This is a genomic window from Streptomyces sp. VTCC 41912, assembly GCF_045799175.1.
Classification (GTDB): Bacteria; Actinomycetota; Actinomycetes; order Streptomycetales; family Streptomycetaceae; genus Streptomyces; species Streptomyces albulus_C.
In genome coordinates this window covers 1-56080 of the sequence record NZ_JBJMAB010000042.1, presented here as the reverse complement: position 1 = coordinate 56080, position 56080 = coordinate 1, and the positions used below count along the sequence as shown (strand labels likewise).

56 protein-coding genes and 1 pseudogene (1 of these 57 cut by a window edge) are annotated in these 56080 nt (G+C 70.3%); 34 read left to right on the top strand and 23 right to left on the bottom strand.

Annotation, left to right across the window (positions count from 1 at the left end; translation table 11 throughout):
* A protein-coding gene (locus tag ACJ6WD_RS35590; protein ID WP_407617303.1) for a hypothetical protein crosses the window boundary here: on the top strand, positions 1-210 show its 3' portion. Its footprint begins 147 nt before the window's first position; only the last 210 of its 357 coding nucleotides appear in the window; the start codon falls outside the window, past its left edge; its stop codon occupies positions 208-210.
* 50 nt (positions 211-260) lie between these two features.
* Positions 261-722: a DUF3307 domain-containing protein gene (locus ACJ6WD_RS35585; protein WP_407617302.1), complete on the top strand. Its 462-nt coding sequence runs from the start codon at positions 261-263 to the stop codon at positions 720-722.
* Between the two features lie 246 nt (positions 723-968).
* On the opposite strand, the gene ACJ6WD_RS35580 is transcribed toward ACJ6WD_RS35585, so the two are convergent.
* Both ACJ6WD_RS35580 and ACJ6WD_RS35575 read right to left on the bottom strand, forming a co-directional pair.
* Positions 969-1355: a DUF6415 family natural product biosynthesis protein gene (locus ACJ6WD_RS35580; protein WP_407617301.1), complete on the bottom strand. Its 387-nt coding sequence runs from the start codon at positions 1353-1355 to the stop codon at positions 969-971.
* Positions 1352-1594 (bottom strand): hypothetical protein, encoded by a 243-nt coding sequence (locus ACJ6WD_RS35575; RefSeq protein ID WP_407617300.1) that lies wholly within the window; start codon positions 1592-1594, stop codon positions 1352-1354. The genes ACJ6WD_RS35580 and ACJ6WD_RS35575 overlap by 4 nt, the downstream gene beginning before the upstream one ends.
* Positions 1595-1822: 228 nt before the next feature.
* Here ACJ6WD_RS35575 and ACJ6WD_RS35570 point away from each other — a divergent pair, with 228 nt between their 5' ends.
* The 5 genes from ACJ6WD_RS35570 to ACJ6WD_RS35550 all read left to right on the top strand — a co-directional run bounded on the left by ACJ6WD_RS35570 (position 1823) and on the right by ACJ6WD_RS35550 (position 5877).
* On the top strand, positions 1823-3295 hold the full coding sequence (locus ACJ6WD_RS35570) for an XRE family transcriptional regulator (RefSeq protein WP_407617299.1): 1473 nt from the start codon (positions 1823-1825) through the stop codon (positions 3293-3295).
* A gap of 28 nt (positions 3296-3323) precedes the next feature.
* Positions 3324-3944 carry a 2'-5' RNA ligase family protein gene (locus ACJ6WD_RS35565; RefSeq protein WP_407617298.1) on the top strand — a complete coding sequence of 207 codons (621 nt, stop codon included), beginning with the start codon at positions 3324-3326 and terminating at the stop codon, positions 3942-3944.
* A 59-nt stretch (positions 3945-4003) separates the two neighbouring features.
* The gene (locus ACJ6WD_RS35560) at positions 4004-4546 is read left to right on the top strand and encodes an HNH endonuclease (RefSeq protein WP_407617297.1); all 543 of its coding nucleotides are present in this window, start codon (positions 4004-4006) and stop codon (positions 4544-4546) included.
* A 450-nt stretch (positions 4547-4996) separates the two neighbouring features.
* Positions 4997-5557 (top strand): DNA-binding protein, encoded by a 561-nt coding sequence (locus ACJ6WD_RS35555; protein WP_407617296.1) that lies wholly within the window; start codon positions 4997-4999, stop codon positions 5555-5557.
* Positions 5554-5877, top strand: a complete 324-nt coding sequence (locus ACJ6WD_RS35550) for a hypothetical protein (RefSeq protein ID WP_407617295.1) — start codon at positions 5554-5556, stop codon at positions 5875-5877. Before ACJ6WD_RS35555 ends, ACJ6WD_RS35550 begins: the two co-directional genes overlap by 4 nt.
* Before the next feature lie 55 nt (positions 5878-5932).
* On the opposite strand, the gene ACJ6WD_RS35545 is transcribed toward ACJ6WD_RS35550, so the two are convergent.
* Complete coding sequence (locus ACJ6WD_RS35545) at positions 5933-6802, bottom strand: hypothetical protein (RefSeq protein ID WP_407617294.1); 870 nt, start codon at positions 6800-6802, stop codon at positions 5933-5935.
* Positions 6803-6870: 68 nt separating this feature from the next.
* Here ACJ6WD_RS35545 and mobF point away from each other — a divergent pair, with 68 nt between their 5' ends.
* Positions 6871-11364, top strand: coding sequence for a MobF family relaxase (gene mobF / locus ACJ6WD_RS35540; RefSeq protein ID WP_407617293.1), 4494 nt, complete (start codon positions 6871-6873; stop codon positions 11362-11364).
* A 99-nt stretch (positions 11365-11463) separates the two neighbouring features.
* The gene (locus ACJ6WD_RS35535; protein WP_407617292.1) at positions 11464-12720 is read left to right on the top strand and encodes a PQQ-binding-like beta-propeller repeat protein; all 1257 of its coding nucleotides are present in this window, start codon (positions 11464-11466) and stop codon (positions 12718-12720) included.
* 41 nt (positions 12721-12761) lie between these two features.
* On the opposite strand, the gene ACJ6WD_RS35530 is transcribed toward ACJ6WD_RS35535, so the two are convergent.
* From ACJ6WD_RS35530 to ACJ6WD_RS35500, 7 genes are all read right to left on the bottom strand, one after another.
* On the bottom strand, positions 12762-13034 hold the full coding sequence (locus tag ACJ6WD_RS35530; RefSeq protein ID WP_407617291.1) for a hypothetical protein: 273 nt from the start codon (positions 13032-13034) through the stop codon (positions 12762-12764).
* A gap of 1238 nt (positions 13035-14272) precedes the next feature.
* Complete coding sequence (locus ACJ6WD_RS35525) at positions 14273-14620, bottom strand: hypothetical protein (protein ID WP_407617290.1); 348 nt, start codon at positions 14618-14620, stop codon at positions 14273-14275.
* A gap of 9 nt (positions 14621-14629) precedes the next feature.
* Positions 14630-15355, bottom strand: coding sequence for a bifunctional DNA primase/polymerase (locus ACJ6WD_RS35520; protein ID WP_407617289.1), 726 nt, complete (start codon positions 15353-15355; stop codon positions 14630-14632).
* A complete protein-coding gene (locus ACJ6WD_RS35515) occupies positions 15352-15786 on the bottom strand; it encodes a hypothetical protein (RefSeq protein ID WP_407617288.1) in 435 nt (144 codons plus the stop codon). Before ACJ6WD_RS35515 ends, ACJ6WD_RS35520 begins: the two co-directional genes overlap by 4 nt.
* 203 nt (positions 15787-15989) lie before the next feature.
* On the bottom strand, positions 15990-16919 hold the full coding sequence (locus tag ACJ6WD_RS35510) for a recombinase family protein (RefSeq protein WP_407617287.1): 930 nt from the start codon (positions 16917-16919) through the stop codon (positions 15990-15992).
* A gap of 20 nt (positions 16920-16939) precedes the next feature.
* Positions 16940-17509 carry a hypothetical protein gene (locus ACJ6WD_RS35505; RefSeq protein WP_407617286.1) on the bottom strand — a complete coding sequence of 190 codons (570 nt, stop codon included), beginning with the start codon at positions 17507-17509 and terminating at the stop codon, positions 16940-16942.
* A 9-nt stretch (positions 17510-17518) separates the two neighbouring features.
* Positions 17519-18250, bottom strand: coding sequence for a hypothetical protein (locus ACJ6WD_RS35500; RefSeq protein ID WP_407617285.1), 732 nt, complete (start codon positions 18248-18250; stop codon positions 17519-17521).
* Positions 18251-18518: 268 nt separating this feature from the next.
* On the opposite strand from ACJ6WD_RS35500, the gene ACJ6WD_RS35495 reads away from it, so the two are divergent.
* The 3 genes from ACJ6WD_RS35495 (at position 18519) to ACJ6WD_RS35485 (ending at position 21292) form a co-directional block, all read left to right on the top strand.
* Positions 18519-19235, top strand: coding sequence for a hypothetical protein (locus tag ACJ6WD_RS35495; RefSeq protein WP_407617284.1), 717 nt, complete (start codon positions 18519-18521; stop codon positions 19233-19235).
* A gap of 135 nt (positions 19236-19370) precedes the next feature.
* Positions 19371-19622, top strand: a complete 252-nt coding sequence (locus tag ACJ6WD_RS35490; RefSeq protein ID WP_407617283.1) for a hypothetical protein — start codon at positions 19371-19373, stop codon at positions 19620-19622.
* Positions 19619-21292 carry a zeta toxin family protein gene (locus tag ACJ6WD_RS35485; RefSeq protein ID WP_407617282.1) on the top strand — a complete coding sequence of 558 codons (1674 nt, stop codon included), beginning with the start codon at positions 19619-19621 and terminating at the stop codon, positions 21290-21292. The genes ACJ6WD_RS35490 and ACJ6WD_RS35485 overlap by 4 nt, the downstream gene beginning before the upstream one ends.
* 56 nt (positions 21293-21348) lie before the next feature.
* Here the strand turns inward: ACJ6WD_RS35485 and ACJ6WD_RS35480 are convergent, their stop codons facing one another.
* The 8 genes from ACJ6WD_RS35480 to ACJ6WD_RS35445 form a co-directional block, all read right to left on the bottom strand.
* Positions 21349-21933, bottom strand: a complete 585-nt coding sequence (locus ACJ6WD_RS35480; RefSeq protein WP_407617281.1) for a hypothetical protein — start codon at positions 21931-21933, stop codon at positions 21349-21351.
* A complete protein-coding gene (locus tag ACJ6WD_RS35475; protein WP_407617280.1) occupies positions 21930-23717 on the bottom strand; it encodes a type IV secretory system conjugative DNA transfer family protein in 1788 nt (595 codons plus the stop codon). The genes ACJ6WD_RS35480 and ACJ6WD_RS35475 overlap by 4 nt, the downstream gene beginning before the upstream one ends.
* Positions 23714-25261 carry an ATP/GTP-binding protein gene (locus tag ACJ6WD_RS35470; protein WP_407617279.1) on the bottom strand — a complete coding sequence of 516 codons (1548 nt, stop codon included), beginning with the start codon at positions 25259-25261 and terminating at the stop codon, positions 23714-23716. The genes ACJ6WD_RS35475 and ACJ6WD_RS35470 overlap by 4 nt, the downstream gene beginning before the upstream one ends.
* Before the next feature lie 14 nt (positions 25262-25275).
* Positions 25276-26784, bottom strand: a complete 1509-nt coding sequence (locus ACJ6WD_RS35465) for an SCO6880 family protein (protein ID WP_407617278.1) — start codon at positions 26782-26784, stop codon at positions 25276-25278.
* Positions 26774-28018, bottom strand: a complete 1245-nt coding sequence (locus ACJ6WD_RS35460; RefSeq protein ID WP_407617277.1) for a hypothetical protein — start codon at positions 28016-28018, stop codon at positions 26774-26776. Before ACJ6WD_RS35460 ends, ACJ6WD_RS35465 begins: the two co-directional genes overlap by 11 nt.
* A gap of 89 nt (positions 28019-28107) precedes the next feature.
* Positions 28108-28866 (bottom strand): hypothetical protein, encoded by a 759-nt coding sequence (locus ACJ6WD_RS35455; RefSeq protein WP_407617276.1) that lies wholly within the window; start codon positions 28864-28866, stop codon positions 28108-28110.
* A 23-nt stretch (positions 28867-28889) separates the two neighbouring features.
* Positions 28890-29147: a hypothetical protein gene (locus tag ACJ6WD_RS35450; protein WP_407617275.1), complete on the bottom strand. Its 258-nt coding sequence runs from the start codon at positions 29145-29147 to the stop codon at positions 28890-28892.
* Positions 29144-29773, bottom strand: a complete 630-nt coding sequence (locus tag ACJ6WD_RS35445; RefSeq protein ID WP_407617274.1) for a hypothetical protein — start codon at positions 29771-29773, stop codon at positions 29144-29146. The genes ACJ6WD_RS35450 and ACJ6WD_RS35445 overlap by 4 nt, the downstream gene beginning before the upstream one ends.
* A 328-nt stretch (positions 29774-30101) precedes the next feature.
* Between ACJ6WD_RS35445 and ACJ6WD_RS35440 the strand changes: the two genes are divergently transcribed.
* From ACJ6WD_RS35440 to ACJ6WD_RS35400, 9 genes are all read left to right on the top strand, one after another.
* Complete coding sequence (locus tag ACJ6WD_RS35440) at positions 30102-30335, top strand: helix-turn-helix domain-containing protein (protein ID WP_407617273.1); 234 nt, start codon at positions 30102-30104, stop codon at positions 30333-30335.
* A gap of 124 nt (positions 30336-30459) precedes the next feature.
* A complete protein-coding gene (locus ACJ6WD_RS35435) occupies positions 30460-31326 on the top strand; it encodes an NlpC/P60 family protein (RefSeq protein ID WP_407617272.1) in 867 nt (288 codons plus the stop codon).
* On the top strand, positions 31323-31952 hold the full coding sequence (locus ACJ6WD_RS35430) for a hypothetical protein (RefSeq protein ID WP_407617271.1): 630 nt from the start codon (positions 31323-31325) through the stop codon (positions 31950-31952). The genes ACJ6WD_RS35435 and ACJ6WD_RS35430 overlap by 4 nt, the downstream gene beginning before the upstream one ends.
* On the top strand, positions 31949-33520 hold the full coding sequence (locus tag ACJ6WD_RS35425; RefSeq protein WP_407617270.1) for a PQQ-binding-like beta-propeller repeat protein: 1572 nt from the start codon (positions 31949-31951) through the stop codon (positions 33518-33520). Before ACJ6WD_RS35430 ends, ACJ6WD_RS35425 begins: the two co-directional genes overlap by 4 nt.
* 162 nt (positions 33521-33682) lie before the next feature.
* Positions 33683-34615, top strand: coding sequence for a ParA family protein (locus ACJ6WD_RS35420; protein ID WP_407617269.1), 933 nt, complete (start codon positions 33683-33685; stop codon positions 34613-34615).
* Complete coding sequence (locus ACJ6WD_RS35415) at positions 34615-35679, top strand: hypothetical protein (RefSeq protein WP_407617268.1); 1065 nt, start codon at positions 34615-34617, stop codon at positions 35677-35679. Before ACJ6WD_RS35420 ends, ACJ6WD_RS35415 begins: the two co-directional genes overlap by 1 nt.
* A 118-nt stretch (positions 35680-35797) precedes the next feature.
* The gene (locus ACJ6WD_RS35410) at positions 35798-36580 is read left to right on the top strand and encodes a hypothetical protein (RefSeq protein WP_407617267.1); all 783 of its coding nucleotides are present in this window, start codon (positions 35798-35800) and stop codon (positions 36578-36580) included.
* Entirely contained in the window at positions 36577-37809 is a 1233-nt protein-coding gene (locus ACJ6WD_RS35405; RefSeq protein ID WP_407617266.1) for a hypothetical protein, read from the top strand. The genes ACJ6WD_RS35410 and ACJ6WD_RS35405 overlap by 4 nt, the downstream gene beginning before the upstream one ends.
* Positions 37810-37860: 51 nt before the next feature.
* A complete protein-coding gene (locus ACJ6WD_RS35400) occupies positions 37861-38064 on the top strand; it encodes a hypothetical protein (protein WP_407617265.1) in 204 nt (67 codons plus the stop codon).
* 518 nt (positions 38065-38582) lie between these two features.
* Here the strand turns inward: ACJ6WD_RS35400 and ACJ6WD_RS35395 are convergent.
* Positions 38583-38843 (bottom strand): hypothetical protein, encoded by a 261-nt coding sequence (locus ACJ6WD_RS35395; protein ID WP_407617264.1) that lies wholly within the window; start codon positions 38841-38843, stop codon positions 38583-38585.
* A gap of 164 nt (positions 38844-39007) precedes the next feature.
* Between ACJ6WD_RS35395 and ACJ6WD_RS35390 the strand changes: the two genes are divergently transcribed.
* Together ACJ6WD_RS35390 and ACJ6WD_RS35385 are read left to right on the top strand one after the other, a co-directional pair.
* The gene (locus ACJ6WD_RS35390; protein WP_407617263.1) at positions 39008-39421 is read left to right on the top strand and encodes a DUF4357 domain-containing protein; all 414 of its coding nucleotides are present in this window, start codon (positions 39008-39010) and stop codon (positions 39419-39421) included.
* Positions 39422-39495: 74 nt separating this feature from the next.
* Positions 39496-41313, top strand: a complete 1818-nt coding sequence (locus tag ACJ6WD_RS35385; protein WP_407617262.1) for a zeta toxin family protein — start codon at positions 39496-39498, stop codon at positions 41311-41313.
* 54 nt (positions 41314-41367) lie between these two features.
* Here the strand turns inward: ACJ6WD_RS35385 and ACJ6WD_RS35380 are convergent, their stop codons facing one another.
* Positions 41368-41694, bottom strand: coding sequence for a hypothetical protein (locus ACJ6WD_RS35380; RefSeq protein ID WP_407617261.1), 327 nt, complete (start codon positions 41692-41694; stop codon positions 41368-41370).
* Between the two features lie 133 nt (positions 41695-41827).
* Between ACJ6WD_RS35380 and ACJ6WD_RS35375 the strand changes: the two genes are divergently transcribed.
* Positions 41828-44524, top strand: coding sequence for an ATP/GTP-binding protein (locus ACJ6WD_RS35375; protein ID WP_407617260.1), 2697 nt, complete (start codon positions 41828-41830; stop codon positions 44522-44524).
* A 7-nt stretch (positions 44525-44531) separates the two neighbouring features.
* Here the strand turns inward: ACJ6WD_RS35375 and ACJ6WD_RS35370 are convergent, their stop codons facing one another.
* A complete protein-coding gene (locus ACJ6WD_RS35370; RefSeq protein WP_407617259.1) occupies positions 44532-45134 on the bottom strand; it encodes a hypothetical protein in 603 nt (200 codons plus the stop codon).
* A gap of 1559 nt (positions 45135-46693) precedes the next feature.
* Between ACJ6WD_RS35370 and ACJ6WD_RS35365 the strand changes: the two genes are divergently transcribed.
* Positions 46694-47212, top strand: a complete 519-nt coding sequence (locus ACJ6WD_RS35365) for a transcriptional regulator (RefSeq protein WP_407617258.1) — start codon at positions 46694-46696, stop codon at positions 47210-47212.
* Positions 47209-47595 (top strand): MarR family transcriptional regulator, encoded by a 387-nt coding sequence (locus ACJ6WD_RS35360; protein ID WP_407617257.1) that lies wholly within the window; start codon positions 47209-47211, stop codon positions 47593-47595. Before ACJ6WD_RS35365 ends, ACJ6WD_RS35360 begins: the two co-directional genes overlap by 4 nt.
* An 81-nt stretch (positions 47596-47676) precedes the next feature.
* Here the strand turns inward: ACJ6WD_RS35360 and ACJ6WD_RS35355 are convergent, their stop codons facing one another.
* The gene (locus ACJ6WD_RS35355) at positions 47677-48210 is read right to left on the bottom strand and encodes an AAA family ATPase (RefSeq protein WP_407617256.1); all 534 of its coding nucleotides are present in this window, start codon (positions 48208-48210) and stop codon (positions 47677-47679) included.
* Positions 48207-48959: a GntR family transcriptional regulator gene (locus ACJ6WD_RS35350; protein WP_407617255.1), complete on the bottom strand. Its 753-nt coding sequence runs from the start codon at positions 48957-48959 to the stop codon at positions 48207-48209. The genes ACJ6WD_RS35355 and ACJ6WD_RS35350 overlap by 4 nt, the downstream gene beginning before the upstream one ends.
* A 467-nt stretch (positions 48960-49426) precedes the next feature.
* On the opposite strand from ACJ6WD_RS35350, the gene ACJ6WD_RS35345 reads away from it, so the two are divergent.
* The 8 genes and pseudogenes from ACJ6WD_RS35345 to ACJ6WD_RS35310 all read left to right on the top strand — a co-directional run.
* Positions 49427-49687 (top strand): hypothetical protein, encoded by a 261-nt coding sequence (locus ACJ6WD_RS35345; protein WP_407617254.1) that lies wholly within the window; start codon positions 49427-49429, stop codon positions 49685-49687.
* Positions 49688-50223: 536 nt separating this feature from the next.
* Positions 50224-50661, top strand: coding sequence for a hypothetical protein (locus ACJ6WD_RS35340; protein WP_407617253.1), 438 nt, complete (start codon positions 50224-50226; stop codon positions 50659-50661).
* Positions 50658-51302, top strand: a complete 645-nt coding sequence (locus ACJ6WD_RS35335) for a hypothetical protein (RefSeq protein WP_407617252.1) — start codon at positions 50658-50660, stop codon at positions 51300-51302. The genes ACJ6WD_RS35340 and ACJ6WD_RS35335 overlap by 4 nt, the downstream gene beginning before the upstream one ends.
* On the top strand, positions 51299-51709 hold the full coding sequence (locus ACJ6WD_RS35330; protein ID WP_407617251.1) for a hypothetical protein: 411 nt from the start codon (positions 51299-51301) through the stop codon (positions 51707-51709). Before ACJ6WD_RS35335 ends, ACJ6WD_RS35330 begins: the two co-directional genes overlap by 4 nt.
* Positions 51710-51766: 57 nt before the next feature.
* Positions 51767-53740 (top strand): hypothetical protein, encoded by a 1974-nt coding sequence (locus ACJ6WD_RS35325; protein ID WP_407617250.1) that lies wholly within the window; start codon positions 51767-51769, stop codon positions 53738-53740.
* 111 nt (positions 53741-53851) lie between these two features.
* A complete protein-coding gene (locus tag ACJ6WD_RS35320) occupies positions 53852-54397 on the top strand; it encodes a hypothetical protein (RefSeq protein ID WP_407617249.1) in 546 nt (181 codons plus the stop codon).
* Positions 54398-54401: 4 nt separating this feature from the next.
* Entirely contained in the window at positions 54402-54632 is a 231-nt protein-coding gene (locus ACJ6WD_RS35315) for a hypothetical protein (protein WP_407617248.1), read from the top strand.
* A 129-nt stretch (positions 54633-54761) separates the two neighbouring features.
* A pseudogene (locus tag ACJ6WD_RS35310) lies at positions 54762-56080 on the top strand (hypothetical protein); the annotation flags it as partial.

Below are 56080 nucleotides of genomic sequence, written 5' to 3'. Positions count from 1 at the left end.
AACCGCCGCGGGCAGTGGTACGCCACGCTCGGCCCCCTCGCCGGCCCCCGCTCGCGCCTGGCGGACGCCCTGATCGACGCCCGGGACCCGGACGGAATGGGACGCCCCTTCTGGGCCGACGTCGCTGCCGACGCGATCCTCGCTGGCGGTTCGGCGGCCGCCCTGTGGGTGACCAGCACCGTGCTGACCGCCCTCCCCGGCCTCACCTGAACCGGCGGCACCCAGACCCCCGTCACCTCAACCACTCTTCAAGGAGTCCAATGCACACGCTCGAAACGCTCACCCGCCTTGCGGTGTTCGCCTCCGGCTTCGTGGCCTTATTCGCCGCCCACCACGCAGCTGACTACCTACTTCAGAGCGACACGCAGAGCGAACGTAAGGCCGGCTGGGACGAGCTGGACAAGCGCGGCGCGCTGGTTCGGCACCACCACGGCTGGGGCGCCAACCAGATGCACGCCGCCACCCACTCCATCGCCGAACTCGTGGCGCTCGTCATCCTCGCGGCCGTCGTTCACCTGCCGCTCAGCGTGACGGGCACCGCCCTGGCAGTCGGGTGGAACCACCTCACGCACTCAATCATCGACCGGCGCTGGATCGTCCGAGCCTGGATGGCCAACACCGGCTCCGCCGAGTTCATCCACCGGGGCGGAATGCCGCTGGTCGACCAGAGCATGCACATCGTCGTCGGCCTGTTCCCCGCGGCACTGCTCCTCACGATCTGACCGACCCCTGGAATGGGGACGAGACCGCGCGAATCGGTCTCGTCCCCACCCCCACTCTAGGAGGTCGCGCGGGCATGGCGCGTATCGTCCACTGACCTGCGGAACACAAAAAGGCGGGCCCCGTATCGGGGCCTGCCTTTTTGTGTTCCGCGATAAACAAGCGTCAGTGGAACGCTGACAGTGGCAGTGCTGCCTCCGTTCCAAAAATTTGGAATGGAGGGAGCGCCCTTCGGTGGGTGCCGGCAGTCAGAGGGGCGGGCCGGTCGGGGCGGCGCGAGCGGCGAGTCGGTCGAGTCGCTCGTACAGGGCACGGACCAGTCGAGCCCGCATCTGCACGCACCGGAGCGTTCCCAGGAGCGGCTGGGGCAGGCGTCGGTCCGCCTCCTCCAGCACGGCCTCGGCCAGCACCCGCGACTCGGCGTCCGGCGGCAGGCCCACGCAGAGATGCCGGAGTTCCGCCGCCACGGCCCACGCGTGCCCGGTGAGCTGGAGGGCGATCTGTTCAGCGTCGCCCGGTGGGAGCGGTGCACGGCCGGCCCAGGAGATTACGGCGCGGACCAGCTGCATGTGCGGTTCGCGGTCCAAGGGCAGGCCCACGCCGAAGCGACCCTCAGGATCGAAGACCACGGTCACCGACCCGCCCCCGAATCCAGCGCGTCGACCGCTTCGTTGATGCGCTGCGCCAGCTGGGAGGCGAGGGGCGCGCCACAGCCGCCCAGCTCGACGAAGGGCCGTCCGTTGACCGGGACGGCGGAGTCGCGCAGTGAGGGCAGGACGATGCCCAGCCGGGCCAGTGCGGCCGCGAGGGCCGCGGCCGCCGTCGGGCCACCCGATCGCGGGCTGGGCTTGTCGGATGTGGTCGGGCGTGCCATGGCGGGCCCCTTCGTGCGGTGGGACTCCACCGTTCCAATTGCCGGCGACGGTGTCGCGGGCGTCGGTGTCCAAAAGCTGTGGACACCGGCAAGGGGGAGGCGGCCTGCGCCGACGTGGGCGGCATGGGCCACTGGTGGGCACGGATAGCACCTGCAGAACGCCCAGTTGACGCTGGTGTGAGTCGTCGCGGCCCTACCGTGAGGGCAGGACAGCGTCGAGGAGCGGACATGGCCCCACCACATCCGGCCGGTACCAAGGGCGAGCGCGACCAGCTCCGGCAGGAGATGACGGACGCCGGCTGCGATCTGGCGCAGATCAGTATGGAGATGCGCTTCCGGTTCCGGATGCGGCCGCGCGAGGCATGGCGGCATGCCCATGGGCTGACGTTGCAGGCCGCCGCAGACCGCATCAACGCGCTCGGGAGTTGCCGCCCTGGGGTGCAGCTCGCCGCCGATGCCTCCCTGCTGGCGAAGTTTGAGAAGTGGCCGGCGGCGTCGGGCCGTCGACCCTCCCCGCAGGTTCTCGTCATGCTCGCCGAGTTCTACGGGTGCGACGTTGCCGATCTCCTCGACTACCAGGATCGAATGAGCCTGCCGGCCGCGGACCTCCAGCTGCTGGAGCAGCGATCCGTGCCGCCCGCGCCGCCGACGCTCGCATCGCCACCGCGAGCGGCAGAACCTCAGGGCGCCGCCCTGGCGGAGGCCGCCGCGGACGAGTCGGCGGCCTGGGCGATGTGGGCCGAGTCCACCAACGTCGGAGACCTGGCGTGCGAGCAGCTGCTGGCTGACGTCCGCGCCCTGGCCGCCGGCTACCTCGCGGCAGATCCCCCGCTGCGTGTCCTGGCCGCGGCCCGGGCCATGCGGGACAGAATCTTCGCGCTGCTGGAAGGGCACCAGCATCCCCGACAGACCCGGGACCTGTATGTGCTGGCCGGCTACCTGTGCGGATTGCTCGCATGGATCAGCTCAGACCTGGGGGAGCCTCACCAGGCCGACACGCACGGGCGGACCGCATGGCTGTGCGCAGAGCTGGCCGGCCACGACGGTCTGCGTGCCTGGACGCTGTCGACCCGATCGAAGATCGCGCTCTGGGATGGCCGGGCGCGCGAGGCCATCACCCACGCCCGCCGAGGCGCCGCTCACCGCGCCCCGGGTACCGTCGGGCTGCTCCTGGCATGCCAGGAGGCCGATGCGTGGGCGCGCCTGGGGGCCGTCGGCGAGGCCAGTGAGGCCCTGGCCCGCGTGGACGAGGCCCGCGCCGCCCTGCACGAGGACGACGACATCGGTGGATTGTTCAGCTGCGACGCCTTCCGGAGCCTCAACTACACCACCGGCGTGGCTCTGCGCACTGGCGGAGCGGCAACGGCCCTGAGCGAGGCGGCTGTCGCCCTGGCCCTCCCCGCGCGCCGCGCCTACGGCACCGAGGCACAGATGCGCATCACGCTCGCGTCCGCGCACGTTGCCCTCGGCCACCCCGAGGGCGCCCTGGAGGCCCTGCAGCCCGTACTGAACTTGGCGCCCGAGCAGCGTCTGGCCCCGATGGCGGCGCGGCTGCGGGAGTTCGCCGCCGATATCGCCCGGTCCCAGATGGCGGATGCGCGCACCGTGAGCCATTTGCAGGCCGCGGTCGAGCACTGGTGCCTCGACTCAGCGCCCCGCCACGCCGCACTACCGCCAGGCGCGCCGGGCGCCCTGGCCTGAGGCGTGGCCGACTGATGAGATGCCGCCCATGACACACACCGACCGCATGGCCGACCACTGGTGGTGGCGGCCCGGATGGGGCCCGGGCAGCCGTTTCCTCACCTTCCACTTCACCTTTCAACGGGCCGACAGCCTGCACCGCCTGGCCGCCGACTACCGGCGCGCCCTGGCCGACGTCGAGGGCCTAGACCTGGTGCCCGACGAGTCCCTCCACCTGACCACCCAGGGGATCGACTTCGTCGACCGCGTCCCGGGAGAGGACCTGGCCGCCATCCTCGAAGCGGCCCGGTGTCGCCTGGCCACCCTCCCCCGGTTCGAGCTGACGGTGGATCGGCCGGAGATCACCCCGGAGGCCATCCGGTGGGAAGCCGCGCCCAGCGGGCCGCCGGCCGACGTCAGGGCAGCACTGCGGGACGCCATCGGCACCGTGTGGGACACCGTCCCTGAGGCCGCCGACGGGTTCCGCCCGCACATCACCATCGCCTACAGCTCCGCCGACGGCCCCGCTGCCCCCGTGCGCACCGCCCTGGACGCCATGACGTCCGCGCCAGCTACCGTGCACGTGGACCAGGTCGAGCTGATCGTCCTGCACCGAGACCGGCGGATGTACGAGTGGGAGGCCCACACGCAACTCCCTCTCGCTGGATAGCGGGAGCCACCGGCGCGCCGACGCGCCGGTGGCACAGCTCCAAGGGGGAGGGAGCCTTGATGAGCAACGTTGAGCACGCACTGGCCTACGTCCAGGCCCGCAGCATCCGGGTACCGCACGGGTGCCGGTATTGGATGGCCGCGCTGACCAGCGACGGCTACGCCAAGGCCGTGATCACTACCGAAGGCCGCGAGCGCACGGTCCGCGTGCACCGGTGGCTCTACGAGCAGGTCGTCGGCCCCAACCCACTGCCCGCAGCGATCGTTACGGCGCACGCGTGCAACGAGGCGCTGTGCGTTGAGGCGACCCACCTGTCCGGCGCGACGCAGCGCACGAACCTCGCGCAGATGGCGGCACAGGGCCGCAGCGCCGGCCGCGCCCATCACGGCCGCGCCGATACCCGCGGGCCGCTGGGGCGGGCGCAGGCGATCCAGGCCGCGCTCCGCGACGGACTAGACCTGCCGGCACTCGCCGCGGCGATGCGCGAAGGCGACCCGCGCCCACTGGTCCGCCAGGCCCTGGCGCACGGGTACAAAGCCGAGGCGTACCTGGCCGCCGTCGAGGCGAGCGACCCGAGCGCCGCCCAACTCCCGCTGTTCTGACCACGCCGGCCGGCGGCAGGCGCCCAGGGCCCGTAATCCTCCGTGGCTACCGCCGTTCGCGGCCGCGAGCCCGTGGGGGTGGGAACAGAGGCCGGCTACGGAGGGAGGGGTGCCCGGCCGGGGACCGGTCGCCGACCGCCCGCCCGGTACTGGGCTGCTCGCCGTACTCCCGCCGTCCCGCCTGCAACTGCGCGAGGAGACCGCACGGCCCGGAGGGGCCGAGGGGAGCAGCTGCTGCCGCGCCGTGGTGCAGACCGTGGTGGCGCTCCGCTCAGCACGGGCCGGATTCGTCGAAGAAACACGCCCTGACCTGGTCTTTTCTCTTGAATGGTGGCTCTATCTGCGGTAATGTGTGTCATGTCGGGACGGGGCAGTGCCCGAACCGACGCCCTGCCACGATCAGGGGCACAGTCACCGAGGCGTGCCCGCACGAGAGAGGAGACCGTGACCGTGATCCCCGAAGATCGCGCGGTGAAGTCCGAGGCGGAAATCGCCGCCGAGCGCGGGATGCCGCTGACCACCTGGCGCCGCCGCGAGGCGCCCGCGTTCCGCGCCGCGCTGCAGCCGGTCAACCCCAGCGAGCGGTTGAAGCTGTACGACGCCGCTCAGGTCGCCGCCTACCTCGCGGGTGAGCCGATCCCGTCGGCGCCCACCGAGGGGACCGCCACGCCCCACCCCGACGATCAGCTCAACGACCGTGAAGTGGGGGCCGTCCTGGGCATCGACCCGGCTACCGTGCGCAGCTACGCAGCGGACGGATACCTCCCGCCCGGGCCTCGGTGGAGCCGACGTGACATCGAGGCCCGCCGGACGGCCGGCGACCAGCGCGGAGCCGACCGGCGCACCCTGGCCCAGCAGCGCGAGGCCGAGGTGCGACAGTGGCTGGACGCCGCCCAGCGGGGCGAGCGCGGCCCGGTCGGGATCAGGGACATTCGGGAGGCGTACGGCGTCAGCGAGCGCACCGCACTGCGCACCCTGGCCCAGGCCCGCGGAGAGGAGACGAGCGCATGACCCTCGACGCCTACCAGCAGGCCCCGCCGCTCCAGGAGGAGCACGACGACCTGGTCCGCATGATGCGCCAACTTCCGGTCCGTGAGCGATTGCTGCGAAGGGCCGCCCTTGCTGACCGCAGCAGCCTGACCGTTTCGTCGATGGACGGGAAGGCGTTGCAGGATCTCGTCACCGCCGCCCGCAAGCTGATCCGGTATGACGACGAGCAACGAGCGGCCGCCGGTCCTTTGACCCTCACGGACGCCAGCCCCGACAGTCCCATCGGCGATCTCCGAGCGTATGTCCGGCAGGAGTACGCCGCCTGGGCAGCCACCCGCTAGCCCAGTATGCGGACGGGCCCACCTCACACCGAGGTGGGCCCGTCCGCATACGCTCTCAGGACACAGATCCTGGCGGTTGGGTAGCACCCGCGGCCGCCGCTTCCAGCTGTCCGCTCTGCTGCTGCGGAAGGGTAGCCGACGCAGCGGTAGCCATGTCGTTCTCGGCCGCAGTGGCGTCGGATTCGTCGGCATCAGTGGCTGAGCGTTGGACGGCCGCTGCTGCGAGCGCCCGTTGCTCGACATTGGTCTTGGCGGTGCGCACCTGGTCGATCGTGATCCCGAGACGTTGCGCAGCCTCAGCTTGACTGACGCCAGTGTCCAGCATCTTGACCACCAGTCGTTCAGCCGCAGCCCGCTTCTCCTCGGTCACCTTCGCGCGTCGCTGGCGCAGCTTGTCGAGCTGGCGCTCCGTTTCGGCCTCAGCGTCGATGATCTGCTGGTGGACCAGCACCAGCTGCGCAGCGATGTCGAGACGTTCGGCCTCGGCCACTTGGAACTGCGCGGCGAGCAGGGCCGCTTCCTTCCTGGCCTGGATCTCCTTGGCCGAGCGCCGCTTCTTCGGTGTGGTGCCTTCTGCCACGGTCCCCTCCCGTTCGTTGTGGATGCCGCCATTCTGCCTCTCCCGGCCAGGACCAACCGAAGGCCGCAATCCGGCGGTCGGCGGTGTGGGAGTCGAGCTGGCCGGAGCGGGGCCCGTCCACACCAGGGAAAAGGACGCTCCGATGGAGCGGCTGAACCACTGCGCGGTTTCCACCGCGCGAGCGGCTTTCCACAGCTGTGCTCGGTGAGCCCAACTGTGGAAAGCCGCCACACCTTCGTGTGTGACCGAGATGTGGTCGTGGGAGCGATCTCGCTGTTCGTGCATCGCACGCTCGCACACCACAGCATCGACCACTCCCACGACCACATCTCGGTCGTAGCTCATGCATTATGAATGTACCAGGGTTTGTATCACGTTCTGTGAGTGGGTCAGCGCGGGTAAGATCGCCCGGCATGATGACCGTCCACAAGCTCAGCGCTGGGGACGGCTATACCTACTACCTGCGCGAAACCGCATCCGCAGATATTCGGCGTCCCGCCAGCCAAGAACTCGGCGACTATTACCTGGATTCAGGAAACCCTCCCGGCGTGTGGATGGGGTCCGGTATCGATGCCCTAGGTGTCTCGGGAGTCGTGACGGAACCTCAGATGAAGGCCCTGTACGGCGAAGGCGTACATCCCGATCGAGACCGAATCGTTGCCGAGCGCATCGCTGATGGAGACACCGCGAAGAAGGCCCTACGAGCTGCAAAGCTCGGACGCGCCTACTACCGCTACAACCAGGCTGAGACGCCTTTCAGTCGCAAGCTGGCCGAAGAACTGGACACGTTCCAGCGCCTCAACGACCGCGACCCCGACGCCAGTGAGCGCGCCGAGCTGCGAGGCAAAGCAGGCGCCATCACCTTCCGAGAAGAGCACGGGAGAGGCCCGTCCAGCAAGGAAGAACTGGGCCAGTGGATCTCCGGTCAGGAGCACTCCAAGGGCAACCAAGCCGTCGCCGGATACGACCTCGTCTTCAAACCAGAACCGGGCATCAACGCCCTGTGGAGCCTGGGCGACCATGAGGTCCAAGCCGCCATCGAAGAAGAGCACCAGGCCGCGATCAGCGAAACCCTGACATGGCTGGAGCAGAACGCGATCATGACCCGAACCGGGGTCAACGGCATCGCCCAGGAGGACGTCGCCAATGGTCTCGTAGCAACCCGCTGGCGGCACTTCGAGAACCGCAACGGCGACGCCATGCTCCACGACCATGTCGTCGTGTCCAACAAGGTCCAGGGCACCGATGGAAAGTGGCGATCGATCGACGGAACGCTGCTGTACGCGATGAACGTGTCGGCGAGCGAGTACTACAACGCCCGCGTACTGGAGCGCACCTGCGAGCGGCTGGGCCTGCGCGCTGAAGCTCGTGAGGTCACCCCCGGCAAGCGCCCCGTCATGGGCATTGCCGGCATCCCACTGGATCTGATCGAGTCCCAGTCGACCCGTGGAACCGACATCAAGCGACGCATGGAGCAGCTGGTCGAAGAGCACCGTCGTACGCACGGCAGAGAACCCTCGACAAAGACCATGTACGCCATATCGCGGCAGGCAGCACAGGACGGAAGGCCGGACAAAAAGAAGGCCGAGCCTCTCGCTGTTCTACGAGACCGGTGGCGTCAGCAGGCCACCGACGCATTCGGAACGCGTCGTATCGACACTCTCCTGCAGACCGCCAGGGACGCCGCACAAACAGTCCGACCGGGCCGGGAGGCGGCCGACCACATCGACGTCACCAATGCCGCCCGGCAGGTCTTGGCAACCGTCTCTGACGAGCGCAGCGTCTGGGGTCGACGGCAAGTTCTAGCAGAGGCCCAGCGGTGGGTAGCCCAAACACTCAAAGGCGTTACACCTGAGGCAGATCTCGTCGAGCGCATCACCCATGAGGCCCTCACTACGGGATCGATCGAGATCACTCCCCCCGATCCCAACCCAACCTTTGAGCCGTTGCAGAGGGCCGATGGAACGTCCGTCTATCGGCATCGTGAGACGGAGCTGTACACCAGCATCGAGGTCCTGGCGGCCGAAGACCGTATGGTCGCTGCCGCGCGTACCCATGTGATCCCGGCCGTTGCCCCGGACGTCTACGAGCACGTGGAGAACGCCTACCAGCAAGCCCATCCCGATCGTCCACTGGACCCTGGACAACGAGCCATGGCCAGATCATTCGCCACCTCTGAACGCCTCGTCGCCGTCGCCATAGGACCCGCCGGTGCCGGTAAAACGACCTCGATGCGAGTCGCGGCCGATGCAGTCCGAGAGAACGGTGGCCGCGTCGTCGGATTGGGCCCATCGGCACGGGCCGCAGCAGAACTCTCAGACGGTATCGGCGCGGCGTCCTTCACTCTCCACGAGTGGCTCGGTGCCCGAGAACGAAGCCGCACTGGCCGGCGCGTCGCCCCCGAGTTCCAGCTCAATTCGGGCGACGTCATCGTGGTCGACGAGGCCGGCATGGCCGGCACTCGACGGCTTGCCCGTGTCGTCGAAGAGGCCGCGGCCGCTGGCGCCGTCGTGCGGCTGGTCGGCGACCCGTACCAGCTGGCATCTGTCGAGTCCGGCGGCGCCCTGCGGCTACTCGCGAGCGAGGCCGGAGCGGTCGAGCTGGAGACGGTTCACCGCTTCCAAAACCCCCAGGAAGCTGCAGCATCGCTGACCTTGCGCAACGGCGAGGCCGAGCAAGCATGGGACTGGTACCTGAACAACAACCGCATCGTCGCGGGCAGCCATGAGGAGATGCTCCACAGCATCTTCGTCGACTGGCAGCAGGACCAGATCGAAGGCCGCACGGCCATGATGATGGCCGACGACAACGACACCGTCACGCAGCTCAACGCCCGCGCGCAAGCGTGGCGTGCAGGCAATGGCGAACTCGACATGCGCCGCGAGGCCCCGCTACGGGACGGGCTCCACGCTCACCGCGGGGATCTCATCGTGACCCGCCGCAACGCGCGCCAGAACACGCTGAGAGCCGGCCGGGACTTCGTCAAGAACGGCGACCAATGGGAGGTCCAGAAGGTCCGCTTGAACGGCGATCTCGTCGTACAACACACCACCCACAAGGGCCGGACAGTACTGCCGGCGAGCTATGCCGAACGCTACGTAGAACTCGGCTACGCGAGCACCGGCCATCGAGGCCAGGGCGCCACCGTGTCCACTGGATCAGGTCTCGTCAGCCGCAGCACCACTCGTGAATCTGCCTACGTTCAGATGACACGTGGCCGCCTGACGAACCGCCTCTACGTCGTGCTGGAGAAGGGCGAGAAGCTACGTGAGGTCCTTGCCGCCGTCGCCCGCAATGCCCAGCCTTCCCTGTCCGCGCGTGAGACGATCCGCGTCGAGCAGGACCGAGCATGGAACATCGGCAAGCTGGCCGCCGAGTATCACGACGTTCACGACCGGGCGACGGACCTGCGCTACCAGAGCCTGGTCCGCAACATGTTGGGGACCTCCGCCGAGCACCTGATCGCAGAGGACGCTTGGCCCGCCGTACCGCGGGCCCTTCGTGACATCGAAAAGGCCGGCTTCGCCCCTGAGAAGCTCCTCACCAGCGCCTACTACGCGCGGGATTTCGAAGACGCCGAGGATGCTTCAGCAGTCCTGTCCTGGCGCCTGGAACACCGCCTCACTGAAGCCCAGGAGACCCGAGAACGGCTGGAGAAGCACCAGTCCACGCGGCCGCTCGCCGACCTCACCGACACCCAGCTGCAGAGTCTCGCCGACCGTGCCGGGGGACGTCGAAGCTCGGCCCTGGACGACCTACGGCGGGCCGACGCACACCTGGCTGGCCAGCCCAAGCCAGTCGTGGTCGACGGCCTGCCGCACCCAGCATGGCCCGGCCGGAGGCATGGAGACCTGACCCGCCGGCAGCTTTCCGACGCCATCGCCCAGGCTCGACGTGCCGGCCGAATCGCCGCCATTGAAGGCGATCGGGATGTTGCACGGGAGGCGGCCGAGGACCTGCACAAGTTGCGCGCAGAGCAAAGCCTCCGGGCCTCCATGAGCCGGCTCGACCGGTCCCGCGAGGACTGGCAACGCGAGCCAGCTACCAGTCACTCGCACACCTCCCGCCAGCCAGTGGAGGTCACGCTCGACGAGATGCGCGCCGCCCCGCACGACCAGGAGCGGGCCGCGGACCAGCTGCAGCGGGCTGACTTCATCCACCAGCGCATCCGGGCAGAGCAGAGGCTACGCACACTGCTACCGGACCCTGCCAAGGCCGTGCCGGATCACGGCGAGTCGGTGCCGCAATGGCTCGCCCCGCGCGACATCGAGCGCGACGAGCACACCCCCGAGGCGTGGCGCACCCACCTGTCCGACCGCCGGCACATCCTCGCCGACCGCCTTGCCCAGACCGGTCGGGAGCTGGCTGCGGATCCGCCCGCATGGACACGTTCCCTGGGTCCGGTGCCGCCCCAGGGAACGGAACTGCGGGAGACCTGGGAGCGCACCGCAGCGCTTGCCGACGCATGGCGCACTCGTCACCAGACCCGTGCCCTTGAGCCCGGTATCGGGCCGCGCCCCAACGATCAGCAGGACGCGGCCGCGTGGGATGACCTGCACGAGCAGGTCGCCGCAACCGGCCGCCGCACCCGCGCAACCGAGGCCGCCGCCGCCCGCGGAGCAGCTCTGGCCGACCGCCCGGATCAGGAGCCAGAGACCGAACAGGGCAACAGCGTGGGTGAGCGTCACGACGCCCGGCGCCGAGCGATGGCCGACATCCGAGCGCGCCTCGACCGCGGCCGCGAAGAGCACGTAACCACCCCCGACCAGTCCGCAGAAGGTCGGCCCGCGAACTCGCAACGGGACACCGGGCATGAGGAAAACCGCCAGGAAACCGCCCGTCACGAACGCGAGGAACGCGAGCGCCAGCAGCGCGACGACCGCGGCCGCAGCGGCCCCGAGCGCTGATGTCGATCCCGCCAATTCCTCGGAGCAGCTGAGCCTGCCCGCCGCCGCACGTAGGTTCTGCAGGGCGACCAGGCCCCGGACAATGGAGGAACGTCTCGAATGCGCTCGATCCTGAAGGTCTCTGCACTGTCAGCCACGGCCACGGCCACGTTGGTGTTGGTGGCTGGGTGCGGCGGAACCGCGGAGCCAGGGGCCGACCACAACCCGAAGAAGCCGTCCGCCAGTGCTCCACCACGCCAGAGCTACGACCCGCCGCAGCGGTTCGCCACCCAGGGTGCCCCACTCCCCGAGGCCGCCGGCCACGGAAGCATCACCAGGGCCGGGACCGTCGCCAAGCCGTTGCCGCTCGCGCTGCACGGGACCAGCGCATACATCGCGACCGCCGACCACCTCCAGGTCCTCGACACCGGCACAGGCGCGCCGACGGCGACGGTACGGCCGCGCCACAAGCCGCTCGCTGCCCCCGACGCGGAGGCCAGCGCCCCCGTCGTGACGCAGGACAACAAGCTGGTGCTCGCGGCCTTCCTCGTGGAATTCCCCGGCAAGGGCACCACGCCCAGCCGGGCCGGCGTCGAGCTGGACGCCATCGACACCACGACCAACAAGACGGCGTGGACCGTCGACCTGCCTGCCTCGGGGGTCCAGCGCGAGGCCCAGGTCCGCGTGGTCGCCGCGACGAAGACCACAGCTGTTATCAGCGCGATCAGCGGACGCGGCGCCACCTACGCTGTCGACCTGGGCACCCGTCGGGCCACCTGGCACAACGACGACGCCGGCGCGGCCGCCGTCATCGGCGACACTGCCGTGGCCATCACCAGCAAGGACGGCGTCCGTCAACAGGTCATCGGCCTCGACATCAACCACGACGGCAAGCAGACGTGGACGAAGCTCGACGGATACGAGATGACCGCGCATACCGCCGGCCCGCACCTCATCGCCATCACCGGCCGCGACTACAACAGCGGCGACACCATCGGCACCCTGCTCAAGCCCGACGGCAGCAAGGCCGCCGACCTCACCGGCGAACTGTTCGGACTGACCTGCCAATACGACGACGCCTCGATCACCATCTGCCAGACCGACGAACCCCGCACGCTCGCCTTGGACGCCGAGACTGGCAAGCAGCTGTGGACCCTGCCGGAGCAGGGCGCCAACCGAGTCGCCCCCACCGTGACGGCCGCCTGGCACGGCGTGGTCTACGGCACCACCAGCAACGGCCCCGTCGCCCTGGACGCCAAAACCGGCGCCGACCGCAGTACCCCCGGCGTCGCACCGTCCGCCGTCAACGAGTACACCGGCGTCGCCCTCAACCAGACCGACCACCAAACGTTGATCGCTCACCCCGCCACCGGCTGACCGCCAGATCAAGCACTGAGGGCCCGGTAGATACCGGGCCCTCAGTCGTTTTCGTCGCCGACGGAGAGTCCTGCCTCAGCACGAAGCTCCACAAGCACCCCCCGGTGGTAGGCGAGTTCGGCCTCGGCCTCGGGGATGTCGGCGGCCACCGCCACACGATAGAACTCCACACGCCGCTCGTGATGCGCAAGCCGATCCTCGACACTCCCCTGCTGCCCCACCAGGGGATACAGACGCTCCGCTTCATCAGCCACCGCCATACCGCGGATCACAAGCTCACGTGTGCTGGGAATGCCCGAGCGGTCAATCGTCATCTACCCATTGTCGAGGCATAGGCCGCCGCTGTGGGCCAGATGAGGGACGATGACCACGTGACGACCGCTCGCCGCGCCCTCGGCGCCGGCCCCCAGGCAGCGGCGCGGATCCGCGCCGCCGAGGCCGATCTCCTCGCAGCCCTGCCCGGAATCGACCTCCCAGATCTCGACGATCTACGGATCCGAGGCGTGCTGGGAACACAACCGCCGTCGCCGAAACCCCGACGGACCCTCGGAACCGGCGGACGCGTTACCTGACACCTCACAAACACAATGGGTCCCGACCGATCGGGCGGGACTCACAGCTATCCACGCTCGGCGGTCGAGGCCGAGACATCAGCTGCCTGCGGCCGGCGTCAGCATCCCAGCACTGCGCACGCTCATCGGCTGATTGGCCACCGTGCACCCGCACCCCCCCCGTTCCTCCAGGTCAGTCGGCGACCGACGGATCCAGCGGCTCATTCGTTGGATGTGGCGCACGGCGAGCTGATCGGTTATCGCCGGAGTCGTGCCATGCGCTCGCGGTGCCGGAAGAAGTCCCGGAAGAAGTCGCGGCGGTGTTCGGACTCCTGCGGCAAGGCCCCAGATACTGCCGCGACCGCCGCGCACACGATGCCGCACAGGGCGATGCCCCACCAGGGGGCGCCGGCGATTGCAAGCGCTCCACTGCCGATGCCCCCGCCGAGGGCGCCGGTGACGCCGGCCGGCAGACGGGGGCGGCGCCCGCGGGGCCCACGAGTGCTTCGAGGGGTCGTAATAGCCATGGTTGTTCCTTGCTTTGGGCGTGCCGGATGGGACACGCGGTGAGTGGATGGCGTGACCTTGGACCGGCGGGGTGTTAGCCCCGCAAGTGCGCTGGTCGGGTCCGGTGGCGCCCCCGGTTGAGGAGGAGACTGCCGCACATCCACGACGTGTTCGAGGTTTCGCGAATTTCACTCCCATTGCTGATGGGTCGTCAGAATTGAGCGTGCACAATGACTCTTGAACTGGGGTTTTCTCTGCAGTCGGCGTCTGCGAATCGCTGGAAGGGTCGCGTACCCCAGGGGTTCGCGGACGCTTGAATGGGAGCTGCGCAGGGTGCTAGGGACGGCCCTTACGGTGGCCGGCCTTAGCTGTGCAAACCGCCGCGGGGGGAGACATGCGCCGGGGCCCGGATGGTGAAGTCCGGGCCCCGGTGGGTACGTACTGCGGTCGTCGGCGGGGCACTACAGCTCCCGGCTCGCGTCGTGCGGCCGACCTCACATGAGTTGGGTCAGTTCGTGGTTGCCGGGGGTGCAGACCTCTCGCAACGGCGCGCTCAGGTGCCAGGCCCGGTGCAGCGCCTCGGCCTCGTGGATCGGGCCGATGGTGTGGTCCTCGCGCCAGGCTCCGCAGATGTCGCAGTTCGGCTGCCGGTCGGGCAGCCACGCGGCGTGCGCGGTGATCAGGTGGTCGTCCAAGTGGAGCCGGGTCGAGGTGAGGGGCAACTCCCAGTCGCGCGGATCCGCACCGGGGCGCCGGGAGCCGATCAGGTTCATGCCGTAGCTGACAGCGAGCTTCCTGCAGTCGTTGCAGGCGGCCATGCGCTCGATGAGTTCGGGGACCACGGGCACCTCCTACCGGTGCGCCTGGAGGCGCTGGCCGATCCAGTCGGGCAGAGGGGCTACGGGTACGTCGCGGAGGATGAGGTACGGCAGGCCGTCGACGATAGAGCCGGGGCCGACCAGGTAACCGCCGCGACGGCGGCCGGGGCCGCGGACGTCGATCCCGGGCCCGAGCGGCGACCGCACGCCGGAGAAGCTGCCGATCGTGCAGTCCGTCGACACGCGGAAGTACAGGTGCCGGCCCCCGGACGGCGTGGCCACGGTGAAGGTCTCGGGCACCGTCTCCCCGAGCCGGTCGGCCAGGGCGGCGAGGACGCCGGGGCCGTCGTCGTCGCCGTGTACATCGAGGTCCAGGGCGACGACGTGGGAGGCCCGACAGCCGATGCCGACCCCCCGCGCGGCGAGCAACTCGGGCAGCCGCTCGGGCAGCAGGGTGGCCTGGCGTTGCCACCCCGGTTCGGGGACCCGGCCGCCGATCGGCAGCGGGAAGACGGCCAGGCCCCGCCCGATCGCAGTGCGCGCGCCGGCGAGGACCTGCGGGCACTCCGCCGACCAGTGCCAAAGCTGCACCGGGTTGAGACGGTGCTCGGGGCAGTCCTGGCGCTCGCTGCCGCTGGCGACGGCCCCGCAACCGACCTTCGGGCAGGTGCACGCGCGGAAGGCGCTGCCCCCGTACGGCCTGCCGTGCCGCTCGTACCCGCTCGCCGCGATGACGGCCTCGACGTCGCGGACGTTCACGCCGCATCGTCCTCGTAGCAGCAGCACTCGCCGTACGGGTCGCCGCCGCCGCCGGCGCCGCACTCCGGGCAGCCGTACGGGTCGTCGTCCGCGTCGTAGTCGCCGGTCGCCGCCCGCATCTCCTCGTGCCGCCAGCCGCTGCACTGGTACTCGCACCCGCAGCCCTTGGCGCACTCGGGGCAGACCATCCCGTACGTCCACCCGCAGGTCCGGCACATGACCTGGTTGGCGGGGTCGTTCTGCTGCTGCCGGAGGTAGTCGACCGCCTCGCGGTACGTGTTGATGTCGACGTACTCCTCCAGGTACCGCTCCAGCGTCTCGCGCTCGTCGGCGTCCGGGTGGTCCAGGAGCGCGATGGCGCAGGCGTGCTTAATGCCCAGCCAGTCCTTGAGGACGGCGAGCTTCTTCTTCTTCGCGGCCATCTTCGGCATCTCAAGCTCTCGTTCCGCGGCTGCGGTGATCCCAGACTCACCGGCCGCTCAAGAGCGAGACCAGCGAAGGCGAAGCGGTGAAGGTGGCTCGGCCCCGAGGACCTTCGGTAGAACGCGTCCGGTCTGGGCCGTCCGCACCGGGCCACGAGCCGGGCCCACGGTCAAGCGACCGCAGACCCGACTGTAGCGAACAACACCGACACTCAGGGCGTGATCTGAGCGGACGTCACGCGATCGGAGTGGATGCGGTGGGCCTTGCGGCCGGCGGGCGACTGCACCAGCGCGGCCGCGGAGTGCTCGACCATCGCCGCGTGCACGCTGACCGGCGCGGTGACCCGGACGAGGTAGCCCTGCCCCCGGCGGATCGTCTGGCCAGCGTCGAGCGCCTGGCGGACCGCGTCGTCGGCGACGTCGACCAGGTGCTCGGCGACCAGGCCGGGCACGTCGACCACCGCGACCGGATCGGCGGGCGCCTGCTCCTGGCCGTCGGCGACGTCGTCCTGGTCGCCGCTGTCGAGCAGTTCCGACAAGTCGTTGGGCATGTCGCGGGCCCCGGCGGCATCGAGGACCCGCCGCACGGTCTTCGGGGCGATGTCGTACTGCCGGGCGAGGGCCTTCACGGCGGTCCCCTCGCGGTACGCCTCCACCAGCTCGACCACCTCGCCCTCGTCGAGCGCGGCCGGACGCCCGAGCGTCTTCCCGCTCGCCTCGGCCGCGGCGACGCCCTCCTTCGTGTTTTCGCTGATCATGTCGCGCTGGAACTCCAACACGGCCGCGAGCACGGAGACCATCATCTTGGTGCCCGGGTCGTCCGAGGCGAGGTCGATCCCGGACAGCAGCCCCGACTCCACCCGCAGGTGCAGCCCGCGCCGGATCAGCACCGGCCGCAGGGCGATGATGTCCGCCACCGACCGGAACAGGCGGGCCGCGTCCGCGATGCGGATCGTGTCGCCGACGGCGGCGGCGTCGAGCAGCTCCTTGAATCCGGTGCGGTGCAGCGACAGGACGCGGCTGGAAGTCGCCGGGTCCTCGTAGGCCGGGGCGCCGGCGGCGAGCAGCGCCGCCAGGGCGTGCCGCTGCCGGGCGTCGGTCTGCGAGTCCGTCGAGTGCCGCAGGTACAGGCGGTCGGCCACGGTGGAACTCCTTCGGTGGGTCAGCGTCGGTGTGCGGCGACAAGGGCGGCGACGTCGTCGCCGGTGATGGTGAGGTCGGGCGCGGCCAGCAGCGCGGCGGCCACGGCGTGCACGGCGGGCCACTGCTCTGCGACCAGGCCGCGGGCTTCCTCGCTGACCTCGGTCCAGGTCGCCCCGGCGTCGGGGTCGGCGGGCGGGGGCCCGTCGAGCGTGATGGTGAAGCCCAGGGAGGCGGCGGCGCTGATCGCGGTGTCCCGGTCGTGGGCGGCGCAGGCCGTGCGAGCGGTCGCCCCGGTCAGCAGCCCGGCGGCCTCCAGGTGGTGCAGCTCGCCGTGCTCCCCGGCGGCGGCGATCAGCGCCAGGCCGTACGCGGAGACGGGCGCGTTCTCGTACGAGGTCGCCCCGGTCCACCCGGCGCCTGTCTCCCGTACGACCCGCATCACGCGGACGCGGGTGCACGGGACGCCGAGCACGGCGGCGACGACCGCGTGCGCGGCCTCGTGGTGGGCCAGGCCCGCCCGGATCTGCTCCAGGGACAGCGGGCTGTCCACGGCGGCCGGGTCGGTGCGGTGGTCGTCCAGGTGCGGCACGGCGGGCTCCTAGAGCGGGGTGACGGTGCCGCCGACGAGGCGTTCGGCGGCGTCCTTCGCGTGACCGGCGCAGGTCCGGAAGGACTCCCCGGTCGCGTCGGTGACCTCGTGGGTCAGCGGCTCCCCGCACGGCGAGCCGAGACGGTCGTAGTTCCACGTCCGGGCGCACCCGGGGTCGGTGCACCAGGTGCGGCCACCGGTCCCGCGCAGCGTGTTGCCGTGGTCGGGGCAGACCCCCCACGGCACGGCGCACACCGAGCCGTCGCGCACGGCGCGGACCCGGGCGAGGTCGCTGGCGGTCTCCTCCAGGGCCCGGCTCACGTCGGCCAGGCGTCCGGCGGCGTCGTCCAGGCGGAAGCCGCTGTGCCGGGTCTCCTCCGTGCTCCGCAGGGCCCGCTCGACGGCACGGATGCGCTCCTGGAGGACGTCGGCCTCGGAGATCAGGGCGCGGATGGAGGCCGGGGTCGGCTCCGGGTCCACCGGGTCGTCGGCGTCGGTGAGGGCGCCGGCCTCCCAGTGGTCGAAGCCGCGGTCGGTGACGTGCGTCCAGACCTGCTTGGTGCCGATGACGCCGTTGGCCCACTGGAGGGCGGCCTCGACGTCGGCGGTGTGGTCGTGCGGGTGGAAGCTCTCGTGGCACTCGGTGATGTGCTCGCCGCTCGGGCGGTCGCCGGTCAGCTCCCAGCCGAACACGTCCACGTCGATCGGGCCGGGCACGAGCTTGTAGCGCGGGAAGGTCACGGGGTTCCCCCTCGGTTCGGCCGCGCCGGGGCGGCGTCGGCGTCCGTTCACCACTCTAGGGGGGCGAAAAGGGGGGGCGCAAGTACGGAACGGATTCCAATGGATCGCAGACCGTTCTAGCGCCCGATTTCCACCCTTCTGGGTGACTTGTTGGATTGGATCGGCTCGCGGGGGCTAAAACGACCGTTTCCGCCCCCGCCTGGAATGGATTCCAGGCAGTGTCAGCTTAGGGCTGACAAATGCATGTTGTCAGTCCTAGACTGACAACATGATGGAGACGCAGCACGACCCGGATGACCGCTTCGCCTACAGCCGCACCGCCCTTGCCCGCCTCGCGCTCGCCGCTGAACTGCGCGAGCTTGCCGACCGAGCCACCGCCGGCGTCCCCACCACCCGCGACATGTGGGCCCACCCTGGAGAAGCGGTCAGCGACGCCCTCGACCTCGTCGCCCAGGCCCAAGAGGTGCTGGTGCGCGCCGTCGTCTACGAGCGCCAGAAGCACACGAGCTGGGAGACGGTCGGCGAGAGGCTTGAGATCACGAGGCAGTCCGCCCATGCGAAGTACAAGCAGGCGGTTGCCGAGTGGGACCTCGCTCTACAGGAGCCGTTCTACCCGGCCCCGGAGGGCGGCGTGCGCGCCCAGCGTCTTCCCGAGGCCGCCTACGCCCCCACGCGCACCGGCCGCGATCTCGATGCCTGGGCTCGCATCCACGTCCCCGAAGAACAGGACACCGACCACCCGGTCACCGGCCACCTGCCCGCTCTCACCCTGGCCGAAGAGATGGTCCAAGTCCTTGACGCCCTCAAACACCTCTACCGCGACATGCACACCCCGCCCGACCCCGCCGCCCGCGCCCGCCTCACCGAACGCAAGGCCGCGCTCCTCGACCGCATCGCCGTCGAGGAGGGCCGCCCCGAAGCAGTCATCCAGGCATCCGAGGCCCGCATCGTGGCCGCCCAGCTCCGCGCCGAAGCCGAGCAGTAGGCGGACCGGCCCGCGCCGCCGCCCTGCGCGCCGAGACGTAACCGCCCTTCAGCGCCTGCCCGCAGGAAAAGAACCGGACTGCGCGCACGCACGCATCTCACAATAGAAACCGTCAACACCCAGAGGGGGACACCAATGAGTGAGCACCAGAACACTCCGACAGCCGTCGTCTACGACATCTTCACGGAGCGGTCCGGCGACCTCATCGCCTGGTACACGCGACTGTCCGACAACGCCACCGAGCCGGCCGAGCGAGAGCAGTGGTGGAGCAAGGCACTGCAGGTCCGTGACACCAAGCGGGCCATCCCTGCCCACGATCGGGAGCAGATCCTCGCACAGCTCACCCGCTGGACTGCGGAGCTGGACGTGCTGAAGGCGGCCGAGTGACCGACCCGAGCGAGTTCTACTTAACCGAGGAACAGCTCGAAGAACGCTTCGAGCAACGCGTCAAGGAATTCGTCTTCTCCGGGTATGAGCCACAGGCCCAGCCCGTCCTCGTACTGTTGGGCGGGCAGCCCGCGGCCGGGAAGAGCCAGGCCATGGCTGCCACCCAGCAGCGCCATGCCGATAGGCACCTGGTCCCGCTCACCGGCGACGAGCTGCGCCCCTTCCACCCTCGGTACGCCGAACTGCTTGAGGCCGACGCGCAGACGAGGGAGACCGCCACCGCGCAGGCTTCTGGCGCCTGGGTCCGGATGAGCATCGACCACGCTCTCAACGAGGGGCACAGCCTGGTCCTGGAGGGGGTGTTTCGCGATCCGGCCATGACGCTGGGCACCGCCGAGCGGTTCGCGCAGCATGACGTCCAGGTGGAGGTAGTCGCCTTGGCGGTCCGTGAGGAGCGCAGCCGACTCGACGCGGTAAGCCGCTTCCTTGAGGGAGGCCGCTGGACGCCGCCGGAATTGCAGAACCTGGCCTACAGCAAGGTCCCCGAGACTGTGGCCGCCGCGGAGGCCAGCCCCGCCGTCCAGCGCGTCGTCATCACCAACCGCACCGGCGCTGATCTCTACGTCAGCGAGCGGGGCCCCGACGGGAACCTGCTGCGGGAACCCGGCGCGGTGCAGGCCCTGGAGGAGGAGCGAGCGCGCCCCTTCCCCGCCGGAGAGGCCGAGCAGTGGCTCGATCTGCGCACGTCGGTCGTGGTGGAGATGGCTGCCCGAGGAGAGGTGAACGACGCCAGCCGGCCCGTTCTGCACAGTCTCGCTCGGGACGCCGAGGCCATCGCGCCGATGGCAGACCCGGACCCGGACAGCTCCGTGCGGCTGCGACACGAGGCCGCCGAGCCGGTGCTGGCTGTCCTGGCCGACCACGACGTGGCCTCCCTGCCCATGCAGATGCGTGGAGACGAGCAACTCCTGAACTCACCGGAGGGCCAGCAGGAACAGCAGCGTCGAGTCGAACTCTCGCCTCAAGCACGCGGAGAAGAGGACCGCATCCGGGAGGCGTTCGCAGCGGCCCGCGAACGTCACGAGCAGCGAACCGGCGCCCCCGAAGCGGACCGCACGGCCCAGCCGGACGGTACCGCGGCTGAGCGCGGCAGTTCGTACGAGGCCGCGGTCGAGGCCATCAACAGCAACCGCTCGCTGACGATCGAGGAAACCCTGGCCTTCATGAAGGGCCAGGAGGAGCGTCTGGCCGAGGCACCCCCGCATCAGCGGGAGCATCTCGATCGCCTCGATGACAAGGCACTGCCGCTGGTCCACCCCGACGCGATCGACGAGCACTTCAAGCACGCACCGCGCCGTGATGTCGCGCCGCCGGTCAGGGAGGAGCCAACGCAGGCCGCACCGCGAGTCTCAGCGGATCGCGATCAGCCAAGCCACGTCGCTGATGCGGACGGACGGAGCGCCGGCGTTCAGAGCAAACTCGACACGCTGCGCTCGACGCTCCAGGGGCGTGCCGCTGCGACGCCTGCCGAGCGAGACGATCAGGGGAACTCCGGTGCTGCCGGGCGCGGTAAGCCGGCCGCCAGCAGGGAGAAGGAAACGGGGCCCTCCCCGCAGCGCGAGCGCGACGAGAAACGCCAGCAGGATCAGGACCGGGGACAAGAGCGCTGACCGGTCGCCGGCGCGCACGTCTCTGCCCAAGCCCGTAGAACGGGCTTGGGCAGTTCTCATTCCGGCTGCGCCACGGGCGAGGACTCGGTCACCGGCGGCAGGGCGCCACGGTCGGTTGTTGCTACCGGCTTCGGCGCGGTGTGACCGTTGAGGCACGACCGGTTGATGCGTCTACAGGCCCGCCGCAGGCTCTCGTCGAGGTACCGGTCGTGCCAGTAGACCGCGGCGTCGCCGACTCCTTTCGACTTGTGGTCGGCCAGCATCGCGGCCTTCCACGATCCGTGGAGGGCGGCCAGTTCGTCGACTGCTCCCTTGTGATGGGGCCAGCACGGTAGGACGCGCAGGTCACCGCTGATTTCGTAGTGCCCCTGCAGCCAGTCGACCCAGTCCGCGAGAGCCGCCCACTCCTCGGGGGCAGCCCGATCGGTCCAGCTGGCAGGGTGCGGGGGTTCTTCGTCGCCAACGTCCTCAGCCTCGGCGGCCGCCAGCTGGTCGACGACTTCCTGCAGCTGCTCGCGCAGTTGGCCAACCGCCTTGCCCAGACGGTCACTGCGCTCCATGCCGTCCTCGGCCACCGCCGAGACCAGCATCACCAGCTCGTCGAGCTGGTCTTCCAGTCCCTCCAGCGTCAGCCGGCTCACGAGTTCTTCTCCAGCGAAATGCCGCCGTCATCCTCGGCGTCGCCGGCCGGGGGCGGCGTCGGCTCGCCGTACAGCCGCTTGCTGTCCGCGACCAGCTGCGCCAGGTCGCTTTCCCAGTACGGCTCCGCCTCGATCATCATCGGCCCGACGCCTTGCATCATCACGACCATGCGCCGTGGCGCGAGTCGGCCGAGTTCCGAGACCGGCAGAATCGCCTTCTCCCGAGTTCCCTCGGAGGTCTGCTGGGCCCCGACGAGGGACCGCTGGTCGCTGGAGCGGGTGATCTGCGGGGCGTCCCACTCGCCGACCAGGTCGCTGACCCGCTTCAGCAGCACGGAGGTATCGGACAGGCCGCCGCCGTAGGTCTTGCAGGCCGCGGCGTCCCAGAGGGTGTCCATCCCGTGCTCGCCGAACGCCTCGACGCCCTGGCCCCAGGTCTGCAGCCAGGCCATGACGACGATGCCCTTGCTGCGGTAGTAGGTGTAGAGGTCCGGCAGCTGGCGCCAGCGCACGGTGTTGGCGACCTCGTCGAGCGGTGCGACGAGCGGCGGATTGAGCCGGCTGCCCGGTGCGCGGTCGGCCGCTCGGTCCGCGGTGTTCAGTACGGCGGCCGACAACGCGGTGGTCAGCGGGGCGGCCGAGCCGGCGCCTTTTCGCGAGAGCAGGTACAGGGTGTCGGTGGAGGTGACAAAGTCCTCGGGCCGGAACTCCGGCCGGCTGTGCAACTGCTCGGAAGGGCAGGTCACCCAGCGCGTGATGTCGGGGTTGGTGAGCCACCCCACGAACACCTCCGCCGTCGCGAAGACGCTCTCACGGGTCTTCTCCGGGAGTCGGCGCATGCCCTGCAGGCCAACTGCGGCGACCGTCGCGCCGTGAGCACGCAGGATGTCGTCAGGGTCGGTGTTCTGGGAGTCCGTCAGCCACTCGTAGACGACGGTGATCTGCTGGCCATCCAACGCGGCGGCCAGCAGGCACCATGCCAACACGCTCTTGCCCTTGGGGTCGAAGAACCCGTCCGCCTTCGCCCGCTGTTCGGCGTCGGAGTTGCCATCGGCCAGGACGCCCATCAGCTCTTCGGCGTCGGAGAGCTTCCTGACCTGCCGCAGAGGGTTCCACCACCAGCTGGGGTCCTCCCCGACGATCTCCTGGGGGTCGAATACCCAGGTCTCGCCCTTGAAGGAGCGGCCGAGGCGAGTGAGCTTGACGACGTCATCCTTGTTGGTCGAGGTCATGCAGGCGCCGGGAGCACGCAGGATGGCCGGCACGACCTGGGCGACGGTCTTGTGACGGCCGGGGCCGGCGATCGTCAGATGCAGGAACTCCCACGGGGCGTAGACCCGCTGACCGGTGGTGACCGAGCGCCCCACGCAGATTCCGGGTTCTGCGTTCTCGATCTGCAGTCGCCGCGCGGTCCGCTCGACCTCGGCCCTCAGCGCGACGTGATCGCGACGCGTCGACATCCGGCGGGCCGCTTCATCCGTCGCCTGGGTGGACACGCCAGCGCGCCACCGGCGCCGCACGATGCGGGCTACCAGGATGCCAACCACCGCGGCGGCGGCCGCCTCGATGAGCGCGAAGACGGTGGCCGCCGACGTCCACCTCCACTCTCCGGTCACCAGCCCCAGCAGCGGCGTGACCGGGGCGGTGAACTCCCAGGCCCCAGTGGCCCACCATTGCGCGGCGGTCAGGGCCAGGTAGGCGGCCGCGACCACCAGCAGGCCGCAGCCGATCGCCACCGCGGCGGCGATCTGGCCCGGTGTGGTGCGCTCACCGCCACGGTTCATCGGCCAGCCCCCTCCACATCGAGGCCCTGGGCGCCGCCGGTCTCCTGGATCCGGTTGGCCCACTTCTGGTTGGTGTCGTTGAGCCTGATCTCCGCCGGCGTCAGCGCCGTCTGGATCGGAATGCCCGCATTTGCACCGGCCTTGACCAAGAACTTGCCTCGGCCGGGCGGGGGCATCTCCTGGCCGGTCCGCACGTCGATGCTCGGTGGAATCGACCACTCGACGATCAGCTCACGCTCTCGCGAGGACAACGGCACGATCTTGTTCAGGGCGTCCATCTCGGCACGGGGCAGACCACCGAGGAACACCATCCCGGATCGCTCGACAAAACCCTTGGCCTTGCTTCTGTCCTCGGGGTTGGGCAGGGAGAGCAGGTCATCGGTGGAGTGCGTGGTCATCGACTGCCCGATGCCGATCTGGCGGTTGAGGCGCGTGAGTTCGTCGACTCGGTCGACCAGGCCCACGCCGGCCCTCAGGATCCGCCACAACTCATCGAGCACGAGGAAGAAGTTCCGGCGCGGGGCGAGGCCGGCGTCGGTGAGCCGGTCATTGGCCTCGATCGTGGCGAACGCCTCGGCCCAGCACGTCAGCAGCACCGCGCCCTCCAGCGTCTTCTCGGACGCGGGGATGGACGACAGGTCGATCGACACCGGCCGGTCCAGCGACAGCCGGTGGCTCGTCTGCCGGTTGAAGGTGGACGCCAGCGTGCCCTCGACCAGGCTCATCAGCGACTTCAACAGCGGCTTCACCGCCTGCCGGTACTGCTCCTCGCTGTCGGCCAGCGTCATCGACCGCAGCGTGTCGGGACCGTCCTTCAAAAGCGTCACCAGGTCAGCGAGCAGGGCCGGTCGGCCCAGGTCGACGTCGTCGAGCAGCTCGATGGCCTTGCCCAGCAGCGCCTCCTCATCACCCGTGATCGGCGCCTTACGGACGATGGAGACCAGCGCCGCCACCATGGTCGAGCGCCGGCCGGTCGCTTCGTCCAGCAGCCGGCGGCGGGCGGTGCCGGTCAGCCGCTGCGCGGCCGCGCCCATCTCCCCCAAGTCGAGCGGGTTGAGTGAACCCATCCCTCGCCCGAGTTGGATGACCTGCCCGCCCAAGGCTCGGATCAAGTCCGTGTACTCGCCCTTGGTGTCCCCCGGGACCAGGGAGACGGTCCCGCGGAAGTCCAGGCCGACGATCATGCGCCGGTTCACCGTGGACTTGCCCAGGCCCGGTTTGGCCAGCGTGAACATCGACGGGTTGGCGATCAGACCGGCACGTTCGAACCAGCTGATCGGGTCGCAGCACAGGGTCGCGCCCGTCACCAGGTTGCGCCCGAGCGGGACGCCCATCATGGGCGTGCTGGCACCGACCACGAACGGCCACAAGCCGCAGACCTGCCGGCTGGTGCCCCGGTACTCGGTGGGCAGGTCCAGGTAGGACGTGCGACCACCGGCCGGGCCGTACATCCCGCGGGCACCGATGCGGGCCGGCAGACCCCAGTTGCGGCCGCGCACCGCCAGCCCGGCCTCTTCCTCAGTCTTCTTCGAACGCCGAGCCACGGCGCACCCCCTCGTTACTTCAGTGTCTTCGGCAGCTGCAGGGCGATGTGTTCCGGCAGGATCACGCCGATCGGCAGCGCGGCCAGGAACGCGGCGTCCTGACTCCCCCAGGCGTAGCGCAGGGCGATCCGGGCCGGTGCCGAGAGGCTGTCCACCGCGGTCTGCGCAGCCAGCATCCGATGCGCCTCCTCGCCTTCATCGTGCACGGTGGCCGTGACGACGAGTCCGAACAGGGTCAGGCCCGCTCCGCGCGCTTCCTCTTGCCGGGTCTTGGCGGCCGCGGAGTACTCGGCCTCCGCCCGGGCCTGCCCGTTGCGGGACGTCTCCGTGCGGCTGCGCGCCGCGCGGAAGTCGCGGTCGGCGATGGCGGCCGCCTCGGCTGGCGAGTGCGGCCGGTAGATGAGCGCCACCCGCTTGCGGTCGATGTCGCCGTGCGAGGACAGCAGCGACCGCAGGACGTCGGAGAACACCTCCCCGCGGGGTGCTTCGCCCATCATCCACGTGACGCTCATCGCCCCGTCGTGCCAATACGACTTCGGCTTTGTGATGTGCAGGGTGGGCCCGGCCTGGGACCAGGTGAGTCCCGAGTCGGTGCCCGCGGCCCGCGCCTGGTCGATGAGCTGGGCCACCCCTGGTTCGTAGGCGGTGCGCACAACCTCGGCCAGTTCCGTCGCCGACAGCGGGCTGGCCGCGCCGGCGCCGGTGGCGGCCAGCCGGTTGGTCAGCGAGGGCAGCCGGCGGCCGATCTCCACGGCCATCTCCGCCGGCGTCCTGGTCTTGCGGCCGATCGAGGAGGCGGCGTCGTAGACGAAGGTGACGTAGGTGTGGATGGTCGGTGACCCGGACGGATAGGTGCGGGAGATGTCCTCCATCACCTGCTGCGCGAGCGGGGAGGCCGCCTGCGAACGCTGGTAGGCGATCTCGGTGTGGAGCTTCTCACCGGAGTCGGGGGCGACCTCGACGACCACCTGGAAGCCGACCAGATTCGGCTCGCCGCCCATGGACTGCATGAAGCCGCCCCAGTTGGCGACCCACGTGTCGATGTCGCCCTGGTCGACGAGGCTGCCGCCCTGAGCGCTGCAGGACAGGGTCACCGCGAAGTGCTCGACCTGGTGGTAGTGGATCAGGCCGAAGGCGCGGCCGAGGCCGTCGGTTGCCTCGTACATGTCGGAGGCCATCGCCAGGCCCGGCAGCAGCGACTTGCCGCCGGGAACCTTCGACAGCACGCCAGAGCGGTACACGTGTTGACCTTTCATCACGCCTCGGATCCAGGACAGGCGCGAGTAGAGCAGGGTGCCCATGTGGCGGCCGTAGCGGTCGCGCACGGCCAGGGGCACGAGGACGATGGCGCCGACGAAGACCGTGACGGCCGCGATCCAGAGGTTCAGCGGAGCCGCGGTGCCGGCGACGGCGAGGAAGAGGAACAGCACGCCGGTCGGGACGAGCCCCAGGCCGCCCAGGCCGGGCGGACGGGGGCGGCGCCAGTTGCCGTACGTCCGCAGCGTTTCGGATTCAGGAGCCACTGGGCCCACCCCCTTCGGTGGCGTCCTCGAACCCTTCGAGGACCTTGTCCTTGCCGGCCTTGACGGCCTGCGCGCCGATGGCGATGCCGACGCCGACGGGGCCTGCGGTACCGGCGGCCGCCGTGCTGGTGCCCGCGGTGGCCGTTCCCGCTGTTGCCGTGCCGGTGGTGGCCGTGGCGGTGCCGGTGGTGGCCGCGCTGGTTCCGGTGGAGGACGTGCTGCTGCCGAGCGATCCGCCGTCGGAGACGCCGCCGGACGGCGCGGACTTGCTCAGGCCCACGTTCGAGGCGCCCGTGGGGGCCCCGTCGGCGGCGGGCGACGACTGGGCGGAGATGCCGGACGACGTCGACCCGGACGGGCCGCTGCTGGTGTCGGTGCTGGAGAGGCGCTCAACGGCGGCAGCGCCGCCTCCGATCGAGCCGCCGCCGGTCAGGGCGACGCCCGCCGGCTGCAGCAGCCGGAGCAGGGCCGGCAGTACGACGACCGCAGCGGACAGCAGCACGAAGCCGGTGATGCCGCTGCTGAGGTCCTGAGTCAGGCCGGAGCCCATCAGCCGGTACGCGGCCGCATAGACGGTGGCCGCCGCCGGCTTCAGGGCGAGGAACGCCAGCGTCCACGACAGCCAACGCGATAGCCAGCGTGACCCCATGCCCGTCAGGCTGGTGGCGGCCGGGATGGACACGGTGCCGGCCAGCAGCACCAGGACGGCCGCGCGGAAGAACATGATGATGAGCTGCAGCAGCGAGAAGACACACGCGAAGAGCACCAGCAGCAGCGGCACGCCCGGCCCACCGAGCGAGCTGGACAGGCCCGTGATGGACAGGGCGGCCGCGCCCAGCTTCTCGTCGGCGTTGCCGCCCAGGGACTGGTCGATGATCCAGTTGGTGTAGGAGTCGCCGATCTCGATGCAGATCTGGACACCGGGAATGAACATCCCGTTGATCAAGACGAGCTTGACCATGCCCTGCAGGACGGTACGCATCTCCTCGCCGCTGCCGCGCAGCGAGTAGGCCATCTTCGCCCCCGCGATGACCAGGCAGATCGCGGTCAGCGCGGAGGACAGCCACATGACGTGGGTGTCCAGCCAGGAGGCGACGGAAGTGGCTCCGGTGATCGTCTCGCCTGGTTTGCCCGTGGGTGAGACGCCGGGAGTGGAAACCTTCAGCCACAGCGAGGTGATCGACTGCACCACCTTGCCCAATCCCGCGGCGAGGGAACGGAGGGCGTCCTCCATCCAGTTGCCGATGGTGTTGCCAACGACTGCCGAAGCCCCGTCACAGCCCCAGGAGGCGGGAGGGATGTCGCACAGGCCGAAGTCGGGCACTACACACCCCCGAACCGGATGTAGCCGTCGAGGCTGGTGAGCTGAATGCCGGGGGTGTTCAGGCCGCCGGTGGGCGGCGGCACGATCTTCCAGTCCCCGCCCGACCACTGCACGGTGATGTCGGAGGACTTCAGTGAGTGGGCGGTCTCCGACCCGTTGACGAGGGAGACCACGGTGGTGGCATCGGTGTACGACACGATCCTGAACCCGGCGATCTGCGCCATCTGACCGCTCTGGACGGGCTGGTTGACCTTCTTCAGCTGCTGCTCCAGGGCGTCCCGGGCGGGGCCGGGCAGGGCCTGGGCCCGCAGCGGGGCGACGTCCGGAGCGACCAGGATCGAGCGGTAGAACCCGTTCGCGGCGGCCATGAGCGCCCCGCGGGGGGTGTGCGCGTAGCAGCTGGCCGTCTTGCCGTCGATCTTCAGCGGGCCCGCGCTCTTGGAGCGCGGCAGCGCCACGGTGTTGACCAGGTCCCAGGTGACATCGTCGGGTGCCGTGGTCGGCACGGACTTGTTCGTATCGGTCGGCGTGCAGCCGTTGCCGTCCGGGGCCGGAGGTTGACCGTCGCCGGCCCCGCTTTGGGCGCCGGACGTCGGGGTACTGCTGCCGGTCGGCTGCGGCCCGGCTGCGTTGTCCTTGTCGTCGCCCGAGGTGACGACGACGAAGACCCCCAGCAGGACGACGATGAGGATGATTGCGGCGGATGCGATGAAGAGCCGGTTGCCGCCGTCTTCATCACCGGTGGTGCGCTTCGCCATATGGCGTCCCCCCTAGGTTCGGATCACTTCATCAGTGCGTTGGCCAGCGTGGATGCGGCGGAGATGATGATGCTGCCGACGCAGGCGCCGCCCAGGGCCTTCATGGCGCGACTCGATCCGTGGCCGGAGAAGTAGGCCCAGCACAGGATCGCGCCGGAGATCACGAACGCCACGCCGGCCGCCCAGGCCGCGACCCAGGTGATCCAGTTGCCGATGGTCTGGATCTTGCTGCAGGCCCCGGGCGGGCATTCGCCGATGGCCAGCAGGATTCTCGTGTTCAACGTGTTCCCTCCGTTGGGTGATGCAGGTCGAGCCGAGTGCGTGGATCAGGGGGAGGCATGGCCGGCCCCACGGGACCGGTGGGCCCGGGCCGTCCGCCGGGTGTCATCGGCTGCTGTTGGTAGTGGGTGCCCGCACGCATCGGCTGCGCCGGCCCGGGCGCCTGGTGCGACGCCGGACCGGGCGGCAGCGCCAGGGTGATCTGAGGAGGCGGCAGTTGGCGCAGGGTCTCTTCCAGCGCGCCGAGCGCCTTGACGCGCCTGGCCGGGCGGCCACCCTCGCGCCACTCCTCGACCCAGGGCACCTCCCAGCTGTTGTCCACCGCGCCGGTCAGCACACGAACGCGGTCACGCACGCTGCGGGGCGCCTTGGTGGGAGCGTCGGCCATGAGCACCAGGCCGACGATGTTCGTACTGGCCGGGGCCATGCCCGTATGCCACTCCTGAAGCGCGGCCTGCGCGCAGGCCAGCCCGTGCGCATCCGCGCGGGCCACGAGCACTACGTGCACGCCGGCGACCGCACCGTGGATGTCCGGCCATCGGCGAAGCGCGTCGCCGCCGCCGCCGACGGTGCGCAGGAGCGTCGAGACGCCGGCGCCGCCGTGCACGCCGAGCGCCCACCAGATCACCCCTGGAGTAGGGGGCATCGGGAGGGTGCCGAGTTGCTGCTGCGGGACCTGCACGGACAACTGGCGCTGAGCCGCGGACGTCTGACGGGGTGCCGGCGGCGCTGGCGTCGGCTGGTGATCCTGTGGCGGCACGGCCGGTTGCGGGGTAACCCACAGATCGACTCTTTCGTCCCCCATCCCCGTTCCTTTCTCCGCAACCACAAAACCCGTGATCGCGGACGATTACAGTACCTTCCCAGTCGCGCTGAGCAACTAAAAAAATCGAACGGGCGGGAATAGCCGTTGATACCGTGCGATCTCCATTGAGAGCGCCAGGGGGAGAGTGTGGGTGTACGAGTTCGGCGACTGCGGCGACCGGCTGACGGGATATCCGGAGGTTATGACCCCCAGGGAAGTGGCCGACGCGCTCCGCGTGGAGGTGGGGACGGTGGTGAAGTGGCTGAGTCAAGGACACATACCCGCCTTCCAAGTTGGCCCAAAGAGGACATGGCGGGTATTCAAGTCAGAGCTGTACAAATATATCCAGTCGAATCGGAACTCATGGGGCGTTACATCCGAGTGAGTTTGTTTTTGAATTCGGGCGTGGCGGCATGACCAGAATTCTGCGCAGAACCCTCGCGACGGCCGTCGGACTCGCTTTGGTAGCCGGCTGCGGAATGGTCGACGGCGGCAGCACCCTCGGAGGGTTGAGCGACGCCGTCCCGAGCGAATACCGCGGCTGGATCACGAAGGCCGGCAGCATCTGCTCCCAGATCCCGCCCGCCATTATCGCGGCCCAGATAGAGGCCGAGTCCGGATGGAACCCGCAGGCCCGCTCCCCGGTAGGCGCCCTGGGGCTCAGCCAGTTCATGCCGGGCACCTGGGCGACCTACGGCGTGGACGGCGACGGCGACGGCAAGGCCGACCCCTTCAACCCGGCCGACGCGATCCTCTCGCAGGGCACCTACGACTGCGTGATCGCCAAGGAACTGCTGCCGGGCATCGCCGGCGGGAAGCTCACCGGCGACATCGTGTCCCTGACGCTGGCCGGCTACAACGCCGGATCCGGCGCGGTGTGGCAGCACCACGGAGTCCCGCCCTACTGGGAGACCCAGGGCTACGTCGCCAGCATCTTGAAGCTCGCGCAGAAGTACCAGGGCGCCGTCGCCGGCGGAGGCCCAGCTGGAACCGGCGCGGGCGCCAAGGCCGTCGCCGCAGCGGAGCAGTACCTCGGCCGCCCCTACATCTGGGGTGGCGGTGGAGCCAGCGGACCAAGCCCCGAGGGCGGCTTCGACTGCTCGGGCCTGACGCAATACGCGATCTACGCCGCCACCGGTAAGACGATCCCGCGCACCTCGCAGACCCAGCGCGGCGCCGGCGTCCCCGTTCCCCGCTCACAGATGCGCCCCGGCGACGTCATCGTCATCAACAACGACGGCGACTGGGGGCACGTCGGCCTCTACGCCGGCAACGGTCAGATGATCCACGCACCCCACCCAGGAACCGTCGTCAAGCGGGTGCCCCTCGACGCGTCGTGGCAGAAGTACCCGTGGGACATCAGGAGATTCACATGAGCACGACGAGGACCTCCCGCCGCCTGGCCGCGGCTGCCGCCACCGTCCTGGTCGCAGCGGCCGCCGCCGGCTGCGGCAGCCAGGACGACAACACCCCGACGCCCGCACCGTCGCACTCCTCCCCCGCCCCGACAGCCCGCCCCACGGCCACCTACTCACCCCCGCAGGCGATGCCCTCGGGCAAGGCCGGCACCCCCAAGGGCCTACCCACGACCGTCAACGAGGAGGACGCCACCGCGGTGGCCCACGCCCTTGCCGTCACGGCGTTCACCTACGACACCGCACTGGACCGCACGCCCGCCGACGCCCAACGCCGCGCCGGGCGGTGGCTCACCCCCGCCTACGCCAAGACAGCCCTGGCCCAACCCGTCGCGCCGCCCGGCGCCAGCTGGAACCAGATGGCCGCCCACCACGGCTACACGGCTGTCACCGCCCGTCAGGCCCACGACACCGCCCCCGCGAGCACTCAGACCAGCGCCTACCGGCAGTTCGAAGTCACCGTCCAATTCCGCGGCCGCGACGGCTGGAAGGGCGACGCTGACGAACACTGGGTGACCTGGATCCACCTCGCCCGCAGCACCGCCAGCAGTCCCTGGAAGGCCGACAGCATGCGAGTCTCAACGTGACGACGAACATCGATCCCGCCACCGTCCCCGCCTGGCCCGCGCCCGAGGTCCGCCTCACCGGCCAGGGCCTGGTCGAGGTCGACGGGGTCAGCCTGCGCCTGCCCCAGGGCCTCGACGGAGCCGACGCTCGCCGATGGGCCGTCCAGCACGTCGCCAGCAAGTACGCCCGCCTCGGCCGGCCGATCCGCGTCACCGCGATCGAGACCGACGGCGCCCGCATCCCGCTGATCGTCCACCCCGACGGCACGGTCCAGGCCGTCCCCGAAGAGACCCCGGCCCGCCGCGGCCTCCGCCTGCCCGCGCCGGCCCCCCGCAAAGGCAGCACGAACCCTGGCGAGAAACCGGAGGCCGCAGGCAAGTCCCAGGCCCGCGGCCTGATCGCGGTGGCGGTCTTCCTCGGCGCGATAGCCCTGATCGGCGTGGTCATCCTCAACATCGCAGGCGGCGACCCCGCCCAGGCCCCCAACACCCGTACCCGCGCCACCGCGTCCGGGCCCGCAACCCCACCACCGGCGAACCTGCCTCGGCCGGCACCGGAGGGCTGGACGACCCGCGCCGCCTGGTCCCTGCCGGTCAGCGCCGACGTCTCACCCGCCGTCGCCCCCAACGGCACGGTCGCCACCGTCACCGACAAGGGCGAGCTGGCCGTCCTCGACCCGGCCACCGGCATCACGCGGTGGACCGCGGAACTCCCCGACGGCGCCTATGGAGCGCTGGTGTTCACCCGCATCGACGGCCGCGCCGTCCTGGCCCTCAGCAGCGGGCAGACGCTGCACTACTGGCCGCTCGACGGCTCACGACACCCGCACACCACCGTGGACCTGCCCTCCAGCGGCGGCACCGTCACGTTCGCAGGCGACTCCCCCCTGGTCGCCCTCGACGAGGCAACCGCCGGCGTGATCAGCAAGGGCCAGGTCCGCACCGTCGACCTGCCCGCGAAGGCCACCGCGCTCGCCGCCAACGGCACCACCGTTCTCGCCGCCAACGGTGCCGGCCACATCTGGAGCCTGACACCCGGCCAGAAGGACCTCGGCAAGGGGCAGCAGCTCGCCCCACCTGCCAACGGCGCCCGCCTGAACCGGGTTGTGGGCATCGACGGCCGGCGTCTGGCAGGGGTGTGGCAGAACGGCTCCACCATCATCGCCACCGCCTACGACGCGCACACCGGCAAGCCGCTCGCCGCCGCCAAGGCCGGACAGGACGCCGACACCTCCACCATGCGCGTCACCGGCGACCTGGTCGCGATCGGCCCACTGCTCCTCAACACCGCCGACGGCAGCGGCCGCTACGTCACCGGCACCACCCCCAAGGCCGCAGCCGGCGGCCGCATCTACGCCATCGACCAGCAGCAGCGCACCCATGCCCTGGCGGCCGGCACCGACACCGTCATCGGCGGAGACGACGTCGCGCTCCCCCTCGGAGTCGCCGCCGGCCGTGCCCTGGTGGTCGCCGACAAGCTGGGCCAGCGCACGCTCTACGCCCTCACCCCCGGCACCGGCGGCCAACAGCCGCTCCCCGGCAGCTCCGGCCAGGTCGATCCGCCGCAGCCCCCGGGGCAGGGGCAGTAGTCCACACGCGGAGCTCTGGGCCGTGGAAGGTCAACACGACGACAGGTGTGCGCAGTTGGGCCGGGCCATGCTCCACCCTCCACGCCAGTAGCGGAATCGCCCCGTCCGGCAACCTGACCGGGCGGGGCGACCGCTGTGCTTCACCCGCTACGGTTGCGGGCTATGCGAGAAACACAAGGACAGACCGTACAGGTATCGCCCCTGAGCGACGACCTGGCGTTCCTCGACATCGTCACCGAATGGGACCTCAGTTCCGCCTACCACAGCTGGAAACCCAGCATCGTGGTGCCGCCGACGTTCCTGCCCGGGACCTTGCCCCGCGTCATCGCCATCTGCAACCAGAAGGGCGGAGCGGGTAAGACGACCACCGCACTCGAACTCGCGATGTCGCTGATCGCCCGCGGGCTGCGCGTGCGGCTGATCGACGCAGACCCGCAGGAGGCGTGCCTGACTGTATGGCTGCGCTACTTCTGGCCGGAGGACTTGGCGGAGCCCGCTCGTAAGAGCCTGGAGCACCTCTACTTCGACCAGACGGTCACGCTGCAGGACATCACCTACCCCACGCCGTACAAGGGCCTGTACTTCGTCCCGTCGTTCCCCGACCTCGAAGACGTCGAGACCAAGCACCCGACCGGCACGGATACCAACCTGCAGTACCACCTGTCCAAGCCCGACGACGGGTTCGACGTCACCATCATCGACTGCGGTCCGTCGCTCGGGCCGCTCACGGTGTCCGCGCTCGTGGCCTCTCAAGACGTCATCATTCCGGTGCAGGCCGCAAGTGGCCTCGACGTACGCGGTGCCGCCGCCCTGAACCGCACGATCCGGTCGGTGCAGGGTCGCCTCAACCCGCAACTGCGTGTGGCCAGCGTCGTGCTCACCGACTTCGAGAAGTCGACGCTTGCCCGGCAGATCGGCGGCAAGCTCGCCAAGGCGTACCCCAACGCCGTCATCCTCCCCGCACGCACATCCGTGCGGATCGGTGAAGCGCAGCTCGACAAGGAGCCGCTTCGGGTCTTCGCGCCGACCGCCACAACAGGTTTGGACTACGACCGCGGAGCCAGCGTCCTCTTCGGGAACAAGGGTGCAGCCTGATGGCCGGATATGACGCGAGCGACGCCCTGGACGACCTCTTCGACGATGACCGGGGGTACGCCGTCGGCGCCGGGACCGCGGTAGAGAAGCGGACGGAGGCGATCCTTGACGGACCGAAGCCGGCTGACAGCATCGACGCAGTACTGCGGCTCGCTGACGGTCTGCCGAGCATGGATGCCGTCCGGGAGGTCACGGAGGGGGATACCTCCGACCTCACCGAGCTGGAGCTGGAGCAGAAGGCGGCCACCGAGGAGGTGATCCGTACCGCACTGGCGACTGGTGACGCCTCGGTCTGGGTCATCGCGCAGGGGTTGGAGCGTGCCGCCAAGGGCAAGTGGTGGCGCCGCACCCACACAACCCTGGGCGCCTACGTCGAGGAACTCACCGGGCGCTCCGCGGTGTACGGCCGGCAGCTTCGCAAGGGACTGCCGCTGGCCCTGGAGACGGCCAAGCAGACCGGCGTAGTGCCCAACCCCGGGCAGATCAAGGAGACGCGGAAGACCGAGCGGCAGCACGGGACGCACGCGGCGGTGACGCTCTTTGATGTGGTGCGCGAAGTCAGTGCCGCGCTGGGAGAGAGGCCGACAGCGGCGTCGCTGCGTGCGGTGCACGAAGAACTCCCGGCGCAGCTCCCCACGATCCCGGACCAGCAGCGCGCCGTGATCGAGCAGGCCGCACAGCAAACGCTGGGCCTGGAAAGCGCTGCAATTGCAGCACCTGCGTTCGGATCTGAATCGAACACTGGCGCTGCAATTGCAGCGCCTGGTGGCGACGAGGGGGAGGGGTCGACCGAAGCTGGCGGGGCGGCGCAGTCCCCCTCCGCTGGAGCGGATGGGGCTGCGGACGACGGGATCGAGGACGCGGAGATCGTCCCCGAGCACCTGGTCACGCTGAAGGACACCCTGAAGAAGCTGCGGGAACTCAACAAGACCGTCACGCAAGACGTGTTCATTCAGGCCGCCGCGGGCGAGGCTGACCACGCCGAGTACCTCAGGGTGCGCAACGCCATCATCAAGTCGACGACCGAACTGCGCACCAAGGCACTCCGGGCCCCGAAGGAATGAGGGAGTGGAGGCCCGTCCGCATCGCACCCCTACCCGTGTCTGCGGGTGGGGGTGTTCCGCTTTGGTCAGTGTCAGCGTTTCGCTGACACTGGCTGCATGTCAGTGAAACGCTGACGTCGTGACGAAGGACTACGCGAAGCAGCGCGAGCTGCAGCAGGCGGCCGAGGCCCTACTCAGGGACCGGTACAACGAAGGCCACGACATCCACGACCCCGCCGAGGCGATGAAGGCCGTCCGTGCCGCCGTGTACGGCCACGGCGCCGGCCGAAGCCGTGAGCGCCGCCCCGAAGTGCCGGTCGAGGATGTCCTGGCCGCCCTCACGCAGGTCGGCGATGCCCGCCAGCGACTGGAGCGACTGGAGCTGGACCTGATCCGCGCGGCCCGCTCGCGGGGAGCGTCCTGGCAGAGGGTCGCCGACGGGCTCGGCCTCGGCACCCGCCAGAGCGCAGAGACCCGCGCGATGCGGCTGGAGACCGCTGCGCGCAGCGCCGGCCAGGACCACGACGTCGCAGGCGCCCGCATCGCGCGGGCGCGTCAACGCATCGCCGATGAATGGTGCGTGGAGCACGAGGACCGCATCCGGATGACCGGCGAGCAGCTCTATGACGCCGCCGCGGCCTGGCCAGACCTCGACACGGTGCACATCCACCAGCTGGCCACAGCGCTGGCCGCCGGCAGCGGTGGACCACAGCTTATGGAGTGCCTGCAGAACCTCCGGGCGACATTCGCCCCGCACGACGGGCCTCGCCTGCAGCCCACCCTCGGCAAGCGTGCCGAAGGCAGGGAGGTCACCGCGAACCAGGCCGACGCCGCAGTCGCCGCGCGGGACGCGATGCTGGCACTCCTCGACGAACTACGCACGGTGCGGAGCGCGGTGCTCAGCGCCAAGGAGGCACGGTGAACCCGAAGGTCGAGCAGACGCTCACCGGTGGTGCGTTGCTCTCGGCGGCTGCGACCGAGGTGACGAGCTGGCCGACGACCGGCACCTCCCGCGCCCGACAGGTCCGGTGGGTGGCCGGCGAGTACAGCCGAGCCCTGGCCCACCCCGACCACCCGCTGGACGACCAGGCCACCATCAAGCAGCTCTTCCGCTACGAGGCCGTGGAGGCATACCTGCAGCTGGCCCAGAGCGGAGCCCTGCGCGTCCGCGCGGCACGCAACCCAAGCAAGCCCTCCGACAACAGCCGACAAATCCGCCTCGACGCCCTACGGCAACTGGTGAAGGCGAGCGGCGCCGGAGCCTACGCCGAACTCCCCGCACAACCCGATCCGCCCGCCGCTCCGCCGGTTGCTCCGCGGCCGCGCTCTCTCCTCCGCGCGCAGCTGACCGAGCTGGCCGACGCCCCCGGCGCGACCGCGAGCCGGTTGCGGATGCTCGCCATCGCCGCGATCGTCTCCGACACCAGCATCCGCGCCGGCGAGCTGTGCGCCGGCACGGTCGAGGACCTGTCGCCGACGCTGGAGGAACTGCGCGTCGTCCGGCGCCCGCAGGGTCGCAACCCGGCCGACGCCTACGTGGAGATCCTGGCCCTGTCCGGACTGTCCCGCGCAGCGCTGCGCCGCTGGCTACCCGAGCGCCAGGCCCTACTGGCCCGAGGTACCTCGCGCGAGCTATGGGTCTCGCTGCTCAACAACCACATCGGCGGGCAGGCTACCCCGGCCGGGACGCCGCTGCAGCCCCGCGGCCTGAGCCGCGCCTGGACCCGTGCCGTGGCCGAGGCCAACACCGACATGGCTGGCGAGCCCGACTGGCTGCCACTGCCCACGCGCATGGAGCAGCTGCGCCGTGGTGTCCGGCCGGCCGCCCGCCGGGCACCGACGGAGCCGGATGCCGAGCGGGCCGTCGAGCTGCTCGACACCGTCGCCGTCCGCGGCCGACAGCTGGCCGCGGCCCGCGCGGACGACGTCGGCACCACCACGGAGATCGCGGCACGGATCCCCGTGCGCGAAGCGGTGACGGCCGCCTGGGCGGAGGGCATCGAGCACGCGGTGCAGCTCTCCGCCCTGACGGAGGCCGGCCTGCACGACGACGCCGCACTCGCGGCCGCCGGCTGGGAGCCAACGCTGCTCGCCGCGGTCGACCGAAGCCTGGGCTGGGGCAGGCCGAGCCGGGCGGCCGCCGCCGGCTGACCCCGTCGCCGATCACATGCGGTCCGGCGTGCGCCGCCGGACCCTGGGCCTATGGACGTCCAGCAGCCACCCGTCGTGGTGCACCCCCTCGCCCAGGGGACGCGCCGGGTAACGGTGCGCGGCGAGATGGTCGGTCGGGCCCGCGATCTGAACGACGTCTACGAGTTCCTCCGGCGGGCCGGCCTCGACGATCCGGACCCGCAGGACGCGTCGCTGGTCGAGTGGCGAGGCGGCGGCAGCGAGGAGTGGGAGTGAGAGCACCGAAGCTCAAGATCCATCGTTGCGCTTAACCGTCACACCGTGACGCTTCACCCAACGACCGTTCGGATGCGTCACGCCGCATCCGCCATGCCCGTGTCCGGCACGCCGCGCCGCAGTAGACCGCCCCCAGACGCTTGCTCAGCGGCACCGCAGCCCCGCACACCGGACACCGGCCCGAGGCCCACAGCTCTCCCCCACGGATGACATCCAGACCCTGCTGGACCGCCTCCTGGAACCGCGTCCACTCCCGATGCCGCTGGCGCCATGCCCTCCCGCGGCACGTCGCATCACAGAACCGCCGATTCGGGCCGGCATCGCGCGGCAGGGCCCTCCGGCACGCTTCGCAGCGCCGGGTCTTCCTGCTCTCCTTCACTCTTCCAGGGTCGCGCTGCGCCGGTCCCCGCAGCCCAGAACAGGTTCACCGGGTGTGGAAAGCCAGCGGGCCCGCACTCTTCAGTGCGGGCCCGCGTGACGATTGCTGCTTGGGTTGGCCTCGGGAGCCGACCTCGCCTTCAGCTGGCGTTGGGGTCCTTGCCCGCGAGAGAGGCGAGCAACTGGACGAGGGTGGCGTTGGTCTGGCGCTGCTCGGTGATGAAGTCATCGAGCTTGGCGCCCAAGCGGTCGACCTTCTGGTCGAGGTTGCCGACTTGGAGGCGCAGGGCTGTGAGGTCGCTCTTGACGATGCCGAACTCGCGCTCGGTGGTCTGCGCGTTCTCCTCGAAGCGGCGGGTGAGAGCAGCGAGCTCGCTTTGGGCGAGGGGGTCTTCGGCCATGGTGTCTCCAACGGTGAGCGAGCTGCTGTCGGCTGTCGAGTATCTCAGACGCCCGATATGACTGTGCCGGCCCTCGCCTCTTCACGATTTTCTGCTGAATCGCTGAGATCCGAAGAATTTCTCAGGTATGATCTCCGTGTTGACTCTTCGAGGAGGCCGTACCCATGCCCACGCTCAGCATCCACTTCGACTCCGCGGTCATCGCCCACCTGACACAGGCCCGTGACGGGGAGACCGTGCACGTCAATCTGACCCTGGGCAGCGCGGACACCCCTGCTGTCACCGCGCCCGCTGTGGGGGTGCCGCACGGCCCGCTGGCGGGGCTCATGGGAGCTGGGCTGCTGGAGCCCGGTACGGAACTGTCCTTTCGGCAACGGCGAGCCGGCCGCAGCGGCCGGGCGGTCGTGACCGCCGACGGCCAACTGATCGTTGACGGGTTCGCCTCTCCGTTTGCTTCTCCGTCGAAGGCTGCCGAGGCGATCACAGGGAACGTCATCAACGGCTGGACGCTGTGGCAGATGTCCGACGGCCGCACGCTGGATGAGCTGCGGCGCGCCCTGAACACCCCGACCGCGTAACGGGTTTCGCGCGGGCCTGTGCCGCCTGCGCTCGCCCCCTTCCACGCTCCACCTGACCTGTTCGTGGAGGAACAGTGCCCTCGCAGTCCCGTCCCGCGCCGCCGAAGCCGGATCCGGCCGACGGCTGGCCCCACTCGGTCCTGGCCAACCAGGTGCTCCCCGATGCCATACGCGGCGCGGTGTCCCAGCAGTGCCCAGTGGTGGTGTTCGTCGCCGGCCAGGCAGGCAGCGGCAAGACGCTGGTCGTCGACCTGGTGCACACCGCGCTGGAGCGGCGGGGCGGCGCGGTGCGCGTGGACCGTGATGTCTACAAGGCGTTCCACCCCCACTACGCCGCCTTCCTGGCCGAGGACGTGCGTACCGCCGGTGTGCGGGTGAGGCCGGAGACCTACCAGTGGCAAGCCGACGTCGAGGCGCGGGTGCGGGACGGTCGGTACGACGCGGTGGTGGAGGCACCCCTGGCCCACCCCGACGAGTTCCTCGCAGAGATTGCGGCATACCGGCAGGCCGGCTACCGGGTCGAGATCGTGGCCCTGGCCGTGCCCGAGGCGGTCAGTCAACTCGGCATCTTGGAGCGGTACCTACGCCTTGCCCAGGAGGGGCGGGCCCGCTACGTCTCCTGGGCCAACCACGACCGTTGTGCGGCCGCGCTGGTCGACACCCTCAGCGTGGTCGAAGCCGCGCACCTGGCGGACCGGGTGTTCGTCGTCAGGCGCGCCGTCGAGACAGCGATGGAGGTCGTCTACGACAACGCCCTCGACTCTGACGGGCAGTGGCGCCGCCCGACGGGCGCAGCCGACGCGGTACTCAGCGAACGGAACCGACCGTGGGACGCCCGGCAGACGGCCCGAGTTCGGCGGCAGCTCGCGGCCGCCGACCGCCGCCTGGCCGACCCGCGGCTACCGGAGGACTGGGCGCTGGCCGTCGTCCGCAGCGCCGAGCGCGCCTCGGCGTTGGCCGAGCCGGTCCGGCGCACCGCTCAGCCCCGGCAGGACGCGCCCGGGGTGGACTACCACCGACTCTCGGCGGACGAGCACCGGTGGATTTTCGATGAGGTGATCGTGCCGTCCCTGGGGCGCATCACCCCGCAGGAGCGACCGGTAGCGGTGTTCGTGATGGGCCAGCCCGGCGCCGGGAAGACGCTGGCGGCCAGGATGGTACGCCGTAGCCTGCGGGACCCGGTCCACATCAGCGGTGACGACTTCAAAGCGGCCCATCCGGACTACCGGCAGTTGCTGCGCGAGGAGCCGCGCACGGCCTCCGCGCGGATCCGCGCCGACTACCGAGCCTGGCAGGCGCAAGCGGAGGCGCATGTGCGCCAGCAGCACGGGGACGCCGTCATCGAGGTAGCCCCGGGCAGCGCCACCCAGTTCGTCGCCAGCGCGGCCGCGTACCGGCAGGCCGGCTACCGGGTGGAGGTCGTGGTCCTGGCGGTGCGGGCGGCTGACTCACGGCAGGGCACGGCCGCCCGCTACGCCCAGGTGAGCCGCGACGGCCTGCCCGCACGGTTCACCACCGCCGCCGGGCACGACACCCACTTCGCCGCCCTCCCCTCGGTCGTGGCGGTGGCAGAGCAACTGTCCGTGGTCGACGCGGTTCTGGTGATGCGGCGCGACGCCCACCCCCTGTACCGCAACGAGCGCGATGGCCAAGGGCGCTGGGTGCGGCGTGCCGCTGCTGCGTTGGTCCTCGCCTCGGAGCGGTCCCGGCTGTACACCGAGGAGGAGACGGCACGGTTTTGGGCCACCCAGCGCCGGCTGCATGCGGCGATGCCCCAGTACCGCGACGACCTCGTCGCGATCGGTGCGCTGGCCTGTCCGCTGATGCCCGCCCAGCAGTCCCGCCAGCTCCCTACCCCCGCCCCGGTGGCCGCGCTGCCGGTGCGCGCCTAGAACTACGACGCCGCACCGTGCAGCGGCCACCGGCGGCGCGGTGCGACGCCGGACCTACGACTCGGGCTGCGGTGGCGCGGCGGCCTCCAGCTCCTTCAGCAGCGCGGCGTAGACGGCGGTGATACGGGCGGTCTCTTCGGGCCCGGCCTCTCGGAGCCGGTGCTGGTCTTCCACACATTCCAGCCGCCGGGCCTTGAGCTCTTCCAGACGCTGCTGATCTCCGGAGCGCCGGGCGAGCAGGAGTTGCTCGCTGTACCAGGCAAGGACATTCCTGAGGATCTCTAGCGCCACCTCGTACCCGACCTCGTCGCCCCCCAGGTCCGGAGACGGCTGCGACGGCGGCTGGGGAGAGGACGGCGGGGGCGTTGCAGGGTCGTGCATGGGAACCACCTTGGAGCTCGGAGTCGTCAGCAAATGATCATTGTCGGTGGTCGGCTGGAACCACAGCTGGGCCGGCCACGGTACGCGGCATAGATTTGGCGCGCAGGTGATCACTTCTGGGGGGATTTCAGCAATGGCCGACCTTCGTGCGCTGTTCAGCTCCAACGACCCGGTGGGCAGCAACGAGGCGTTCACCAACCGCCAGAACCAGTGGAACCTCGTCGCCGTCGCCATCGAGGAGCACCTGCGGCACCTCGCCGGCCCCGGCTTCGACGTCGAGGACCTCGAGGCCCCGCGCAACAACGTGATCACGTTCCACGGGGTGGGCGGCGTCGGCAAGTCGACCCTGCTGCGCAAGCTCGAAGCGGCGCTCGCCGCGGCCGAGCAGCGTCCGGTGCAGTGGGGCGCGCCCGCCTGGGCGGACGAGCGCATCGTGCCGATCCGGATCGACCTGGCCCGCTCGGCGTCGACCGGCTCGGACTTCGAACGCGTCGTGCTCACGATCCGCCTCGCCTTGGCCGCCGCCGTCGGCCGGCCCCTGCCCAGCTTCGACCTGGCGTTGCGCCGCTACTGGGAGACCCAGCACCCCGGTGAGCCGCTGGAGGAGTACGTCCGGCGCACCGGCCTGGCGGGGCGGTTCGGGCAGATGCTGCCCCAGCAGATGCAGGCCGCGGTCGCCGAGGCCGTCGGCGCCCTGCAGCTGCCGGGCATGGTGGGCTCGGCGGCCGGCCAGATCACCACGGCGCTCGTGCAGGCGCTGCGCGAACGCCGGGCCCGGGCCCGGGCGCTGGCCGGCTGCGCCCGGACCGCGGCCCTGTTGGAGGCCGAGCCCGACCTGGAGGCGCTCTCCTACTACCCGCACCTGCTGGCGTGGGAGATCAGCCAACTGCCCGAGAGGCGGACGGTGGTGCCGGTCGTCTTGCTGGACACCTTCGAGGACACCGGGGACCGTCACCGCGACGCCGAGCGGCTGTTGCAGCGCCTGGTGTGGTTGATGCCGAACGCGTTCTTCGTCATCGGCGGCCGCAACCGCCTGCCGTGGGCCGACGACGGGCTTCAAGGCCAGCTGGACTACACCGGCCCGACCTCCTGGCCCGGGCTCGCCCCCGAAGCGGGGCAGCCGGCCCGCGCCGCGGGGCAGGGCGGCGCCCGCCAGCACCTGATCGGCGACTTCTCCCCTGAGGACTGCGACGCCTACCTGGCCCGCCGGCTCACCCAGGACGGCCAGCCGCTGATCGGCCCTGACGTCCGCGCCGTCATCACCGCGCGCTCGCACGGCCTGCCGCTGCACCTGGATCTGGCCGTCGCCCGCTTCCTGGAACTCCGCCGCACAGGCCGCACCCCGGCGCCCGCCGACTTCGACCACACCTTCCCCGCCCTCGTCGTCCGGATCCTGTCCGACCTCACGGGCGACGAACGCCATGTCCTGCGCAGCGCCAGCTTGCTGGACGCCTTCGATATCGACCTGGCCACCCGCGCCGCGGGCCTCACCCACCAGGCCGCCGCAAGCCGGCTCGTCGGTCGGCCCATGGTCAGCGAGGACCCCTACGCGATCTGGCCCTACCACCTCCACGGCGCCATCCGGACCGCGCTGCGTACCGCGGACGACCACACCGAGGACCGCTGGACCTTTGCCGACTGGCACCAGGCCGCCGAGCGCGCGCTGGCCGCCCTCGGCCAGCAGTGGCACGACGCCCACGCTCACGCCCCCAGCCGGGCCCTGCTGGTCGCGTGCCTGCGCCAGGGCCTGCGCCTGGCCCGCGACCACCGCCTCGAAGACCTCGGCTGGCTCACCGAAGCCGCCTTCGCCTACACCAGCGACTCCGTCTGGGAGCCCCTCGCCCCACCCACCCACGCCTCGGCCGGCTCCGGGCAGTCGGGCATGGACACCCCCGCCGACGCCGTGGACGAGCTCCTGGCCGCCATCGTCCGACGCCAGCACGAGCACCGAGAGCGCACCGCCGAGCGCCTCACCACCGTCCTGGACACTGGCCTGCTGCCCGGCGAACTCACCGAACTCGGCCTGTACTACCGAGCCAAGGCCCACAAGGACCTCGGCCGCACCGGCGCCGCCCTTGAGGGATACCGCCAGGTCGCCGAGGCCGGCGGCCGGCTCGCCCCGCGCGGCCGCCGCGGGCTGGCCAACCTCGCCCGCATCGCCGGCGACTTCCCCACCGCCTTCGCCGCCGTCCCGCACCTGGGCTGGGAAGGACGGCACCACCGCGTCCTGGCCCACATCCACTGGCCCCACGGCGACATCGACCGCGCCGCCGCCGCCTTCGAAGCCGCGCGGGCCGACGCCGAACAGCACAATGCCCCGGGCGAACGGGCTATCGCCCAGACCCTCCTCGCCTTGGTGGTCGCCTTCGCCGACCCGGTGCGCGCCGACGACGAACTGGCCCTCGCCCACCAGCTCCTGGAACCGCTCGACCAGCGCGCCACCATGCTCTACGCCCACGTCGCCGGCCTGGTACGCGGCGCCGGCACCGACCGCGACATCGCCGACCGCATCGCCGCGCTGCGCACCGAGATCAGTGTCGCCGGCCTGCCCTGGCTCACCCCGCTCGTGGAGACCGCACTCGCCTTCCACCACGCCGTACGCGACGCGCCCGACGACCTCGCCGCCACCCTCGACCGGCTGCGCGAGGCCACCGAGGACGGGGACTTCGCCTACTACGTCGACATCGCCACCGCCATGGCCGACCTACCTCAGCCCGCCGGAAGCACCGCCCAGTGGCTCGACGACGCAAGTACTGTCCGGGAACGCTGGCGCGGCCTGGTCATGGCTCGCCAAGAGCACCTACGCAGTTCGCGCCAGGAACCCGCATAGCCACGAGTCAGGACGACTGTGCCTTGCGGATCTTGCGCAGGTGCTTGCGCACGGTCTCGGCATTGAGCCCGAGCTCCCCTTCCGCCAGGGTGGCCAGTGCGCGAGCTGATCGGGCCTGCAGCTCGGGTGGCAGGCTCTCGTACCAGGCTTGGGCTCGGTCTTCCTTCGCCTGGGATGCGAGGGCAGACTTGCTGCGGCTGCACTCTCCCGCAGTTACGCACTTCGCAGCTTCGTCGCCGTCGATGGCGTAGCTCTCGATACCAGGAAGTGCGGCATCGAGAGCTTCAACGCCCTGAGCAGTGAGCGGGTAGAAGTGCATCGCCGGGCGGTGCTTCTCGCACCAGCCGTCCCAGAGTGCGGGGGAGGCATAGCGGACCTGGATATCGTCACTGTCCTCGGATACTTCGATCAGGGTCTGGAAGACGTGAGTGCCCCATGCATCGCCGATGATCGACTCTGAGAACGTCCAGTCAGTATCGTTCGCATTGCTGGTAGAAGGTTCCCAGCCGCGGTCAGACAGTCTCTGGTGCAGCCTTTCGCGCAGGCTGAGCCCCGCGTTACACCGGCATCCCGCCAGCCTCACCGGCCGGTCCTCGATCCTCGCTGTCATGAGCGGGATTCTCTCGGCCCTGGCCTTTCCACCTGGGCCTTACCTCAGGTGAGTCGTGAGTCGTCCTGTTGACGGTGCCGCAGGTGCCGGCGACCAAGCCGGAACATGAGCAGCACGGCGAACCAAAGGAGTTGCTCACCGGCCGGCCGAGGGGCGCCGCCGTCCAGTCAGTGGCGATCTCCCAGCGCTGCTCCCCTCTCAGAGCCCCTGAGTGACCACAGGAGCGCCGCAGAGATGACCGCTACCCGCCAGTTGACCTTCCCGACCCGCAGGCCCGCACGCGACCGCCCAGGGCCGCGCCCACCCTGCTCTTTCAGTCGCCGCCCGTAGGGCGTCCTTTTTCTTCCTCCACCTGCAGGTATGGGACCAGGCCAGCCCCCACGGGCGGGGGCCCGTCATCACCTTCACCACGGTGGTGCGTCAGCTGCCCGCCGTCCGTCACCCCCGCAGGTGACGGGCCCCCGCCCCTCTCCCCAACGAACCCTTAACAGGCCCGTGGCCTCACGAAGCGAGCCCCGCTTCGCTTCGCTCGTTATACCTCTGGCGGCACTCCGTGGTTGCGGCCACGACCTGCGCTTTCAGCGTGAGGGGCTCGCCTTGGTGGGTCTCGGTGGTACCAGTACCCCGGTACTGGTACCACCGAGCTGGAGACGCCCCCGGGCCTGTTAAGGCTCGCGTCAGCGAAACGCTGACGTCGCGCGATCTTGCTGCGGTGCCGCGCCGCCGCACTGTGCGGGCCGCAGGCCGAGGCCGTGGGTCGACCGCGGACCGGAGGGTGCCCCTGACCCACGTAGGAGGAGAACCTCGCGGGCCGGAGTACGCCAAGGTGGCGCGCGGGGCGCCGAGCTACCGCCCTCCCTCGCTGCCGCTCGCTCGGTTGCTACCGGGAGCAACGGCCACCCAGCGATGGGCGACCCAGCTGGGTAACGGGCCGTCGTTGAGCAGGAGGCAGACGTCGGCGCACCTTCGACGGTTGAGGTAGTGCAGGAGGCCGGAGATCGAATCACCCAGCACTGACCCCAGACCGAACCCAGATACCCAACGGAGCCCGCACTGTTCGTCGAGCCCGAGCCCCTGGTCACGCCACACCTGAGGCCAGCGCAGGATGGACCGAGGGCAACTGTCCAGGGAGGGCCGCCGGGCCCGAGCGGTCGATGGGCGGGCCCGGAGTGCAACGGAGGGCTTGCCCATCGAGGACAGGCGGCAGCACGGTGGCCCGTCCAGGGGGGCCAGCCCCTGGACGCGTGCGGGGCGGTCCCCGCTTCGGCGCTTGCGCCGGACTTCGGCCCGGAGGGCCGGGAAGTGGCGGAGCCACAGGAGCAACCTCTCCTATGTAGTTAGAGAGGATCTTGATTTCTGCTGGTCAGAGCGTTTTGATCATGCCTCTCGGAGCTACTCGAATTACAGTTGAGGCATGTGCAGTTGCCTATAGGCAACTGCACATGCCTTGAGAGGCTCTTTGATTGCCGCGGGCGACCCCAGGGTGTCGCTTGCCTATAGGCAACTGATCTCTGTACGGTGAGGCTTCCAGTTGCCTATAGGCAAGCGACAGGAGGGGCATGTCAGCGATGAGCCGGGGGGCCCGGCGCGGTCAGGCCGTGAACCACGAGACGGGCGAAGTCGTACAGATGTCGTTCTTCGAGGACGAGACTCTGCAGCGTGCGAAGGTGCGCTACGACTGGAACCCGTTCCCCGGGCGGCACGTCAACATCCCCAAACAGCTGGGGGCCAAGCTGTATGCCAAGGACAGCGGATATACGCAGAAGGACCGAGACCTGTTCTTCTTCTACTGCGTGGTTTCCCCGGATGGCGCTGAGCCGCTGCGACTCACCTACAAAGAGATCGCCAGCCTCGTTGGTGGGCGCCCTGACACGATCTCGAAGTCCTTGGGTAAGTTGCATGCTGGCGGGCTCCTCCTGAAGTCGGAGACGATCGGCAAGGTCATCTTCTACCGGCTCAACCCCCGCGCCGGTTACGACGGCCCAGCGGCCGCGCAGGTGGAGGCCGTCAAGGATGCGCGCCTGCCGGTGGTCCCTCCGCCGGCGGCCGAGACAGTGAGGAAGGAGGCAGCATCGTGACGTCGTCACCGATTGAGCAGAACGCCGGCCTCCCTTTGTCGCCGGCAGTCATCCGGGAACTTCTCTTGCGCACAGCTGATCTGCCCGGTGCGGACTGGAGGGTCTTGTCGTACTACATGACGGCGGTTCCGTTGGGACAGACGGTGCGAGATACCGCCAAGACGGTGGCTGAGGCGCTGCAGCTCAGCCCCGGCAGCATTTCGAAGAGCATCAGCCGCCTGATCGATGGTGGTTGGCTGGCCATAGCGTTTCGTGTTGGTCGGGTGCCCTTCTATCGTGCCGGCGACCAGGTCATACAGCTCGCAGTCGCCGACGAGGACCAGGACGAGCAGCCACTCGCGACCGTTCGGCAATTGCCGGTTCGGGGAGCGGCAAGCGAGTAGGCGCGGCTTACGGCTCGAACAGCCGATGGCCCCAGCACCAAAGTGCTGGGGCCATCAATCTTTGTCCGGTGAGCGGCGTATCTAGCCGAGTGCTTCGAGCACCGCCTGCACCTGTCCCTCATAGACCACATGCGGCTCATCCGGCCCAGGGGGATGGAAGCGGCCTGCGAAACGACGGAGGTCCTGTTCGGAGAATTCGATCGCGTTCGGGTCGACATCTGCGTGCCGATTCCGGTCTTGGATTCGACTCCAGCGGACATCGTGAGGGACCGGGAGATGAACTAGGAGCGTGAAGGCGCCGGCCTGACACGCGAGAGCCCGCCACTCCTCGCGCTCTGAGGGAGTCCAGAAACCGTGATCAACCACGACATCGACGCCGGCGCGCAGAAGCGCGCACAGGTCTCCGGCGATGTCGTGCATGATCGGGGCTTCTCTCACCTTGTACTGCCCACGAGGGAAGTCGGGCCCGTATCGCCCGTGCCTTCGAAACATCTCTTCATCGGGGCAGAGTCTGGTGAAGCCATGAGCGACGAGTGCCCGGGCCAGCGTCGTCTTCCCAGCCCCTGGCATCCCGCTCATCAAGACGCATCGTGGCGTTGGTTTGGGTTCGGTCACTGCGTCGTCGCCGAGGTCGAGCTGTGCGTCCGGCCAGGGGCGCCAAGGTCAACGCCGTACTCCAGTGGGCGGCCCTCGGCGTCTAGGAATCGTGTGCTGAGGACCAAGATCGCGGCGACCATGCCGTGCTGAAGGCCGAGGAGTTCGATGTCGCGCTCCGTGGCGATCCGGGCCCCTGTCGAATCCTCGCGCACAACGCACCTGCGCCCGGTCTCCTGGGCGATCAGGTCGAGGGAAGTCCCTCCCTTCAAGCGCTCCCCCCGGAGAAGTCCCGGGATGTGCTGGCCGAACTGGAGAGGGATCCACGATGTGGAGTGCGCGACGATGCCGTGCCCATCGCGGTAGACCCGGCATCTACGGATGACGTCGTCGCCGGCCCGGATGTCGAGCGCGACGGCTACATCGGCCGGGGCCGAGGTGACGGATGCCGTGTGTCCCTCTGAACGCTCTCCGGCTCCCCACGAGGACCCCGTAAGCCGTCCGCGCTCCTGACGCTGCTCGCCATTCGACAGTGGGATAGGCGGGCCGACCACTTCAGTCCCGACGCCGTGAATGCCGCGGATGAGATTCGCTGCTCGGAGGTCGCGGAGGGCCTTCTCTACGGTTCCCGTGCTGACCTCCTCCAGCCTGGCCATCTCCTTGATGGTGGGCAGCAGGGTTCCGGGCTTCAGCTCGCCGGACGCGATCCGGTCGCGGTACTTGCTCACGATGCGGGCGTACGGCGGTCGGTTGTCGGCCCTGTCCGTCATGTCCTCGCCTCCTCACTTCTTGATCGGCACCCCACTGTACCGCTTGACACCCTAGGGTTCCATAGGGAACCTTAGGGATGTGCCCAGCTGGCCTCGGAGGCCGTCAGGGCGTGCTTGATCGGCATGGCCATGCCGGAAGCGCCTTTGGAACCGGGCCCTCAGGGGCACCGGCCGACGGACGCGCTGGCCTTGAGAACTCAACAGTGGACACGTAATAGGGCGCGGCGCCCCCGCCGTCACGGATGTGGCGAGAGGACCCCCTCACCAGTGCAGTTCTGGCTGGTGTGGTCTTGAGCGGGGGATTGGCCGAGGGCCGCCCAGAGCGGAGCAGAGGACCCCCGGGGTGGGGTCGAGGGTGCAAATCCCCATCCGCTCACTCGCGCCGAAAACGGCGCGACCCCCGGCACGGCGGTGCAACGCCATGTGTGCCGGGGGCGCACGGAACACAACCTCAACAGGAGTTCCGCATGATCAGTGTGGCAGATCAGCACCGCGCCATGGGCGCGATGCTGCTTACCCAGGTTCGCCAGGCCGACGCGCGAGTGCCGGCCGAGCGGCGCGTACCGCGTACCGCCGCGGAGATGCGTGCCCGCATCAACACCCGTCTCGGCCAGAGCTGTGGGCAGTGCGACGGGGCCGGCGGCCGGACGGAAGACACCAGCAGCGGCGGCGTGAGCCGACAGAACTGGGTGACCTGCACCGCGTGCCGCGGGACGGGAGTGGCCTGATGTTCGGCAGGACGAAGCAGGCCACCGGTAGTCCCCAGCAGACCGCCGCCCCTAGGGGCTGCGGCGCCTGCAAGGGGAGCGGCCAGGGGAAGACGGTCTACACCGGCCGCGGGCGACGAGGCGACGAGCACTACACCGCCGCGTGCGAGACCTGCCGGGGGTCTGGGAGGCAGTAGGCGGGCGGTTGGTTTCCCTGACCGCCGGGAGGACGAAGGTGCTTTCCCCCTCTGATGGCATACGCCGGGCCCTGGCCGCACAGCAGCGTGTGGCCAGGGCCTACGAGATCTACGGCCCGGGTGACCCCCGCTCTCGCGCTCAGCTGGACGCCTACGTGCGGCTGGCGGCGCGGGTGTGGGCGGAGGGTCACCCGGTCCACGTACTGCACGACCGACGACGCGGGTGATGCCGCGTCAGGGCCAGGAAGGGGTCACACCCTCCCGGCTCACCGCGTCCCGAAGCGGCGCGGCCCCCGACCAGGGCGACGCAACCGCCAGGTCAGGGGCCTACGGAACCACGACCTCTCAAGGGAGTTCCGCATGACCAGTATCCCCGAACGCCACCTGCCCATCCGCACCCAGGCCGTGACCGAGGGCCTGTGGGACGCCACCAGCGAGGCGTGGAGCGCCTGGGAGCAGCTGAAGACCCTCGACGGGCTGGGTATCCGCACGCAGCTCCTGCTCGACCCCGCCGGCATCAGCGTGAACATCACCCTCGACCGGTCCTCTGCCTCCCTGCTGCCGGTCCTGGCCGGTGAGCTGGAGCAGGTCACCATCACCCACGTCAGCCTGCCCGACCGGCCGGCGGCCGCGGAGATCGTGGGCACGATGTGCGAGCACCGTATCCCCGTCTGCATCACCGTGCCCCGGGCCTACCTCGACGACAACGTCATGGCGCGAGTCCTCGCGGCCAGCGACCTTCACCCGTCCCTCTCCTACTCCTCCGCCGACGACGCGTGGATGGAGCAGGCCGCATGAAGATCTGGCCCTGGAAGATGCTGCGCACCAACGTCTACGACGAGCTGGTCGTGAGCACGGGAACGGCCAAGTGGCTGGAGCGGGAGGCCGAGGACCTGCGCGCCGATCGCGATGAACTGCTCCACCGGCTGATCCACGCGGAGGACCGCATCCGCTCCGTTCAGCTCCACTTGGCCGGAGTCAAGAGTGAGCGGGACGAGCGCATCCGCGACATCGACGAACAAGCCGTACTGGCCCAGGACCAGGCCGCCGCTCTCCGCGGCGAGGTCCGCGCCGAGACGCAGCGCGCCGAGGAACTGGCCGACGACGTGACCCAGTTGAAGCGCGTGGAGCAGCTGCTTCTGGAGACGATCCAGCACTACACCTTGACGGCCGGGGGCCCGCTCAAAGTGCTCCTCGACCGCGGCGCGTGGCACAGCCTGCACTGGACCGAGGGCCAGGCGAAGGCGGCTGCCGCCTTCGCCGACCCGTCGGTCGACCCGGATGGGTGGGGGCCGCACGGCGACCCGGCGAAGGGCTGGTCGATCCGGTCGGTGACGGTCGCGCCGCTGCCGTCCGGCCCGCACGACGCGGCCCTGGACGCCCACTACGCGACGCCGGCCGCCTCGGTCGCGTGCCGCGGAGAGGCGGTGACGGCATGACGCTGCTCGACAGCTACCGGGCCCACCGGGCCGTGAAGCGGTTTCGCCGGCACTACGGGCCGATTGAGCGGTGGCCCGCCGACGCCTACGTCGTCTACCAGGACTTGGTGGCCGTCGCCGGCCGCATCACGCCGTGGCAGCTGCTGCTGCGACTCCGGTGTCAGGCGCTGGCGCGGATCGCCTGCGTGATGCCGCTCTACGGCGTCGCTGAGTGCGTCGGCGCGGCCCGCGGCAGGTACTGGGACCGGCTGGAGCGAGTCATCGACCGGCTCGACGATCGGGCCGCCGAGGCCGAGGAGCGGTGCGTGCACGCCGGCGACGAGCCCTGGGTCGTCAGCGTCGGGCGGGTCACCGACCGGATGACCAACGTGGTCTGTCGGGTGGCGAACCGCCTCGCCCGGGGCTGACAAGCACTACAGCGGCGGCCGCCGCCCGGCGGCCGCCGCGCACGAGAGGAGTTGGGAGTGGCGACCGCCACCCGCAGCAAGAAGAAGGGCGTGGCGCCGGCACGTAAGGCGTCGGCGCAGACGACACCGCCCCGCCGGCCGGCTACGGCGGCGCCCGTGCCGCCGAGCCCCGAGGCGCGGGAGGCAGACAGCATCCGCTACGCCGCCGCGCAGGACGCGGCCGAGGCAACCCGGCGGGCAGAGATGGACGCCCAGGTGACCCGGCGCACCGCCGAAGCTGAAGCCCGGCGAGTCCGGGCCGAGGCAGCGGAGGCGGCCGGAGCGCGGCTCCGCGCGGCGCACGACGATGCACGCCGGACCGCCCGGGAACTCCTGGCCGCCGCCGAGGCACAGGTTGCTCAACTTGTCCGGGACGCCGAGGCGGACGCCCAGGTGACCCGGCGCACCGCCGAAGCTGAAGCCCGGCAGGTCCGGGCGGAGGTTGCGGAGGAGGCTGGCGAGCGGTTGCGCCGCGCGCAGGCCGACGCAGACGACGTCCGCGCCGGTGCCGACCGCGCCGCCGCCGGCACCGAGGCGACGGCGCGCCGGCAGGCCAAGGAGATGACCACCTCGGCCCGGGCGACCGCCGGCCGGCGACGAGCCGACGCCGACCGGGCCGCAAAGGAGATCCTCACGGCCGCCGACGCGCAGGCCGAGGAGATCCTCACGGAGGCCATGGCCCGGGCGGAACGGCTGGTGACGATGCGCACGGAGGCCGCCGAGGCCGCCTACCGCAACGCCCTGGCCACCGCGGCGACCGTGAGGAGCGAGGCCCAGGCGACGTTGGCGGAGGCGCAGGCCGACCGCGCGACGCTCGACAAGCACCTGGAAATCACCCGACGTCAGGCGCGCCTGACGCTGGATGAGGAACTGACCGAGCGGCGCGCTGAGATCACCGCCGAGCTGGAGGAGTACCGGGAGGCGACCGACGCGGCCCGCTCGAAGCTCGCCGAGGATCTGGAGCAGCTCGGGGGTGAGATCGAGGCCGAGCGCCGCAAGCAGCGGGCTGCGCTTGCCGCCGAGGCGGAGCAGCAGCGGGCCACGGCTCAGGCTGAGGCGCGCAAGGCGGCGCAGGAGATCCTTGACGGGGTCGAGGGCGAGCGGCAGCAGCTGCTCAAGGACGCGGTGGAGGCCGGGCATCAGGCGACGCAGGAGCGGCGCCGGGCCGAGGCCGCGTGCAGGAAGCTCCGCCGGGCCGAGGAGCGGCAGGTCAAGCGGGCGCGCGGTAGGAAGTCCAAGAGCAAGTGGTTCTGGCGCCACGTGCCGTGGCTCGGTCTGGCCGCGGCCGTCGGGCTCACCGCCCAGGGCGAGTACATGCTGGCCCAGACGGTTGGTATCAGCGACGTCGCGGCGCCGCTGCTGCCCGCCGCGATCGACATCTATGCGGTCACCGCGTTCCGTAGGAAGACGGACGTGCCGTGGGCGCTGGGGATCATGGCCGCGTCCAACATCGCTGCCCACCTGGCCAACCCGGGCCACGGGGCACGGGTGCTGACCGCCGGTGTCGTGCTGGTGATCGTCACCGTCGTCTGGAGGGTCCACAACCTCATGGAGGACGAGGGCGACGAGAGCGACGTGCAGGAGCCGGAGACCGGTGACCTGAGCGGTGACGAGGACGCGGTCGACACCGGTAACGAGGGCGTTACCGGTACCGGTAGCCCGAGCGGTAACCCGAGTTCTACCGCTACCGGTAATGGGACCGGTAACCCCGCACCTACCGGTAGCGGTAACCGGACCGGTAACGCGCGCTCTACCGCTACCGGTAAGGCGCGCTCTACCGGTGGCGGTAAGGCGGGCGGTAAGGCCGCCCGCCGTACCGGTAGCGGTACGGGCACACGCGGCGGTAGCGCCGAGCAGCGTGCTGCGGTGCGTGCCCGGGCTACCGCAATCCTCGCGGAAGGCAAGACCCCCTCGCCTACCGCTCTGGCCGCCGAGTTCGGCGGCCTGGACCCCGAGTGGGTCCGCAACCAGATTCGTGCCGCCCGCGCCTGAACCGGTGGCGCCGCCCTGATCTACCCCTTGCGGCTCGGAGCGGCCTGGTAACTCCGGGCCGCGCCCTCCCCTCCCGCCGGTTCGCCCGGCTCACCGCAAGGAGTACCGCCTGTGTCCGAGATCGACCACCTCAAGCCGGAAGTCATCAACCGTGTCCCGGAGGAACTGCAACGGCTGTTGAACCTCCAGCACCTGACCACCTGGACGCTGGATCGCCAGCGTGAGCACAACGACGACCTCAGCACCTACGAGGCGGCCCGCGCTGCTTTCCAGACCGCACTGCGCTCCCAGCACGTCAAGGGGGACGGCCGGTACGCCGCCTGGTGGCGGTCCCGGAAGGTCGACAAGCACATGAAGGACCTGGTCAAGGCGTCGCGGGACGCGGCGCGGGCGGCCGAGAACCTCCGCCTGGCCTACGCCGACCACGTCCGGACGGTGGTCGCGCTCCCCGCCCAGCGAGCCGAGAAGGCCCTTCGGAAGTCCGAGCGTCGTCAGGGCGTCGGCGCGTTCGCGGCCAAGAGCATGAACAAGACCCGCGCCACGTTGTCCTCCGGTTCCACGCAGGAGACGGAGGGCGACGAAACCGCAGGTCAGGCGGGTGCGCGCTCGTCGAAGCGCCTGCGCGGCGTGAACGACCTGTTCGAGAAGGGGGCCTGACTCCGTGTCGACGATCAAGGACGCCCGCGACGCCAAGAAACACGAGCACTGGGCCGAGCGGCAACGCCGTCAGATCGAGCTGCGGGGCGACGCGGGCTTGGTCGACGCCTGGTGGGACCGAGTCCGCTCGATCTGCAAGGCGCAGGCCGCGCAAGACAATCCGGAAGCGTGGCAGGACCTGGCGCGGACCTTGGAGAACTGGGTGCAGCGCCACAGCAGTGGTAACGGCGCGTAATCGTCATCACCATCATCACCACGGCGGGCGGGCCGGATCGGGGGTTCAAGGCGGGCGCGCGGGCGCCCGGGCGCGCGGGCGCGCGAGGATCCCCGATCCGGTCACCCTATGTCAACCCCTGGAGCAGTCGTGTCTGACGACAACCGGAACGACGACAACGTCGTCACCCTCCGGCCGAGGAGCAGTAGTTCCCCGCCGGATCTCCCCCCGATCCCCGGCGCCGCACCGTCGGCGCCTCCCCCGCCCTCCGATCCCCCCGCTGTGGTGGACGACGACGGCGCCGCAGTACCACGGCCCCGGTCTCGACGGTCGGCCACCGACTCGCTGCGCGCGCTGACCGCCGGCCCTCCCGGCCTGCCGCCCGCCTCGACCCGGCAACCGGCCACAGCGGTACGGGCCGAGGGCCTGGACGACGGTGAGGCCGGCGACTCGCAGGAGCCGGGCCTGGTCGGCCTTGGCCTGGCGGCGACGCTGGCCATCGCTCTTGCCGCGCTGCGCGGAACCGCGACCGTGGTGAGCGACTGGCGGCAGCGGCGCATGGAGCGTGCCGAGGAACTCGCCCCGCTGAGGGAGGCCCGCCTCAAGAACCAGCTCGCGGGCGAGGAGACCGCTGCCAAGCACCAGCTCGCCATGCAGAACATCGGCGACAAGGCCGCCCAGCAGCGCAGCAAAATTCCCTCCAGCCAGGACTTCGGCCGGAAGGCCGCCGGCGGCCGCGGTTCACCTCCGGGCGCTGGGCGTGGCTCTGACGGCGGTTCAGGGCGCCCCTCGAACGCGGGCGCCAAGACGCCAATGAAGCCCAAGGGCAGTTCCAGCACGGCGTCCACGCCCACCGGCAGTGGGAAGAAGACGTCGCCGGACGGCTCCAAGGGGTCGTCCGGCAAGCAGCCGGGCGCCAATGCATCCGGCCGGGGCGTGATCGCGCCGTCGGGCGGCCGGTCACCGAGCACGAAGCACAGTCCGGCCCTGGAACGTGCCAAGGGCCGCAACGATCGCAAAGCGGCCCGGCAGGCCGCCGGCCTCGCCGAGCGCGCTCAGGACCGCAGGCAGGCCGCCAAGGACGCACGCCAGGAGGCGAAGGCCGGGCGGGCCGCGGCGAAGAAGGAGAAGGCGGCCGCCGACGCTCGGACGACGTTCGGTGCGGCGGTGCAGGACGAGGCGGCGCGGCGGTTGGCGAAGCGCCGGAAGAACCTCTCCTCGCCGGTGTTCAGCAAGACCAAACGCAAGAAGGACAAGGGCAAGGGCGGCGACGGGACGGAGGCGTCCGCGTCCGGTGACGCCACACCACCGAAGGTCGACCTGACCAAGAAGCCCAAGAAGGCGAAGGCGGCCGCCGAGGACCGGACGACGTTCGGTGCGGCGGTGCATGAGGAGGCGGCGCGGCGGTTGGCGAAGCGCCGTATGAACCTCTCCTCGCCGGTGTTCAGCAAGACCAAACGCAAGAAGGA

Excerpts from the sequence above, each read along its gene's own strand:
- ACJ6WD_RS35585 (WP_407617302.1), top strand. The coding sequence starts at position 261 with ATGCACACGCTCGAAACGCTCACCCGCCTTGCGGTGTTCGCCTCCGGC.
- ACJ6WD_RS35575 (WP_407617300.1), bottom strand. The coding sequence starts at position 1,594 with ATGGCACGCCCGACCACATCCGACAAGCCCAGCCCGCGATCGGGTGGC.
- ACJ6WD_RS35570 (WP_407617299.1), top strand. The coding sequence starts at position 1,823 with ATGGCCCCACCACATCCGGCCGGTACCAAGGGCGAGCGCGACCAGCTC.
- ACJ6WD_RS35565 (WP_407617298.1), top strand. The coding sequence starts at position 3,324 with ATGACACACACCGACCGCATGGCCGACCACTGGTGGTGGCGGCCCGGA.
- ACJ6WD_RS35560 (WP_407617297.1), top strand. The coding sequence starts at position 4,004 with ATGAGCAACGTTGAGCACGCACTGGCCTACGTCCAGGCCCGCAGCATC.
- ACJ6WD_RS35550 (WP_407617295.1), top strand. The coding sequence starts at position 5,554 with ATGACCCTCGACGCCTACCAGCAGGCCCCGCCGCTCCAGGAGGAGCAC.
- ACJ6WD_RS35545 (WP_407617294.1), bottom strand. The coding sequence starts at position 6,802 with ATGAGCTACGACCGAGATGTGGTCGTGGGAGTGGTCGATGCTGTGGTG.
- mobF (WP_407617293.1), top strand. The coding sequence starts at position 6,871 with ATGATGACCGTCCACAAGCTCAGCGCTGGGGACGGCTATACCTACTAC.
- ACJ6WD_RS35535 (WP_407617292.1), top strand. The coding sequence starts at position 11,464 with ATGCGCTCGATCCTGAAGGTCTCTGCACTGTCAGCCACGGCCACGGCC.
- ACJ6WD_RS35530 (WP_407617291.1), bottom strand. The coding sequence starts at position 13,034 with ATGACGATTGACCGCTCGGGCATTCCCAGCACACGTGAGCTTGTGATC.
- ACJ6WD_RS35515 (WP_407617288.1), bottom strand. The coding sequence starts at position 15,786 with ATGCCGAAGATGGCCGCGAAGAAGAAGAAGCTCGCCGTCCTCAAGGAC.
- ACJ6WD_RS35495 (WP_407617284.1), top strand. The coding sequence starts at position 18,519 with ATGATGGAGACGCAGCACGACCCGGATGACCGCTTCGCCTACAGCCGC.
- ACJ6WD_RS35490 (WP_407617283.1), top strand. The coding sequence starts at position 19,371 with ATGAGTGAGCACCAGAACACTCCGACAGCCGTCGTCTACGACATCTTC.
- ACJ6WD_RS35475 (WP_407617280.1), bottom strand. The coding sequence starts at position 23,717 with ATGAACCGTGGCGGTGAGCGCACCACACCGGGCCAGATCGCCGCCGCG.
- ACJ6WD_RS35460 (WP_407617277.1), bottom strand. The coding sequence starts at position 28,018 with ATGGAGGACGCCCTCCGTTCCCTCGCCGCGGGATTGGGCAAGGTGGTG.
- ACJ6WD_RS35455 (WP_407617276.1), bottom strand. The coding sequence starts at position 28,866 with ATGGCGAAGCGCACCACCGGTGATGAAGACGGCGGCAACCGGCTCTTC.
- ACJ6WD_RS35430 (WP_407617271.1), top strand. The coding sequence starts at position 31,323 with ATGAGCACGACGAGGACCTCCCGCCGCCTGGCCGCGGCTGCCGCCACC.
- ACJ6WD_RS35420 (WP_407617269.1), top strand. The coding sequence starts at position 33,683 with ATGCGAGAAACACAAGGACAGACCGTACAGGTATCGCCCCTGAGCGAC.
- ACJ6WD_RS35415 (WP_407617268.1), top strand. The coding sequence starts at position 34,615 with ATGGCCGGATATGACGCGAGCGACGCCCTGGACGACCTCTTCGACGAT.
- ACJ6WD_RS35400 (WP_407617265.1), top strand. The coding sequence starts at position 37,861 with ATGGACGTCCAGCAGCCACCCGTCGTGGTGCACCCCCTCGCCCAGGGG.
- ACJ6WD_RS35395 (WP_407617264.1), bottom strand. The coding sequence starts at position 38,843 with ATGGCCGAAGACCCCCTCGCCCAAAGCGAGCTCGCTGCTCTCACCCGC.
- ACJ6WD_RS35390 (WP_407617263.1), top strand. The coding sequence starts at position 39,008 with ATGCCCACGCTCAGCATCCACTTCGACTCCGCGGTCATCGCCCACCTG.
- ACJ6WD_RS35380 (WP_407617261.1), bottom strand. The coding sequence starts at position 41,694 with ATGCACGACCCTGCAACGCCCCCGCCGTCCTCTCCCCAGCCGCCGTCG.
- ACJ6WD_RS35375 (WP_407617260.1), top strand. The coding sequence starts at position 41,828 with ATGGCCGACCTTCGTGCGCTGTTCAGCTCCAACGACCCGGTGGGCAGC.
- ACJ6WD_RS35370 (WP_407617259.1), bottom strand. The coding sequence starts at position 45,134 with ATGACAGCGAGGATCGAGGACCGGCCGGTGAGGCTGGCGGGATGCCGG.
- ACJ6WD_RS35365 (WP_407617258.1), top strand. The coding sequence starts at position 46,694 with ATGTCAGCGATGAGCCGGGGGGCCCGGCGCGGTCAGGCCGTGAACCAC.
- ACJ6WD_RS35350 (WP_407617255.1), bottom strand. The coding sequence starts at position 48,959 with ATGACGGACAGGGCCGACAACCGACCGCCGTACGCCCGCATCGTGAGC.
- ACJ6WD_RS35345 (WP_407617254.1), top strand. The coding sequence starts at position 49,427 with ATGATCAGTGTGGCAGATCAGCACCGCGCCATGGGCGCGATGCTGCTT.
- ACJ6WD_RS35340 (WP_407617253.1), top strand. The coding sequence starts at position 50,224 with ATGACCAGTATCCCCGAACGCCACCTGCCCATCCGCACCCAGGCCGTG.
- ACJ6WD_RS35335 (WP_407617252.1), top strand. The coding sequence starts at position 50,658 with ATGAAGATCTGGCCCTGGAAGATGCTGCGCACCAACGTCTACGACGAG.
- ACJ6WD_RS35330 (WP_407617251.1), top strand. The coding sequence starts at position 51,299 with ATGACGCTGCTCGACAGCTACCGGGCCCACCGGGCCGTGAAGCGGTTT.